The organism is Proteus sp. G2300 (assembly GCF_009915965.1).
GTDB classification, from domain to species: Bacteria; Pseudomonadota; Gammaproteobacteria; order Enterobacterales; family Enterobacteriaceae; genus Proteus; species Proteus vulgaris.
In genome coordinates, this window is the sequence record NZ_JAABNK010000007.1 from 115,343 (window position 1) to 173,013 (window position 57,671).

Annotated in this window: 53 protein-coding genes (2 of these 53 running past the window's edge); 29 read left to right on the plus strand and 24 right to left on the minus strand. The window is 39.7% G+C overall.

The features are described 5' to 3' along the window. Positions 1–784, minus strand: the 5' portion of a protein-coding gene (locus tag GWI97_RS05795; RefSeq protein WP_036933779.1) for a glycosyltransferase family 39 protein. Its footprint begins 689 nt before the window's first position; the window shows 784 of its 1,473 coding nt (coding positions 1–784); it begins with the start codon at positions 782–784; its stop codon lies off the left edge, out of view. Positions 785–972: 188 nt separating this feature from the next. Between GWI97_RS05795 and yihI the strand changes: the two genes are divergently transcribed. The 6 genes from yihI to GWI97_RS05825 all read left to right on the plus strand — a co-directional run bounded on the left by yihI (position 973) and on the right by GWI97_RS05825 (position 7,070). Next, positions 973–1,473 (plus strand): Der GTPase-activating protein YihI, encoded by a 501-nt coding sequence (gene yihI / locus GWI97_RS05800; protein ID WP_036933778.1) that lies wholly within the window; start codon positions 973–975, stop codon positions 1,471–1,473. Between the two features lie 225 nt (positions 1,474–1,698). Next, complete coding sequence (locus GWI97_RS05805) at positions 1,699–3,144, plus strand: DUF4026 domain-containing protein (RefSeq protein WP_036933777.1); 1,446 nt, start codon at positions 1,699–1,701, stop codon at positions 3,142–3,144. Positions 3,145–3,555: 411 nt separating this feature from the next. Beyond that, positions 3,556–3,792 (plus strand): ferrous iron transporter A, encoded by a 237-nt coding sequence (gene feoA / locus GWI97_RS05810; RefSeq protein ID WP_036933776.1) that lies wholly within the window; start codon positions 3,556–3,558, stop codon positions 3,790–3,792. Between the two features lie 48 nt (positions 3,793–3,840). After that, positions 3,841–6,168: a Fe(2+) transporter permease subunit FeoB gene (feoB, locus tag GWI97_RS05815; protein WP_036933775.1), complete on the plus strand. Its 2,328-nt coding sequence runs from the start codon at positions 3,841–3,843 to the stop codon at positions 6,166–6,168. Positions 6,169–6,187: 19 nt separating this feature from the next. Then, positions 6,188–6,418, plus strand: coding sequence for a FeoC-like transcriptional regulator (locus GWI97_RS05820; protein ID WP_036933774.1), 231 nt, complete (start codon positions 6,188–6,190; stop codon positions 6,416–6,418). Positions 6,419–6,599: 181 nt separating this feature from the next. Beyond that, positions 6,600–7,070 (plus strand): OsmC family protein, encoded by a 471-nt coding sequence (locus GWI97_RS05825; RefSeq protein ID WP_036933773.1) that lies wholly within the window; start codon positions 6,600–6,602, stop codon positions 7,068–7,070. Positions 7,071–7,113: 43 nt separating this feature from the next. On the opposite strand, the gene bioH is transcribed toward GWI97_RS05825, so the two are convergent. After that, positions 7,114–7,887, minus strand: a complete 774-nt coding sequence (gene bioH, locus GWI97_RS05830; protein WP_036933772.1) for a pimeloyl-ACP methyl ester esterase BioH — start codon at positions 7,885–7,887, stop codon at positions 7,114–7,116. 36 nt (positions 7,888–7,923) lie between these two features. Here bioH and gntX point away from each other — a divergent pair, with 36 nt between their 5' ends. From gntX to glpD, 6 genes are all read left to right on the plus strand, one after another. Continuing rightward, positions 7,924–8,616, plus strand: a complete 693-nt coding sequence (gene gntX / locus GWI97_RS05835) for a DNA utilization protein GntX (protein WP_087803709.1) — start codon at positions 7,924–7,926, stop codon at positions 8,614–8,616. A 60-nt stretch (positions 8,617–8,676) separates the two neighbouring features. Beyond that, positions 8,677–9,255, plus strand: a complete 579-nt coding sequence (nfuA, locus tag GWI97_RS05840) for a Fe-S biogenesis protein NfuA (RefSeq protein ID WP_036933770.1) — start codon at positions 8,677–8,679, stop codon at positions 9,253–9,255. A 179-nt stretch (positions 9,256–9,434) separates the two neighbouring features. Then, the gene (gene glpE, locus GWI97_RS05845) at positions 9,435–9,761 is read left to right on the plus strand and encodes a thiosulfate sulfurtransferase GlpE (protein WP_036933768.1); all 327 of its coding nucleotides are present in this window, start codon (positions 9,435–9,437) and stop codon (positions 9,759–9,761) included. A 19-nt stretch (positions 9,762–9,780) separates the two neighbouring features. After that, on the plus strand, positions 9,781–10,620 hold the full coding sequence (glpG, locus tag GWI97_RS05850) for a rhomboid family intramembrane serine protease GlpG (protein WP_087803711.1): 840 nt from the start codon (positions 9,781–9,783) through the stop codon (positions 10,618–10,620). Between the two features lie 38 nt (positions 10,621–10,658). Then, positions 10,659–11,417, plus strand: a complete 759-nt coding sequence (locus GWI97_RS05855; protein ID WP_006534541.1) for a DeoR/GlpR family transcriptional regulator — start codon at positions 10,659–10,661, stop codon at positions 11,415–11,417. 286 nt (positions 11,418–11,703) lie between these two features. Next, positions 11,704–13,197: a glycerol-3-phosphate dehydrogenase gene (gene glpD, locus GWI97_RS05860; RefSeq protein WP_161710412.1), complete on the plus strand. Its 1,494-nt coding sequence runs from the start codon at positions 11,704–11,706 to the stop codon at positions 13,195–13,197. A gap of 126 nt (positions 13,198–13,323) precedes the next feature. On the opposite strand, the gene GWI97_RS05865 is transcribed toward glpD, so the two are convergent. Beyond that, positions 13,324–13,677, minus strand: coding sequence for a DUF488 domain-containing protein (locus GWI97_RS05865; protein ID WP_036933761.1), 354 nt, complete (start codon positions 13,675–13,677; stop codon positions 13,324–13,326). A 277-nt stretch (positions 13,678–13,954) separates the two neighbouring features. Here GWI97_RS05865 and metF point away from each other — a divergent pair, with 277 nt between their 5' ends. Beyond that, positions 13,955–14,854, plus strand: coding sequence for a methylenetetrahydrofolate reductase (gene metF / locus GWI97_RS05870; RefSeq protein ID WP_036933759.1), 900 nt, complete (start codon positions 13,955–13,957; stop codon positions 14,852–14,854). Positions 14,855–14,901: 47 nt separating this feature from the next. On the opposite strand, the gene GWI97_RS05875 is transcribed toward metF, so the two are convergent. The 9 genes from GWI97_RS05875 to GWI97_RS05915 all read right to left on the minus strand — a co-directional run bounded on the left by GWI97_RS05875 (position 14,902) and on the right by GWI97_RS05915 (position 25,164). Further along, a complete protein-coding gene (locus GWI97_RS05875) occupies positions 14,902–15,492 on the minus strand; it encodes a DUF4291 domain-containing protein (RefSeq protein WP_036933757.1) in 591 nt (196 codons plus the stop codon). Between the two features lie 256 nt (positions 15,493–15,748). Then, on the minus strand, positions 15,749–16,753 hold the full coding sequence (locus GWI97_RS05880) for a LacI family DNA-binding transcriptional regulator (RefSeq protein ID WP_036933755.1): 1,005 nt from the start codon (positions 16,751–16,753) through the stop codon (positions 15,749–15,751). 57 nt (positions 16,754–16,810) lie between these two features. After that, positions 16,811–18,328: a tripartite tricarboxylate transporter permease gene (locus tag GWI97_RS05885; protein WP_087803714.1), complete on the minus strand. Its 1,518-nt coding sequence runs from the start codon at positions 18,326–18,328 to the stop codon at positions 16,811–16,813. Between the two features lie 19 nt (positions 18,329–18,347). After that, positions 18,348–18,809 (minus strand): tripartite tricarboxylate transporter TctB family protein, encoded by a 462-nt coding sequence (locus GWI97_RS05890; RefSeq protein WP_036933749.1) that lies wholly within the window; start codon positions 18,807–18,809, stop codon positions 18,348–18,350. Positions 18,810–18,870: 61 nt separating this feature from the next. After that, positions 18,871–19,845 (minus strand): tripartite tricarboxylate transporter substrate binding protein, encoded by a 975-nt coding sequence (locus GWI97_RS05895; RefSeq protein ID WP_224215404.1) that lies wholly within the window; start codon positions 19,843–19,845, stop codon positions 18,871–18,873. A gap of 20 nt (positions 19,846–19,865) precedes the next feature. Next, on the minus strand, positions 19,866–20,918 hold the full coding sequence (locus GWI97_RS05900; RefSeq protein WP_087803716.1) for a sialidase family protein: 1,053 nt from the start codon (positions 20,916–20,918) through the stop codon (positions 19,866–19,868). Positions 20,919–20,940: 22 nt separating this feature from the next. After that, a complete protein-coding gene (locus GWI97_RS05905) occupies positions 20,941–21,870 on the minus strand; it encodes a dihydrodipicolinate synthase family protein (RefSeq protein ID WP_036933742.1) in 930 nt (309 codons plus the stop codon). Between the two features lie 10 nt (positions 21,871–21,880). Next, a complete protein-coding gene (locus tag GWI97_RS05910; RefSeq protein WP_036933740.1) occupies positions 21,881–23,527 on the minus strand; it encodes a signal transduction protein in 1,647 nt (548 codons plus the stop codon). A gap of 50 nt (positions 23,528–23,577) precedes the next feature. Beyond that, entirely contained in the window at positions 23,578–25,164 is a 1,587-nt protein-coding gene (locus GWI97_RS05915; RefSeq protein WP_036933738.1) for an FGGY-family carbohydrate kinase, read from the minus strand. Between the two features lie 434 nt (positions 25,165–25,598). On the opposite strand from GWI97_RS05915, the gene GWI97_RS05920 reads away from it, so the two are divergent. Then, positions 25,599–26,030, plus strand: coding sequence for a hypothetical protein (locus GWI97_RS05920; RefSeq protein ID WP_224215405.1), 432 nt, complete (start codon positions 25,599–25,601; stop codon positions 26,028–26,030). 51 nt (positions 26,031–26,081) lie between these two features. Here the strand turns inward: GWI97_RS05920 and GWI97_RS05925 are convergent, their stop codons facing one another. The 6 genes from GWI97_RS05925 to GWI97_RS05950 all read right to left on the minus strand — a co-directional run bounded on the left by GWI97_RS05925 (position 26,082) and on the right by GWI97_RS05950 (position 31,895). Further along, the gene (locus tag GWI97_RS05925) at positions 26,082–26,834 is read right to left on the minus strand and encodes an ABC transporter ATP-binding protein (RefSeq protein WP_036933736.1); all 753 of its coding nucleotides are present in this window, start codon (positions 26,832–26,834) and stop codon (positions 26,082–26,084) included. A 24-nt stretch (positions 26,835–26,858) separates the two neighbouring features. Next, a complete protein-coding gene (locus GWI97_RS05930) occupies positions 26,859–27,674 on the minus strand; it encodes an ABC transporter ATP-binding protein (RefSeq protein WP_036933734.1) in 816 nt (271 codons plus the stop codon). Further along, on the minus strand, positions 27,652–28,521 hold the full coding sequence (opp1C, locus tag GWI97_RS05935) for a nickel/cobalt ABC transporter permease (protein WP_036933732.1): 870 nt from the start codon (positions 28,519–28,521) through the stop codon (positions 27,652–27,654). Before opp1C ends, GWI97_RS05930 begins: the two co-directional genes overlap by 23 nt. Positions 28,522–28,523: 2 nt before the next feature. Beyond that, entirely contained in the window at positions 28,524–29,450 is a 927-nt protein-coding gene (gene opp1B / locus GWI97_RS05940) for a nickel/cobalt ABC transporter permease (protein ID WP_036933731.1), read from the minus strand. A 71-nt stretch (positions 29,451–29,521) separates the two neighbouring features. Continuing rightward, entirely contained in the window at positions 29,522–31,096 is a 1,575-nt protein-coding gene (nikA, locus tag GWI97_RS05945; protein WP_115370596.1) for a nickel ABC transporter substrate-binding protein, read from the minus strand. A 19-nt stretch (positions 31,097–31,115) separates the two neighbouring features. Next, complete coding sequence (locus GWI97_RS05950; RefSeq protein ID WP_036933726.1) at positions 31,116–31,895, minus strand: class I SAM-dependent methyltransferase; 780 nt, start codon at positions 31,893–31,895, stop codon at positions 31,116–31,118. Between the two features lie 425 nt (positions 31,896–32,320). On the opposite strand from GWI97_RS05950, the gene GWI97_RS05955 reads away from it, so the two are divergent. From GWI97_RS05955 to GWI97_RS06015, 13 genes are all read left to right on the plus strand, one after another. Next, positions 32,321–33,844, plus strand: coding sequence for a vWA domain-containing protein (locus GWI97_RS05955; RefSeq protein WP_082239432.1), 1,524 nt, complete (start codon positions 32,321–32,323; stop codon positions 33,842–33,844). Between the two features lie 582 nt (positions 33,845–34,426). Beyond that, positions 34,427–35,902, plus strand: a complete 1,476-nt coding sequence (locus tag GWI97_RS05960) for an SrfA family protein (RefSeq protein ID WP_103005163.1) — start codon at positions 34,427–34,429, stop codon at positions 35,900–35,902. Positions 35,903–35,905: 3 nt separating this feature from the next. Continuing rightward, the gene (locus tag GWI97_RS05965; protein ID WP_161751875.1) at positions 35,906–38,890 is read left to right on the plus strand and encodes a virulence factor SrfB; all 2,985 of its coding nucleotides are present in this window, start codon (positions 35,906–35,908) and stop codon (positions 38,888–38,890) included. A gap of 2 nt (positions 38,891–38,892) precedes the next feature. Then, positions 38,893–41,601 (plus strand): putative virulence factor, encoded by a 2,709-nt coding sequence (locus tag GWI97_RS05970; RefSeq protein WP_231135800.1) that lies wholly within the window; start codon positions 38,893–38,895, stop codon positions 41,599–41,601. Between the two features lie 3 nt (positions 41,602–41,604). Continuing rightward, a complete protein-coding gene (locus GWI97_RS05975) occupies positions 41,605–42,621 on the plus strand; it encodes a hypothetical protein (protein ID WP_036933713.1) in 1,017 nt (338 codons plus the stop codon). Between the two features lie 9 nt (positions 42,622–42,630). Further along, positions 42,631–44,634, plus strand: coding sequence for a vWA domain-containing protein (locus GWI97_RS05980; protein ID WP_036933711.1), 2,004 nt, complete (start codon positions 42,631–42,633; stop codon positions 44,632–44,634). Beyond that, positions 44,634–45,326, plus strand: coding sequence for an ABC transporter ATP-binding protein (locus GWI97_RS05985; protein ID WP_036933709.1), 693 nt, complete (start codon positions 44,634–44,636; stop codon positions 45,324–45,326). The genes GWI97_RS05980 and GWI97_RS05985 overlap by 1 nt, the downstream gene beginning before the upstream one ends. Continuing rightward, positions 45,307–46,542, plus strand: coding sequence for an ABC transporter permease (locus tag GWI97_RS18505; protein WP_036933707.1), 1,236 nt, complete (start codon positions 45,307–45,309; stop codon positions 46,540–46,542). Before GWI97_RS05985 ends, GWI97_RS18505 begins: the two co-directional genes overlap by 20 nt. Further along, positions 46,532–48,088, plus strand: a complete 1,557-nt coding sequence (locus tag GWI97_RS05995) for an SUMF1/EgtB/PvdO family nonheme iron enzyme (protein ID WP_036933705.1) — start codon at positions 46,532–46,534, stop codon at positions 48,086–48,088. Before GWI97_RS18505 ends, GWI97_RS05995 begins: the two co-directional genes overlap by 11 nt. Positions 48,089–48,112: 24 nt before the next feature. Further along, positions 48,113–48,796 (plus strand): hypothetical protein, encoded by a 684-nt coding sequence (locus tag GWI97_RS06000; protein WP_052038419.1) that lies wholly within the window; start codon positions 48,113–48,115, stop codon positions 48,794–48,796. Between the two features lie 17 nt (positions 48,797–48,813). Then, complete coding sequence (locus GWI97_RS06005; RefSeq protein ID WP_036933703.1) at positions 48,814–49,302, plus strand: hypothetical protein; 489 nt, start codon at positions 48,814–48,816, stop codon at positions 49,300–49,302. 259 nt (positions 49,303–49,561) lie between these two features. Next, positions 49,562–50,113: an Ail/Lom family outer membrane beta-barrel protein gene (locus tag GWI97_RS06010; protein WP_036933701.1), complete on the plus strand. Its 552-nt coding sequence runs from the start codon at positions 49,562–49,564 to the stop codon at positions 50,111–50,113. A gap of 66 nt (positions 50,114–50,179) precedes the next feature. Beyond that, positions 50,180–50,692 (plus strand): outer membrane beta-barrel protein, encoded by a 513-nt coding sequence (locus tag GWI97_RS06015; protein ID WP_036933700.1) that lies wholly within the window; start codon positions 50,180–50,182, stop codon positions 50,690–50,692. Positions 50,693–50,797: 105 nt separating this feature from the next. On the opposite strand, the gene chbG is transcribed toward GWI97_RS06015, so the two are convergent. The 6 genes from chbG to GWI97_RS06045 all read right to left on the minus strand — a co-directional run bounded on the left by chbG (position 50,798) and on the right by GWI97_RS06045 (position 56,163). Further along, complete coding sequence (gene chbG, locus GWI97_RS06020) at positions 50,798–51,562, minus strand: chitin disaccharide deacetylase (protein ID WP_036933698.1); 765 nt, start codon at positions 51,560–51,562, stop codon at positions 50,798–50,800. 36 nt (positions 51,563–51,598) lie between these two features. Further along, positions 51,599–52,954 (minus strand): 6-phospho-beta-glucosidase, encoded by a 1,356-nt coding sequence (locus tag GWI97_RS06025; protein ID WP_161751876.1) that lies wholly within the window; start codon positions 52,952–52,954, stop codon positions 51,599–51,601. A 161-nt stretch (positions 52,955–53,115) separates the two neighbouring features. Next, positions 53,116–53,964, minus strand: coding sequence for a transcriptional regulator ChbR (gene chbR / locus GWI97_RS06030; protein ID WP_036933694.1), 849 nt, complete (start codon positions 53,962–53,964; stop codon positions 53,116–53,118). Between the two features lie 10 nt (positions 53,965–53,974). Further along, positions 53,975–54,322 (minus strand): PTS N,N'-diacetylchitobiose transporter subunit IIA, encoded by a 348-nt coding sequence (gene chbA, locus GWI97_RS06035; RefSeq protein ID WP_036933692.1) that lies wholly within the window; start codon positions 54,320–54,322, stop codon positions 53,975–53,977. Positions 54,323–54,383: 61 nt separating this feature from the next. After that, positions 54,384–55,742, minus strand: coding sequence for a PTS N,N'-diacetylchitobiose transporter subunit IIC (gene chbC / locus GWI97_RS06040; protein ID WP_036933690.1), 1,359 nt, complete (start codon positions 55,740–55,742; stop codon positions 54,384–54,386). 94 nt (positions 55,743–55,836) lie between these two features. Continuing rightward, positions 55,837–56,163: a PTS sugar transporter subunit IIB gene (locus tag GWI97_RS06045; protein ID WP_036933688.1), complete on the minus strand. Its 327-nt coding sequence runs from the start codon at positions 56,161–56,163 to the stop codon at positions 55,837–55,839. Between the two features lie 453 nt (positions 56,164–56,616). Here GWI97_RS06045 and GWI97_RS06050 point away from each other — a divergent pair, with 453 nt between their 5' ends. Then, positions 56,617–57,576: a siderophore ABC transporter substrate-binding protein gene (locus GWI97_RS06050; protein ID WP_036933685.1), complete on the plus strand. Its 960-nt coding sequence runs from the start codon at positions 56,617–56,619 to the stop codon at positions 57,574–57,576. Between the two features lie 9 nt (positions 57,577–57,585). Further along, a protein-coding gene (locus GWI97_RS06055) for an ABC transporter permease (protein WP_036933682.1) crosses the window boundary here: on the plus strand, positions 57,586–57,671 show its 5' end (the start). The gene runs 877 nt beyond the window's last position; 86 of the gene's 963 nt are visible here — the first part of the coding sequence; its start codon is at positions 57,586–57,588; the stop codon falls past the right edge of the window.

Below are 57,671 nucleotides of genomic sequence, written 5' to 3' on the forward strand. Positions count from 1 at the left end.
GACCACCATAAAGGCGCAATATTCCCCACATCAAAATAACGGGATAAAAAACTGTCAATGCTGCACGAGTCGTACGCAAATTAAAACGGCTTTCTATTTGAGAATCGACCCATTTAAATGCAGCAAAATCGGTTTGCCATAACCAAATAAAATTAGGGATAACAAAAGCAAGCCAAATCGCAATAGCCACATAAAAATAAGGTGACCGATAACTCACTCGCACTTTAGGTACAAATAGACTCAATAAAAAGACAGAGCCCATAAAAGCTAGTGATGAATATTTTCCCATAGTGGCAATGCCCATAACAATGGCAAAGCCAATCCAATATTTTTGATTGTCATTAATTGCGCAAAGGAAAAAATAAAGTGCCCAAGCCCAGCAACCGACTAGAATATAGTTATCGTTATAAGGGATAATATCAAAATTGATAATGCCAGATAAATTAAGCCCTAACATAGCAAACCATGCTAGATTAATGTTGCGTGTCAATTTATAAGCTAAATTCCAAACGCCCAATAACCCAATGGCAATCACAATAAAGTGGATAAAATACCAATAAAAGCTAAAATCGACACCGCCATAAATAGCAGGTGACATTATAAAACCTACAAACCAAGGATTTTTAGGAGAGCCCCAGCCCCCATTGGTTCCCCAATTGACCGCTTCTACGGCATCATAAGGTACCGTAGGATCAAAGAGATAGCTGACTAAGATCCAGAGTGTCGCATAGCCAATAACCCACCAATATACTGGTTTACGCAATTGCGCAGATGATAATGTCATAATAAATAGAAAGTTAAGTTGATTAATTTAGTTTTATCATTAGAGAAAGTCACAATACCGTAAAGTATAGTGAAATGAACCGCACATTGTACGTGAGCAAAAATTAAATTGTCTTAAATTTGCGCTTTTATTGAAAATTTGTTTCTGATAGATTGCGCAACCAAGAAGATCACTATCGAGTTACCATTATGAATATGATTAAAAGAAAGCCCGCCACAGCTAAAACACGTAAAAAATCACGTGAAGAGCTGAACGCGGAAGGACGTGAACGTAAACGTCAAAAGAAACACCGTGGCAATCCTGCCGGTAACCGTCAGCAGGAAGCGGAAAATAAACAGCAAGCTAAAAATACAGCGCCGAAAGATCCACGCATTGGTAGCAAAAAACCCATCCCTCTAATTGTGGGTGATGCACCAAAAGTTGCGAAGAAAAAACCTGCGCCAGCCAAAGTAGAACCTGTTCGTTTAACACCAGAACAAGAATTAGACTTGTTAGAAAACGATGCACGTTTAGATGAATTACTATCTCGTCTTGAAAACGGTGAAAAACTTAACGCTGAAGAACAGGCTTATACTGAAAAAACCCTTGATCGTATTGACGAATTAATGGTTGAACTGGGTATTGAGTTTGAAGATGATGACGATGAAGAAAAAACAGAAGACATCATGCAATTACTGAAAGGTAAATAATCAAAAGGCTAATCATTCGCCTTAATTACCTTATATCCAACAGATATCAATAATTTATTGATATCTGTTGTTTTTTATCAAGACACCTCTTCTCTACTTTTCATGCTCTCATATCATCAACGATAGGTTAAATACCCCTCTCAAGCTCAGATAACTCTATCTATTCCTCTTTTGTTATCCCTGATATCCTATTTTTCTATCTTTTATATACGAGTGATAAAAAATATGGATAACAGACAGCAGTACTTAGATATCGCAGCCGGGCAAGGAGAAAAAGTGCCCTCTCGTATAGTGGCTTTCCCTGCCCAGCCACTAAACTATGCGCTTATTGAACAACGCCTAGAAGAACAAACGGATTATACTGACGGTGAAATCAATTATTTGAGTGAAAATATTGATGATGGTTTTTTTTATCGTTGCCAACATGGTGATGCTGAATTACATTTTTTTGTCTGCCTTTACCCTCGCGATGAAAATTATGAAATACGTCCAATGTATTCAACAGATGAACTCACACCACAACGCTTAGCGCACGCGAATGCCACAACCCAAGATTTATTATTAGAAACACTCTTTACTGAGACGTTACATCCTTTAGCAAGTTACCGCCATCAACTGAATTTTCTAAACATTATCGCGCCTGAAATGGTTTTGGCATTAGATGAATCCGCAGCAGGTAAAGCCTTAACACCAGAATGGATCCGCTTCCAACTAGAAACACCCGATCTTTATCCCGAAGTAGAAAGTCTGTATGTTATTCATGCTGTTTATGATACAGAAAACGATCCACCCACCATGTTCTGGTTCCATACTCATGGATTAGCGCGTTGTGGCTTAACTGAAGTTGATTTAGTGATCCCAAGTATGCTGGAATCTTACTACGGCATTCCCGATCTTTTCCGTTGTTTTGTCAATAACAGTATCAATCATCGCCAGATTGAATTTGCAGAGCCAATGCTTTGTGGACAAACATCTTCAGGATTAGAATACCTTGTTGCCTTACCTTTTGAAGAGGGTATCCGCCATGTCAATCAATCGACGCCTCTTGATAGCCTTAGACCTTTAGAAGAGATGCGTTACGACATCGAAGGGGCACCAAATGGTATTTTCTTGGGTGATTTAGCCGATCGCGATGAATATCATCAACATCCATCTTCCATGCTATTTAGAACCAATGAAGAAAACCCAGTTTTAGAAACCTTCTTTAGAGGTTATGAAGAACAACAAGCGATGATGCTACTGCGCAGTAATGAAGAAACCTACGAGATGTCTGAAAAAGCCAAGCGACGCTGGGAATACTTCGTTTCTATGTTTGATAACTACAATCAACCGCCTGTTGAGAAAAAAAGTGGTTTCCTCTCTAAGTTATTAGGAAAAGACAAACCTGAAGAGACCGAAAACCCTTGGCAGTTTATGATCAAGTTCGGTATTCCTTATGGTGAAGGGGAAGAAAAAGAGCTAGAGCATATGTGGTTTGTACCACAATCTCGTGATGGAGATACCATTTATGCCAAACTACTCAATGTGCCATTTTATGTTGAAGAGATGCAAGAAGGTGAAATCTATCCCATTAATACAGACTTAATGACTGACTGGATGGTTTCCTATGAAGAGAATAGTTATACCCCAAACAATATTTACCAACTTTTTAGCCATCAGCAAACGCACTAATTAGCTAACGATTTCGCCATTCTAATGCGAGTACCTCATTTAAAATAACGAGAGACTCGCTTTTCTACTTCCTATGAAATCTACGTTCATCTTGTAACCCGTTAACATCATTAATTGATTGTTATTTTGTTGCTACATTGACATTTCAACTCTTCACATTTTGTTTTTGTCTAGTAACAGATGAATCAAACAGCCTAATTTCCTCCCAATATCTTTTCTCTGGTTGATTTAAATCAAGTGCAGAACAGCCTAGAGTAGGCTAAATTATACCCAATAAGGATAATTATAATTCTCATTAGCATTAAAAATATTTATTATAATTAACCTGACTCTTATTATGTGAATTTTTATATACGTTAATAATTATCAGTATCATTATTTTTTGTATCAATATTCGTGGAAGAACGATTTATGTCACTGATCCCAAATCACAGTTATAAAATCTTGAGCTACTCACCTCAGATTAGTCCTGCATACAGACAGAAGTTGTTATCTTTAGGTATGTTGCCTGGCGCTGTGTTTAACGTTATTCGTATCGCGCCACTGGGTGATCCTATTCAAATAGAAACACACCGAGTGTCCCTTATTTTGAGAAAAAAAGATCTCGCACTTATTAACCTTAGCGAAGTGGTTCATAGCGAAAAATAATCGTTATCTCTCATTCAACCAGGCAAGACAACTATTGGCATCACTATTATGACTCCTCTCACTATAGGCCTTATCGGCAACCCCAATGCTGGTAAAACAACACTTTTTAATCAGCTAACAGGCTCTCGCCAGCGCGTGGGTAACTGGGCGGGTGTGACGGTCGAACGCAAAGTTGGTCGTTTTACAACAGCAAATCATAAAATTGAACTTGTCGACTTACCCGGCACTTACTCATTAACCACTATTTCAGAACAAACATCACTTGATGAACAAATTGCCTGTCATTTCATTTTAAGTAATGAAGCAGACATGCTGATTAACGTTGTTGATGCATCTAATCTCGAACGTAATCTTTATTTGACATTGCAACTACTTGAGTTAGGCATTCCCTGCATTGTGGCATTAAACATGCTTGATATTGCACAACACCAAGATATGCAAATTGATATCAAAGCCCTATCTGCTCAACTGGGTTGTCCGGTTATTCCTATGGTTTCAACCAAAGCATCAGGCATGGATAAACTCAAAGACGCGATTGATGCTTTCCCTGCTGAAAAGAAAAAACCACAGGAATTACTGACTTCTTATCCTCTATGGTTATTAAATGAAGTTGAGGCACTCGCTGAAAAAATTAATCACGATGAATTCAATTTACAACAACGTCGTTGGATGTCATTACAGTGTTTAGAAGGGGATATCTATACCCATCAGCGCGCTCAAATTACCAAAGAAGATATCAAAGCAATTCGTCAACGCATTCAAGACGAACATAATAATGAGCCAGAATTAGTCATTGCGGATGCCCGTTATCAAAATATTGAGCGCATCTGTCATACTGTGATTAATATGGAGTCCATTAAGCCGAATATCCTGACACAAAATATCGATAAAGTGATATTAAACCGTTGGTTAGGTGTGCCTATCTTCCTGTTTGTTATGTATTTAATGTTCGTTTTGGCAATTAACATTGGTGGTGCATTGCAACCCGCTTTCGAAGGTGGTTCTGAAGCGATCTTTATCCATGGTATCCAATGGATTGGCGCAACCTTTAATTTCCCAGAATGGTTAACCATTTTCCTTGCGCAAGGTGTTGGTGGTGGTATTAATACCGTTCTTCCACTCGTGCCACAGATCGGGATGATGTATCTCTTCTTATCCATCCTTGAAGATTCAGGTTATATGGCTCGCGCCGCATTTGTTATGGATAGATTGATGCAGGCTTTGGGTCTACCCGGTAAATCATTCGTACCACTAATTGTTGGCTTTGGTTGTAACGTACCGTCTATTATGGGTGCGCGTACCCTCGATGCCCCAAGAGAACGATTGATCACGGTATTAATGGCACCGTTTATGTCTTGTGGTGCACGTTTGGCCATTTTCGCAGTATTTGCTGCCGCCTTCTTTGGTAAAAATGGTGCCAGTGTCGTCTTCTCACTTTACCTTCTGGGTATTGTTGTCGCTATTCTTACCGGATTGTTGCTAAAGCACACCATTATGCGTGGTGAAGCATCACCTTTCGTGATGGAACTGCCGGTTTATCACGTTCCACACCTAAAAACATTATTGATACAAACTTGGCAACGTTTAAAAGGCTTCGTGGTACGTGCAGGTAAAGTCATTATTATTGCCAGTATGTTTATTGGTGCATTAAATAGCTTTACCTTTTCAGGTAAACCCGCAGATAACATCAATGACTCTGCATTAGCATCGGTCAGTAAAGTGATCACGCCATTATTGCAACCTATTGGTGTTCATAATGATAACTGGCAAGCCACTGTAGGTTTAGTCACAGGGGCAATGGCAAAAGAAGTGGTTGTGGGAACATTAAATACCCTTTATACCGCAGAAAGCATTGTGAACGAGCCTTTTGATCCTGAAGAATTCGATCTCTGGGGTGAAATTGGTGACGCCTTTGGTGAAACATGGGATAGCTTAAAAGAGACCTTTACCCTAGCTGCACTTTCTAATCCAATTGAAGCAAGTAAAGGTGATGGTGAAATGGATACCGGCACTATGGGTACCATGGGTGCTAAATTTGGCTCCGGCATTGCCGCATACAGCTACTTAATCTTTGTTTTACTGTATGTACCTTGTGTTTCAGTAATGGGTGCGATTGCTCGTGAAACAAGCCGTGGCTGGATGACCTTCTCTATTCTTTGGGGATTAAATATTGCTTACTCACTGGCAGCACTGTTCTATCAAGTAGCAACCTTTAGTGAGCATCCGCAAAGTAGTGGCATAACCATTGCTGCCGTGGTGATCTTTAACTTAATTCTATTTATCTTGTTGCGTAATGCGCGTAGTCGTCTAACAATTAACTTAAGCAATAAGCCTTCATTGGCTAAACAATGTTGTTCAAAAGGTAGTTGTCACTAAGTAGCAAAGGAAAAGTAAGATGGCCAGTTTGATAGAAGTCCGTGATTGTATCGCCCTTAATGGTCGAGCCGATGCCCGTCTTATCAGCCATCAACTCAATATGCCTGAACCTTTGGTACAAGCAATGCTAGAACGGCTCACATTGATGGGTAAGCTTCAAGAAGTCGATGTAGAAGAGTGCTTTACAGGCAGTTGCAAACATTGCCCTGAAGCCACTGCCTGCCAGGCAAAACTTTATCAATTAACCTAACAAATTGATAAATTCCATCATAAAAACCCTTACTTTATGTAGGGGTTTTTATCTAATGCTTAAGATGAATCATTTTCATCTTCCTATTTAATGATTTACTTTCCTAACTATCACGGCATAATTCTTTAGATATAGACGTAAAGACGTCTATTGTTACTTCACTCTATAAGAATATGAAATTATGCCAATAACTGAATTTTCATCGACTATTACGACCGGCAAACAAGGTGGATTACAGATGCAATGTGCATCACGCCAGTTTCAATTTTTACTTGATGAACCTTTGTCATTAGGTGGAAAAGACAGTGCAATGAATCCTGTTGAAGCATTATTAGGTACATTAGGTGCTTGTAAGGGAATTGTCGCCAAAAGCTTTGCGCGTATGCATAAAATTAATCTCAACGATATTCGCATTGAAGTTAAAGGCGAATTAGATACCGATGGTTTTACGGGAAAAAATAAAGAAGCCAAAATCGGCTTTAGTAAAATTACGACGCACTTTTTTATTCAAGCTGATAATAGTGAAGAAGAGATCGCCGCATTTATCGCTTTTATTGAACGTACTTGCCCTGTTTTTGACACTATTAAAAATCCACCGATTTGTGAAACATCTTATAGTGTCGAAAACCACATTGAAAATATAGAGTTATAAACTCTCAAAACTGCCCTCAAGTATGGGCAGTTTTGGGTGATAACTATGATGCTATTTCACAAGCCTCAATTAACGCTTGAGTAAATTCATCAGGATGTGAAATAAACGGTGCATGAGCCGCATTACGGAAAATAACAGAAGGTGAATGTAGATAAAGAGTATCTAATAATCCGGCCACTTTTCGAGGAACTAAACCGTCTAAATAACCGTAAAAACGGATAAAAGGACAACTCAACGTTTTCAATTCTTCTCGTAAATCCTCAGTACGCAGAATTTCTAATCCACCATTAAGCACCTCAACAGAAGGGAGTGGTTGCTCTAATACCACTGATTTTAATGCTTTCATATCTTCACGGGCACTTTGTGTGCCCAATGTTTGCAACGCTAAAAAGCGCTCAACTGTGCGATGAAAATTCTCATTTAGTTGCTGTTCAAATCCTTTCAAAACCTCAGGTTTGATACCCGGCCAATCCTCATGAGCACCAAAGCAAGGTGAAGAAGCCACTGTGATCAATGCTTGCACATTGTTGGGGTTATCTAAAACAACACGACTAGCAACTAATCCGCCTAAAGACCATCCTAACCAAATTGCATTATCAGGGGCTTTTGCAAAAACAATTTCTGCCATCTCCTTTAATGTAAGAGCAGGAAAACCTTGGCTACGACCATAACCCGGTAAATCAACGAGATGAAGTGTAAAATGCGAGGTTAATCTCGGTATTAATGATTGCCAGATCTGTGCATTCAGCCCCCATCCGTGCAGCAGCACAAGATCTGTTTTTCCTTCACCGATTGTCTGCCAATACAATTTATTCATTGTTATGCTCTCTTCTCTTTTACAGGGATATTCATTATGTGGATAACAATAGCAGGATATTGTTGGTTATGTCGTCAACCCTTACATTATGATACTAAAGGTATTTGTTCGAGTTGCATTCGACATCTACCAACACAACGAAATCGTTGTCCTTGCTGTTTATATCCATCCTCTCATTCTATGATTTTATGTGGGCGTTGCTTACAATCCCCCCCTCCATGGAAACAGATGTTGACAGTCACAGATTATCAACCTCCACTAAATAAATTATTACACCTTTATAAATACGCTCCTCGCCCTCAAATAGCCTTATGTCTCGCACGACTTTTTTTATTGCGATGGCTTTCACATCGGCGAGAAAACCTAGTGCAAAAACCGGATAGCATTATTAGCGTTCCTTCACATCGCCATCGCCGTTGGTCTAGAGGCTTTGAGCAAGTAGAAGCTATAGCTAAGCCTTTGGCTAAGTGGCTAAATTGTGCTTATCAACCTGATACCCTGATAAGAACTCGTGCTACACTGGTGCAAACGCATCTTAATGCCAAGCAAAGGCAACAAAATTTAAAACATGCATTTGTATTAAATAACACAGTGTCGGTATCAGGGAAAAATCTGGCACTAATTGATGATGTTATCACTACAGGTGCGACATTAAATTCTATCGTACCCTTGTTATTTCGTGCGGGAGCACGCTCTGTTGAGGTATGGGCGATTTGTCGAACCTTGTAGTTAACCGCCAATTGGGCGTATGATAACCAACCAGAACAGTCAACTATTGAGCAAGACGATATGATTACTATTACTGATGCCGCACAGGCGCATTTTGCCAAACTACTGGCTAACCAAGAACCCAACACCCAAATCCGTGTATTCGTTATCAATCCAGGCACACCTAATGCTGAATGTGGTGTTTCATACTGCCCACCGGATGCTGTAGAACCAAACGATACTGAAATTCAATTTGAGAAACTGTCTGCGTATGTTGATGATATCAGTGCACCTTTCTTAGAAGATGCTGAAATCGACTTTGTTACTGACCAACTAGGCTCACAATTAACCCTAAAAGCCCCTAACGCAAAAATGCGTAAAGTTGATGCTGATGCACCGTTAATTGAACGCGTTGAATACGTATTGCAATCACAAATTAACCCTCAATTAGCGGGTCATGGGGGTCGCGTGAGTCTGATGGAAATCACTGAAGATGGCTATGCTATCTTACAATTCGGTGGTGGTTGTAACGGTTGTTCAATGATTGATGTCACCCTAAAAGATGGCATCGAGAAAGAACTGTTAAACCTGTTCCCTAATGAATTAAAAGGTGTGAAAGATTTAACTGAACACCAACGTGGTGAACACTCCTACTACTGATCCTTCAGTATCAAATCCCCTATGATACTCACCTGCATGGATATCATGGGGGATTTTTGTATTAAAATAATCATTTACAAAGAGTAACGTCATCTTTACCCATTTGGCGCTATGATAAATGTATCGTTCTCTCGCTCAGAACAAATAAATTAATTAACAATATAATAAATAAGACAATTATGGATAAGTTTCAATTTCTAAGCATTGAACAAGCCTATCAACTTTGGGTATCTCAATCGGCCGTTTTAGTCGATGTGAGAGATCCTCAAAGTTATCGTGCTGGTCATGCGACAAATGCATTTCATCTCACCAATGAAACGCTAAATCAATTTTTACAAGATGCTGACTTTGATGTTCCTGTTATGGTGATGTGTTATCACGGTCATAGCAGTCAAGGTGCGGCTCAATATCTGGTTAATATGGGCTTTGAAACCGTTTATAGCATTAATGGTGGTTTTGAAGCATGGCAAAGAGAGTTTCCACAAGCGATAACATCTCTGCAATAACGACGGATGAGTTTTGTCAATGATCCACATTATTACGCTTTCCAACCCTCAAGCTGCTGATTTATTTGTCAATTATATGGCAACAAAAGGTGTGCGAATTCATGCAAAAAATGAAAATCAGCAAATCTCACTTTGGTTAGAAGACCAACATCAGTTGGAAATGGTTGAAAAAGAACTTAACACGTTTCTACGTGAGCCTTTTCACCCGCGCTATCAAGCCGCAAGTTGGCAAACAGGCAATCCACAAAATACGGGTATAAAATATCGCCCTACTTTTTCGATAAAAAATATGGTGCAACAATCAGGCCCATTAACCGTACTGGTCATTATTTTATGTATCTTGGTTTTTATCTGGCAACAAGTGGTTGGTGACTATAATGTCATGCTATATCTAGCATGGCCTTATGAAGAGAGCTTAAACCTTGAAGTCTGGCGCTATATTACTCCGGCATTTATTCATTTTTCACTAATGCATATCGCCTTTAATCTTGCTATGTGGTGGTATCTCGCAAGTCAAACAGAACAGCAATTGGGCACGGGTAAATTATTTGTGATCATGCTCGTTTCTGCGCTCTTTAGTAATTGGGCACAATCCTTGTTTACAGATTCCAACTTTGGCGGGCTATCTGGTGTTGTTTATGCATTAATTGGCTATGTTGGCTTAACGGGAATACGTCATCCCGAAAAAGGTATCGGTGCTCCAACAGGCTTAATTGTCTTTTCGATTTTGTGGATTATTGCAGGTTATATGGGCGTTTTAGGTGACTCTATTGGAAATGCTGCACATTTTGCAGGCTTCCTTATCGGCTTATTGATGGCTTTGTGGGATAATCGACATCAATTATCTCGTAGATCATAATAAAATGAACATGATATTTTTAACATTAGGGGACACCTGTGAAGCAAACGCAACGACATGATGCCATCATTGAACTGGTACGCCTGCAGGGCTATGTCAGCACTGAAGAGTTGGTGGAGCATTTTGAAGTCAGCCCACAGACCATCCGACGTGATTTAAATGAATTAGCGGAAAAGAACAAAATCCAACGCCATCACGGTGGTGCTGCATTACCGTCAAGCTCAGTAAATACCGCTTATCATGATCGTAAAATTATGTGGTCTGATGAAAAATCACGAATTGCACAACGCGTGGCGAGTTTAATTCCTGATGGCGCAACACTGTTTATTGATATTGGCACAACGCCTGAAGCCGTTGCGCATGCACTTATTAATCATAAAAACCTCCGTATAGTGACTAACAACCTTAATGTAGCAACGTTACTTATGGGTAAAGAAGATTTTCGTTTGATCCTTGCGGGTGGTGAAGTACGCACACGAGATGGGGGGATTGTCGGTGAAGCAACACTTGATTTTATCTCTCAATTCCGTCTTGATTACGGTATTTTAGGGATAAGTGGTATTGATATGGATGGCTCATTGCTTGAGTTTGATTACCACGAAGTTCGCACTAAACGCGCAATTATCGAAAACTCACGCTGTGTTATGTTGGTCACTGACCATTCTAAATTTGGGCGTAATGCAATGGTGAACTTAGGCAATATGAATCTGATCGATTACTTATTTACCGATCAAGAGCCACCAGCAGGGATCCAAAAAATTGTTGAACAGCACAACGTTCAACTCGAATTATGTTAATTAAATAAACGCCCTCGAAAAGTACCTATCCAGGTACTTTTTTTATCGACTCACGGTCAAACTCGATTAACCCCTTCTATTCTCTCTCTTTTCTATTAATACATTAACAATGTTGCTTATTTCCAATAAGCACACAAGTTATGTGGATATGATAATAAATTGTTATCCATATCACGCGGTTATGTTTTTTATCAGTTATATAGTTGGCATTTTCATCAAACTTCATTACAATTATGAGCGAAAACGAACATTAAAGAATTGTTTCGCGCATTCGTAGGAGGATGTTATGAAAACTCAAGACTTGATTGTCATCGGCGGCGGAATAAACGGCGCTGGAATTGCGGCGGATGCAGCTGGCCGAGGCCTTTCAGTACTTATGCTGGAAGCTCAAGACTTAGCAAGTGCGACATCTTCCGCGAGCTCTAAACTGATCCATGGTGGTTTACGTTATTTAGAACACTACGAATTCCGCTTAGTGAGTGAAGCACTGGCAGAACGTGAAGTGTTATTGCGCTTAGCACCACATATCGCATTTCCTATGCGTTTTCGCCTGCCACACCAACCACACTTACGCCCAGCTTGGATGATCCGCATTGGTCTATTCCTTTATGATCACCTCGGAAAGCGCGTAAGTTTACCAAGCAGTAAAGGCATTAAATTTGGCGCAAACTCTGTTTTAAAACCAGAATTAACGCGCGGTTTTGAATATTCAGACTGCTGGGTTGATGATGCACGTTTAGTGGTATTAAATGCGCAAGAAATCGCCCGTCGTGGTGGTGAAGTGCGCACACGCACGAAAGTCACCCGCGCTTGGCGTGAAAATGATTTATGGATGGTAGAGGCTCAAGATTTACGTACAGGTGAAACATCTCGCTATCAAGCCAAAGCCTTAGTAAACGCGGCTGGCCCTTGGGTTAAAACCTTATTTGATGAAGGTTTAAAACTAAAATCACCTTATGGTATCCGTTTAATTAAAGGTAGCCATATTGTCATTCCTCGTGCACATAACGAACCACAAGCATATATCTTACAAAACGAAGATAACCGTATTGTCTTTGTTATTCCGTGGATGGATGAATTCTCTATCATTGGTACTACCGATGTGGAATATAAAGGAGACCCGAAAGATGTGGCGATTGATGACAATGAAATTCAGTATTTACTGAAAGTCTACAATGATCACTTTAAGAAACAACTGACGAAAGAAGATATTGTTTGGGATTATTCAGGTGTGCGTCCATTATGTGATGATGAGTCAGATTCACCACAAGCTATTACGCGTGACTATACATTAGATGTTCATGATGACAATGGTAAAACACCACTGTTATCTGTATTTGGTGGTAAATTAACGACTTATCGTAAATTAGGTGAACATGCTGTTGATAAATTAATCACTTATTTCCCTAACATGGGCAAAGCGTGGACTAAAAATGGTCAATTACCCGGTGGTAATTTAGAAGGCTATGATCGTGATGGTTATTCACGTTTGATTCGCCAACGTCATCCATGGTTACCAGAAGCCTTAGCGCTACGCTTTGCGCGTACTTATGGTAGCAACACTGAATTGCTACTTGAAGGCGTTACTGATTTAACAGGAATGGGCGAAAACTTTGGCCATAATCTGTATGAAGCTGAATTACGTTATTTAGTGAAACATGAATGGGTTATCGAAGTAGATGATGCTATTTGGCGTCGTACTAAACTCGGCATGTGGTTGAATGACGAACAAAAACAACGTATTAGCCAATGGTTAGTGGAAAATACTCAAAATTCATAAGAGTAGTAATAACTATTCTCTGACTCTGTTCGATGTTTTTATTAGCAATTTTTGTGGCGCCGAATACCGCGCCACTTTTTTTTACTTTTTTCATAGCAAGAAAATCAATATACAACCCGTTAATGACTATTTAAGTTGTTTTTCTAAAAAAGCTTTTAATACCGTAGCATTATTTTGTTGCTTATCTTTGCCTGAATAAAGTAATACCAATGGTTGCTCTTTAGCTATTGCAATAAGCGATTGCCAATGCTCAGGTGTAGCTATTAATTCTTGCGTATAACGTTGCGTAAATTCAGCAAAATCTCCACCACCGCCATGAAACCATTTTCGCAGTTCAGTCGAAGGCGCAACACCTTTATTCCATTCATCATAATGAAAATCTGTCTTTTTCACGCCTCTTGGCCAGAGCCTATCGACTAATACACGATAACCTTCATGCTCACCGTCTTTATCATCATAAACACGTTTACAAGTGATCATATTGCTCCTCATCAATACATTAATTAGCTTTATTGTAGAAGAAAAATCAGAAGGCTTACCTCTTAATGTGCTTGTTTTTATCATAAAGCAGATTGCAACATGAAGCTTTCTCTCATTCCGATTGAATTATCCTCATCAAAAACAAGGTGAATAATTGTTGACTAAATAACCTAATTAAGAGAATCTACATCTAGACGTCTAAATGGTTAGATGGGTAAGTGAGTAGTAATACTTAAATAAGAATAACAACACAGTAAAAGATTGATGAGGTACAGGTATGAGCTTTTATCACGCAAGCCAACATGAAGCATTAAACCAAAATCTTGCTGAATTAGATGGCCAGATCCAAGTTTCATTTGAATTTTTTCCCCCTCGTACTGAAGAGATGGAAAATACCCTTTGGCAATCTCTTGCGCGTTTAAATACCTTAAAACCCAGCTTTGTTTCTGTGACTTATGGGGCAAACTCTGGCGAACGAGACAGAACGCACTCCATTATTAAAGGGATCAAAGAACGCACAGGGTTAGAAGCTGCACCACACTTAACCTGTATTGATGCTAGTCGTGAAGAGCTACAACATATCGCACAAGATTATTGGCAAAGTGGTATTCGCCATATTGTCGCCTTACGAGGAGACTTACCCGATAACACACAAAAACCCGAGATGTATGCCACGGATTTAGTCCATTTACTTAAAGGTGTGGGTGATTTCGATATTTCTGTAGCGGCTTACCCTGAAGTGCACCCTGAAGCAAAAAGTGCACAAGCGGATTTAATTAATCTAAAAAGAAAAGTAGATGCAGGAGCTGATCGCGCCATCACTCAGTTTTTCTTTGATGTCGAAAGCTATTTGCGTTTCCGTGACCGCTGTGTTTCAACGGGTATTGATGTCGAAATTGTGCCAGGAATTTTACCGGTGACTAATTTTAAACAGCTCAAGCGCTTTGCAGGTTTAACCAATGTTAAAATTCCGGGATGGATGAATAAAATGTTTGATGGATTAGATAATGATCCTGAAACGCGTAGTCTGGTAGGTGCTTCGATTGCAATTGATATGGTGAAGATCTTAAGTCGTGAAGGGGTAAAAGATTTCCACTTTTATACGCTTAATCGTTCAGAGTTAACCTATGCTATTTGCCATACGCTAGGAGTTCGCCCTGAGCTTGTTAGGGCATAAATCGGCACAATACCCCGCCAATAAAGCGGGGGTGACATTCTGATGAGTTACTCACCAAAGTGATAGGGTTTTTCTACTGGCAATAGGCTGTATGCAGTATCGAGATCACCATTCGCAATACACGCATCTATTTTATGTACCTTATCAGTAATATCCGTAATATTTACAATCCACTCTTTACAATATTTTTCAACTGCTTGATTTCGTAAACCAATTTGGATAGTACGGTAGCTGAGTCGATTGAGGTAAATATCGCGTTCAGGATCCCACTGAATGCGGATATTACTCGTTTCCGAAGCCTCTTTCCACGCTTCAGCACTGACATAGCGATCTGGGTCAAAATGACTTACAACGCCTTGTGTCAGCATCTCTTGAAAGCCTTCATGCGTAATATCAACTGCAAGAATAGAAGCTTGATTAGCGTCTTTACGTCCCCATCCAGAGCGGTACATCATCCAAAGAAAGGAGGGTTTAACCCACGTCATACGGGTCATACTAAAAGGGGGCGAAACAAATGTTCCGTTTGCGACTGCGCTCTGAGCAATAGTATTAGAATAGGCTTGGTAAACACGAACAAAATCATCCGTATAATATGCCCTTACTTCACACTCAGGACATCGGTCAACATCATCGTTCATCTTTCTTTAATATCCTTTTATATTAATAAAATGGAACTATTCGCTTAAATTATGAGCCTCTGATTACAGATAATCAAGAGCCCTTATTTTTGTTAAGGCGCTATCAATAGAGTAGCGTGCATTTATAAAAGCAAAAAAAAGAATAACAATAAAATGAACAGACTAATGTTCCTATTGTGTTTTATTTATACAGTGATGAGTCAATTAATCTTGCTATATTACTCACAAAGTGAGGCGAATAAGCAATTTAATTGACTCACTGGGTAGAAATTAGACGCTCGATAAGCTGTGTTTTTATCAATGCAGGGGATTTAACTGCGGTGCCTGCTATCTTTGCAGACATTATTTCAAAGGCTTTTTCGACCAATAAAGCCTCATCTTGCTTCATTGACCACACATTATTAGGTAAAAAACTTAACATCACATGGTCATCGAATGTACCAATATGAAGATATGCCGGAATAACGCCTTCACGTTGACGAATAACACTTAATAGGCCTTCAAGAATAGGCAGTGATGAGGCAATAAAATGAGACGGTATTTGCTGATGTTGCTCTAAATACTGTTTCATCATCTGTTCACCATCTTTAGTTGTATTATGTTCAGCATAAGAAACCGTTACACGACTATCATCGCCATAATGCCCTTTTATTGCTTGTACATAACCTCGTAAACGCGCTGCAATGGTGGGCAGTAGCGCATCTCCCGCAAAAAAATGGATTGGCGCATCTTGCTTTATCATCGCTCTTGTCAGTTGAGCTCCACTGTCGCAGTTATCTGATGCCACACAAATAGCATCACTCACAGAAAAGTCTCTATCTAAGAAAACGAGAGGTTTTTGACGATGTTTAACATGGTGTAACTGATTTTTTCGGCTGGATGAAACAATAAAAATACCATCAACGTTGCGTTCATCCATTGATTTAACAAGTTTATTTTCATTTTTGATATCACCATAAGTACAACTAATGGTGAGTTGGCAACCAATTTGGTGACAATGCATCTCCAGCTTTTCAGCTAGAGCAGCAAAAAATGGGTTAGAGAGACGAGGGACAACTAATCCATAAGTATCTGTTTTATTAAGTTTTAAGCTTCTTGCTGCATGATTAACGGTATAACCAAATACCTCAACATAATCCGCTATTTTCTTTTGCGTTTTTGCACTGATCCGGTATTGATCACCTTTGCCATTTAATACCAATCTGACTGTGGTAATAGACAAATTCAGGTCATTTGCAATCTGTTCAACTGTTTTTGCCATTAATATTCCATCATTGATATTGTTGCCCTCATCTTAATGATGAGGGCCAGTTAACCTTTACTGAGCAGGTTTAGCTCGGCATTTCTTCCACATTGTTTTTAACGAAGGTCCAATAATTGGCAGGATCAACGTCAATATTGCAATACCTAAAAATGTCGCAGTAATTGGGCGTGTATAGAGAATGGATAAATCCCCCTGAGACATCATTAAAGCACGACGTAAGTTTGATTCTGCCATCGGCCCTAAAATAATCCCGATAACCACCGGAGACATGGAAAAGTCGAGCTTTATCATAATATAAGCTAACAATCCCGCACCCATCATTACAAATACATCAATGATGCTATGGTTTACAGAATAAGCACCAACACTACACAATACAAAGATAATAGGCACTAATACACGACGTGGCACATCCATCACTCGAACAAAGAGCTTCATACATAAGAAACCTAAGATACCGAGGAAAATATTCGCCACCATTAAACCAATAAAAACGCTGTTTACTTCAACAGGATTGTCAGTAAAAAGCTGAGGCCCTAATGCCAATCCTTGAACCATAAATGCCCCCATAATAATGGCAGTTGCGCCATCACCTGGGATACCTAAGGTCATTAAAGGCACCATGGTTCCACCTGTTACTGAGTTTGCACCCGCTTCTGGCGCTGAAACACCTTCAGGTGAACCGTGACCAAATTCTTCAGGGTGTTTAGACCAACGTTTCGCTTCGTTATAAGAGATAAATGATGATATATCTCCCCCCGTTCCTGGAATTGCGCCAATCGTTGTACCAATGGCTGATGAGCGGAAGTACGTTGGTAACACACGTTTAAAATCAGCCCATGTTGGTAATACACGGTGAATACGCGCATTAATTTTTTCACTCTTCTTCTGTTTGCGCTCACGGTACTCTTCTTCAAAGCTAATCAAACCTTGAGAGAAAGCGAACAAACCAACCAAAATAGGAATAAACGAAACCCCCCCCATTAAATAAACGGTATCAAAAGTAAAACGAGGCCCTGATGTCATCGGATCAAGTCCAATGGTTGCAATCACAAGCCCTATTGCGCCACCCATTAATCCTTTCACAATCGATTGCGATGATACACTGGTAATAATACTTATGCCAAATACTGCAAGTGCAAAATACTCAGCTGCAGAGAAACCCGTCGCCACTTTTGCCAATTGAGGGGCTATCACAATTAAGGCAATCGTACTAAAGACCCCCCCAAACATAGACCCCATTGTGGATAAGCCCAGTGCTCGTCCTGCTTCTCCTTTTTTCGCCATTGGATAACCGTCTAATACCGTTGCAGCAGAAGCGGGAGTACCCGGCGTACTAATCAAGATCGCGGTAATTGAGCCACCATACACGGCACCACAATACATTCCTAATAACAGAAGTATTCCTGTCATTCCTTGGAAGGAGTAGGTTAATGGGAGTAGCAATGCAATACCCATATTCACTGTTAAACCGGGTAATGCGCCGATAATAATACCCGCGAACACCCCTAACAGGATCATCGTTATCGTTTCCAGAGTGAAAACGACCATTAAAGCGTCTAATATTTCCATCTCAAAGCTCCTTTACCGCTTATTCAAAAAAGACGGAAGTTGGCAGAGGTGAATTAAAGATAATGTCAAAGAAGACATAAACGGCAGCAACCATCACAACGGGAATAACAACCAATGCAATAGGTTTTCTTTCATTCATCAGCCACATAATGACTGGGATAAGAAGCAGTGACGGAACAATAAAACCAAAAAAGTGCAAACCCGTGGCATAGACCAACATAAAGAGGCCTAAACCATAAGCGCGTTTAACTGCAGTAGAACTTAGATCAACAGACTTATGTACGTGTTTAATTTTATCAACCACAATACTGATCCATTGAAAAATCCCCAGTAAAATAAATAAGATGGCTAAACCATAAGGCCAGAAACGTTCCCCTGGTACACCATAATCATCAAACATGCTCATATCACGGGAGAGATAGATAATAAGTGCCCCGAAAGCCACTGAAATCGCACCGATGATTGTATTGATTTTTGTCATGTCGGGATCTCCCCGACCCTACCTGCCGTAACAGGTAGGGTGGTTTATAATAATAGAAAAGTTATTTTTTCAGGGTTGCTGAAATTAACTCAGCATACATCTCGTGGTCTTCTTTCATCATTTGGTAAGCATCATCACCAGTGATAAATACAGGCATAATACCTTGTTTTTTCAGTGCTTCTTGATACTCTGGTTTTTGAACAACTTCAGAGAATGCACCCACTAACTCATTTTTCACGTTATCTGGTACGCCTGCTGTTGTTGCTAAAACGGCCCAAGCACGCATTTTCACGTTAGTATCTAATTTCAGCGCTTCTTTAAAGGTTGGTACTGCTGGGAATAATGGGAAACGACGCTCATCCATTACACCAAGAACGCGTAAAATACCCGCATCAACCTGAGATTTAACCGCACCTGGTGTGGTCAACACGCCATCAATATGGTTACCCACTAATGCTGCGATTGAAGGGCCTGTCCCTTCGTTATAAGGAATATGATTAAATTTAGTACCTGTAGTACGTTCGATATTCACACCTGCTAGATGGAAAATTGCGCCCATACCTGAGTTACCCACTTTTAACTTACCTGGGTTTGCTTTAGCACCATCAATAAACTCTTGTAACGTTTTATAAGGTGAATCGGCATTAACAACTAATACCACAGGATCGGCAATTGTTGTTGCAATTGGCGTAAAGTCTTTATAAGTAACCGGTGATTTACCTTGATGTGGGAACATTGCTAATTCAACGGTAGTCATCACTAATTTCGTACCATCTGGACGTGCATTTGCAACTTCAATTAGCCCTGTTAAACCATTACCAGCGGGTTTATTGACTGGCACGAAAATACGGCCTGCCGGCATCACATCTTTAGCAAATTCAGTAATAGTACGCGCTGAAGTATCAGTACCACCACCCGGATTTTTCGGGATAATGACATCAATATTTTTTGTAGGATACGTTAACTGTTGGGCAACTGCATTCCCCATGCCCAGTGTCATCGTAATCGCCAACGCTGCGAGTAGACTCTTTTTCATAAAACCCTTTCTCCACATTTTTATTGAGTAGCCATTAGTTGCTGATAAACAATGTTTTTTCGATTCCAAGTAAAGGTCACGTGTAGGGTATTGTTTTCAGCAACAATAGCCGGATATGAAAATTCGCCTTCCCCATCGAGTAAATCGAATGGTTCAGACCAAGTACTGCCATTATCGGATGAAAGACTGACAGAGATGGGATAACGACGGCTCCAGTTACCTGAATTCGGGTTATACACCAATGCCAGCTGACCATCTGCGAAGGAGACGACATCAATGCCGCTATTATTATTTGGTAATATTGTTGCATAAGCCGGACACCAATTGCGTCCATAATCCGTTGAGTCGCTACGATAAATAGTACCGCGCGTACTCCGCATCATGGCATGCACATGCCCAGGCTGGGATTCCCATAGTGTTGGTTGTATCACGCCATCCCATTGAAAAACACGTTGTAGATCAGTCTCCCATAAGGCATCATCCTTTAAACCTTGCCAGATTTCATGTTCCGTTTGCCCACCTTTATGATGTTCAATCGGAATATCCACTCGCAACCAGTGTTGGCCGTTGTCACTCGATATATCGACAAACGCATCCCAGAATTGGTCATCCTCAACCGAACCTGGTGCCAACCACTCGCCATTCGACATCACTAACACTTTATTTTTCACAGGACCTCTAGGTGCTACATCACCAGAAACCAATTCACTCGGTAAACTCCAGCTATTTCCGCCATCCTTCGAGATAACGTATTGGGTCGTCCAACTATGTACATCGGGACCCGTTTTATAAAACAGCCAGATATTACCTGTTGATGGGTCAACATGTAAAACTGGATTCCAGTGCGCAACACCCGGATTTTTAACAACAGGTTGAGCGTGTTGCCAATGATCGCCCTCTTTTAGCGCCAGCCAGATAGCGGTATTACCGCTACCTTCTTTATCGCCAGCAAAAAAAGCGGTTAACAAACGCTCAGAGTTAGGCACACGCACAATCGTTGAAGCATGGCAGTGATTAAAAAGTGAATGCGCATTATCAAGCACAAACTGGGTTTCCTTCATCACGAAAGGCATATTCCTACTCCTGTGTCCTAAATTAATCTAACGAAAGCCACTTCTTCATATTTTCACCTAATGCAGTCATGCTATTGACGGCAGAAGGGAAAAATGAGTTTTCAAACTGACTGCTGTTACGGGAACGGCAGACTAGAGTGCTGAAATTACCAATCAGGCGCTGATGATATTTAGCGCATGCTGGATAATCCAGTGTTTCGGTCATCGCTGCTGTTGATAAATAATCAGCTAATACTGCAGCCTGCTCCGGTTTATCCTTCCAATTTTCATAAAGCCAAACATAAAGCTCTGGATGGAAGTTAGCCATAACACCGCTATATGCCTGACATCCTGCTTGGAATGAAGCTAATAGCGTTTGGCTATTGGCGTTTGCAAGGTGCAAGCGAGTTCCTTTTGATAATGCCAAACGACGCTCTATCATGGGTAGAGAACAGCAGGTGTCTTTAATAAAAGTAAAGCGATTACTTTGCGCACACCACTCTACAATCTCTTCAGATAACAAGCGTTTGTAAGGATGAGGGCATTCATAAATGCCCAAATCAATCTCTTTTGGTACCACATTGGTTAAGACTTGCAGTGTTTCCAGCGCTTTATCATCTGAATCACCAATAAGCGCTAAGCGATTACTGATCATAATGACGCCATCGACACCTGTACCCGCCATTGCCTGCAATTGTTCTTTTTGCTGACTTAATGCGGTTGCAGTATGACCCGAAGCCACTACAGGTACTCTTCCATCTGCTTTTTCAACGATAAAGCGGGTAAGTGCTTGAGTTTCCTCATCACTTAAATAAAACATTTCGCTTGATTGGCAGGCGGCGAAGAGTCCATGTACACCAGAATCGATATACCAGTCTACAAGGCGCTCTAACGACGCCCAATCAATCTCCCCTTTGGCATCAAAAGGGGTTAGCATAACAGGCCAAACACCGACGTATTTTTGCTGGCTCATCATCAATTCCTTACAGTAGATTAATGGCATCGCCTGCCACTTTCACTTGAATACCTTGAGTCAATGCTTGAGCAACAAAGGCTTTAAGCACAAACGCCAATTTATCTTCATCAATGTAAGCCACAGTAATGTGATTACTTTGATGTCCCGCCATAAGGTCATCACGCGTTACGCCATCTAACGTACAGTTTAATAATGGCCATTCGTAGTTGGTTGCTCTACGGCGACGTTCAAATTCTGCTTCAGGTAATTCTACCGCCACACCCGTACCGATATGCATAATCACATCAGTGCCTTCATAGTGTGCACGAGCCCATAACAAGCGCCCTGCTTTACCTTGACCGGCGATAGTTGATCCCCCTTTAGGGAAGAACATCGGAGGCTGACGATAACCTGTTGCACCTTTTAAGCCACCTTTGAGGTGTTCAAAAGGAACCGAACCTGAAATTTCCATATCCCAGTAGAATGTTCCTTCGTACTCACTCCCCCAACGGATGTCATGCAGTGTGGTTTCTGCCGGTAATCCTAATGATGTTAATAAACGCCATAACATCGTTTGAGGAATAGCCGTCCCCATGTCCACTTCGTTGATACAAGGGATTGGCGTGTTAGGGCAGATAATTTCACCGTTTTCATCTGGCAGTGGGAAACGTGCTGTCGAACCAATAGCTCCTTCTGCAAAGTCAGACGCTGGGCAACAATCTTTTAAGCCCTGCTGATATTGCACACCTACCGCAGTTAAACCAAAACGTTTTACGAAACGCGCCATTGCAATCATCATGGCGCACTGCTCCATCACTTGTTCACGAGTAAGTTCAGTTTTGTCATCTTGACCAAACATAAACGTCATCCCGTTATCCTCGTACCACTGTAAGCACGCCTCTCTTAATTCTGTCGGTACTTTCGCCATTTCGACCAGTAACGCAGATTGAGAAAGGGATTCAATTGGCATACCAATATTGATCATGGCCTGTTGTGGGAAGACCCCATTAATCATTCCCATACAGAATGTATCGAACAAACCTATTATTTCTTTATTTTTAATTATGTATTCGCCGACTTTACGACCCACTTCGCCGGCTTCTGTCGCCATTACCCTGTGTGTTGGCGCAATATCTGTAAGATAGTTAAGCTTATGATTTACATAACCATATTTTAACCAAGTCGCTAAACCATCTACAAAAAATTCATCATCAAATGCTTCTGACCATAAACGTGAATAATTTTTACCTAAACTGGTCATCGTCCCTGCTAAACACAACATCCCCACCAAACCCGGCCATGTACCATCAAAGTTAGCCAGCAGTAAAATAGGACCGCGATGGTGTGCTAACGAAGAGGCAATATGGTGTGAATATTGCCATGCGGTTAATAACACGATAACCGGTGCATCAGGATCGATAGCGGCAAACATATCGCAACCTTCACGCTGACTACTGATAAAACCATGACCACGTGCTTCATTAATTTCATGAGCACGCTTCATTTTGTAACCTTGAGCTTCTAATGCTGTGGCCAGTTTATCTTCAAATTTTTTCTGAACAGGCCAGCACGTTACGTTCGCAGGCTCACGTAAGTCTGCGTTAGTGACCATCAGGATCTCTTTCTGACCTGCTGTGATGGTTGTCGGTAATTTCGGTAGATTTAAGTTCAACATAAGATATCCCTGGTAAGGTAAACTCGGTTCATAATCGGAAAAACAGGTGGTCAGCAATCTGACATCATTTCGTTATAACGCTGCTGATCTTGATACATCTGCAAGTAAACTTGGTATTTAGCTTGATGGAAGGCGAATGTGTCGCTATCGGGTGTGATAATGCCACCTTCTCGTACCATCGCGCTGGCTGCTTTTGAGAAATCATCAAAGGCTTTGCAAGCAACCGCACCTAATAATGCAGCCCCTAAATTCACCGCATCCTCTTCTTGTGCTAAATGAATTTCACGACCTGTCGCATTGGCGTATTCGCGTAGCCACAATGGATTTTTCGTCGCGCCACCACACATCACAATGCGATTAATTTGATGTCCTGCATCTTCAAGCGTATCGATAATATGACGTGTACCGTAAGCAATAGATTGCAGTGTGGCCAGATAATAGCGCGCTAATGCAACTCGGCCACTTTCAAGCGTTAATCCACTCACCATGCCTTTTGCTGCAGGATTGGCGCGTGGAGAACGATTACCATGATGATCAGCTAAAACATGGAACTGTGCGGTTGGGTATTGTTCAATTTCTTCTAATTCAGCCACCGCTTCGTTCAATAAGACATAGTAATTAACGCCTTTTTCTTTTGCTTCTTGTTCTAAGTCAGCCCATGACTCATGACGGCGGATAGACCATTCAACTAACGCACCAGCAGCACTTTGACCGCCTTCGTTTAGCCATAAATCGGGTAACATCGCGCCAAAGTAAGGCCCCCAAACACCGGGTACCATAATGGGATATTGGCTTACAATCATATGACAGTTAGACGTACCACTGATAATCGCCAAACTCCCTTCAGGTTGTGATGCCGTTAATGCCAAACCACCCGCATGCGCGTCAATAATGCCTGAAGCGACAATCACCCCCTTGTGCAGGCCAAATGCATTGGCAACAGACTCATTTAAACAACCCGCTTGTTCACCTAATGCCAGAATGGTTTGAGGTACTTTTTCTAATAATTCATCCAACCCCACATCGGCTAACAAACTTTCACTAAATTGCCCCTGATGTGCTAAATAGTTCCATTTACAGGTTAATGTGCAGGTGCTTGCCACATCCCCTGTTGTTGCTTTCCACACTAAAAAGTCAGCTAAATCAAAGAATCGCCATACGTTTTGATAACGCTCTGGGTAATGATTTTTTAACCACAGAATTTTGGGCAATTCCATTTCAATACTCACTTCACCACCGACATATCGTAGCGAAGGATCATTAGTCAGGTTGATAGTTACCGTTTCTTGTACAGCTCGGTGATCCATCCACATGATGATATCTTGCTCTGCCTTTCCACTTGGTGAAACGGAAAGTCCTTTGCCGTCTTTACCCACTGCAACCAAAGAACAAGTGGCATCAAAACCAATAGATTTCACATGGATAGGATCAATAGCAGATAACGTCACCGACTCTTTTACGGTCGTGCAAACCTGCTGCCAAATATCGGTGGACGATTGCTCAACGAAATCCGTTTTCGGACGGAATTGAGCAATAGGGCGAACCGAAAAGCCTAAACGCTTTCCATTGCTATCAAATACCGCTGCACGGACACTGGCTGAGCCAACATCAACGCCAATAAAATATTGTTGTTCCATGCGAACCCTCATCATTTGCTAACGCTATGCTAATTTTTGCTACTTCGAGTTAGCAAGTTAATTCGAGCATGATGAAAAAACAATCACAATAAGATTAGTTTGTGATGCAGATCTACATCAATAATATAAATTATTGATTTTAATGGTAATTTATTTATTCCACTTTATTGGTAATTGAAGTGTAGAACTGAATCGATTATGTTCGTTATAAATATAACGAACATTTAATGAATGATTGAGTGAAAATACTTATTAGAATATTAATAGGATTATCATAAAATGATTTTATTAAAAGATATCTCACTAATAATTAAAAATATTATTTAAAAAAGAATTAGACACTAAAAATAATCATCTTCCTATTGTTATAACTTCCCATTGTTTTATTTTTAATAAGTTAATTTAAATTTATACATTCATTTTTGGAGCATTTGATGATGTTGAAAAATATTGCTGTCAGTCTCTCTCTACTGCTTATTTCCTCTTCTGCTTTTTCAGTGTCATTAGCAGAAAAAGAATTATATAAAAAATTTGAAGAGAATATTCAATCTCGTGTTGTCGATTTAAATAAAAGCTGCGATACCAATATAAAAGTGGCTTTTGATTGGTCTGCATTTACTGCTGATGATTTAAAAACAATAGGGATTGATAGTTATTGTAGCGAGGGGCTAAAAGGTGTAATAAATACCTGTGGAAGCTCAAAAGTCGCACAAGAGACAGTAAAAGAAAAAATACAAAACATTACCTGCTCTAAAGCCACGCCTCGCAGTATTGAACTTAAAGAAGGTACACTGGATTTTGGTATTGATTTTAATGCCTCAAATGATGCAAAAGCCGTACAAGAACACTTAATGAATAATCTCTAAATAGATTAAATTCAGCAAACAGCAATGCTTAAAGGTATTGCTGTTTATGAATTAGATAACAGACTGAATAAGTTTTTTAGAATAGTCATGTGTAACATTACCTAATTTATTTATCTCACATAATTCCATCTTTTTTCCTTGTAAAAAAAACATCACTTTATCGCAAAAATAAGCGACTGTTTGAATATCATGACTAATAAAAAGATAAGATAATTGGAATTCATCTTTTAATTGTTTTAATAAATCTAATATCTGCACTTGCGTAGGAATATCTAACGAGCTCAATGCCTCATCTAATACAATCAATTTAGGGTAAGAGGCTAATGCGCGACATAAACATACACGTTGCGCCTGCCCTCCTGACAGCTCATAAATATAACGTTGATAACAATTTTTAGGTAATCCCACTTTATCTAAAAAAGAAAAAATAAGGTTTTCTAACGCCTGACGATGAATACTTGGATAGTGTATTTTTACTGGCTCAGCAATAATTTCGCCAACCGTTAATGTAGGATTAACCGATGTTGTATAATCTTGGAAAACAATGCTAATAATACCTTGGCGATGGAGTCGTTTTGTCACCGATTTATTATTCAAATAAATAGCACCACAATCTGGTAATTCTAATCCACAAATTAAACGTGCCAAGGTGCTTTTACCACTGCCACTCTCTCCCACTAAACCAAAAGCTTCACTCGCATTAATATTAAAAGAGAGTGTGTCGATAACCTTCACTTTCTCACCTAATAGGGTGTTATTTTTTTGAATATAAAATTTACTAATATTCTCAACGTTTAATAACATAACAACTCTTTTATAATGATGATATTAAAATGTTTTTTTATTAATCAATTGCGCAAAACGTAATGAAAGCTGTTTTCTAGCATTAATTAAATAACGCGTATATGCTTGTGTTGGTGAGGTTAAAACGCTTATTTTCTCACCATATTCAACCATTCTCCCCTCTTGCATCACGACGATATCATCGGCAATTTCATTAACTAGCCCTAAATCATGAGAAATAAACATGAGTGTTGAATGACGTGTTGTCACCACATGTTGCAAGAGCTTTAAAATATCTCGACGAAGAGGCGCATCAAGCGCCGTTGTTGGTTCATCTGCAATTAATAATTTAGGTGACAAGGCGAGTGCAATCGCAATCATCACACGCTGTAACTGCCCACCACTTAGTTGATGAGGAAAAGCCTGCATAATAGATTGAAATTGAGTAGGAAAAACATGAGATAGCGCCAACTGGGTTTCTTCCAGTGCTTGTTTTTTAGTATAGGAAAAATGGTAGATTAAAGTTTGGCTCATTTGCTTTCCTATTTTCATCAAAGGATCAAACGCACTCATACCATTTTGGACAATCACACCTAAAGAGGTTCCCAATAAAGCTCGATGTTGAAAATGTATCTCATCACTTATCTTCTGTCCCTCAAAGAAAATACGCCCAGACATCGCCAATGACTCTGGTAGTAATCCCATAATGGCTTTACTGATCACACTTTTCCCACTACCACTTTCACCAACAATAGCCAATGTACGCCCTTGCTGTATTGAGAAAGAAATATCCTCAATCAGTGTCTTTCCACTTTCTTTATGATAAATAGAAACATGCTCAAGCGTCAGTAAGTTGTTCATGCTTTTCTCCTACTGACTGACGATTATCGGGATCAAACACATCACGTAAAAAATCCCCCCAAAAGTTAAAAGCGGTGACAACAAGAGTGATAGCAATCCCCGCAGGTAGCATTTGCTCTGGGTGTAATACCATGACATTTTTTGCTTCACTAAGCATATTTCCCCATTCGGGGGTCGGTGGTTGTACTCCTAATCCTAAAAAAGAGAGCGCAGAAATCATTAAAATAACACTGCCAATATCGGTGGATGCTAAGACGATAGTTTCAGCGAAAGTCACAGGTAATAAGTGGCGTCGTAAAATATGGTGAGAAGGTGCACCAATCACGCGAGCGTAAGCAATATAATTACGGTGCGAATATTGACGAACAACCCCTCTGATCATTCTGGCGTACCATGCCCATTTCACTAAAATAACGGCAATTAAAATATTACCAATGCCCGGCCCCATTATTCCCACTAGCGCTAAAATCATAATTTCTGCTGGAAATGACAAAACAACATCACATAATCGCATAATTAATGTGTCTGTTTTGCCATGAAAAAAACCAGCTAACATGCCCATTAGCCAACCAATGATTAATGTCACACTCATGGCTAATAAGGCGTAAAATACCGTAGTCCTTACACCAAATAATAACCTTGAGAAGATACAGCGCCCTAAATTATCCGTACCTAACGGATAATCAAAACTCATAGGCTTAAATTTCAAACGTATTGAAGTTAAAGTGGGATCATGCGGTGCTAACCAAGGCGCGAATATTCCTGCAATAACCACAATCGTGATCACCAATAAACACCATTGTGCACTTTTGTCTTTTGCAAGTCGTTGCCAAAACAGTTGCCACATCATTATCTCCTTAACCGTGGATCGGCCATCATTTGAATAACGTCCATCAGAAAGTTAAAAAAGAGAAATAACAGTGACATCAGCAAAATATAGGCCTGTATCATTGGATAATCACGACCAAATATAGCGCTAATACAAAGTCGTCCAATGCCTGGCCATGCAAAAATATTCTCAATCACGACTGTACCGGCAATGAGTTTTGGAATACTCATGCCCAACGCCGTTAAACTGGAATAGAGTGAATTACGTAAAATATGGCGACGTAAAATAAGGTTATCGGGTAATCCACGCGCTTTGGCATAAAAGACATAAGGCTGATGCCATTGATTTAACATCGTCCCTCTTAACAGCCGTAAATAAGTACCGATATACCCTAGAGAGAGTGCCAATGCAGGCAAAATAACAGATTGAGGCGATAACATTCCACTGACAGGAAGCCAATCTAAATGAACAGCAACACCCCAAATCAATAGTAATCCCAACCAATAATTAGGAATAGCCGTTAGAATAAAGACAACAAAACGAATGCTTTTATCTGTAAAACCTTGAGGTTTAGCCACACACCATAATGCTAAAGGCAGTGCTAATATAATCGTAAAGAATAAAGCCGTAGAAGCCAACCAAAGCGTTGGTGGCAACGCTCTTAACATTTCTTGAATAACGGGCGTTCTGGTGAGAAAAGAAGTCCCAAAATCAAGCTGAAACCCAGCTATTAACCATAAAAAATAACGCGTAAAAAAAGGTTTATCTAACCCTAATTCATGGCGCATTCCTTCAATGGCTTCGGGAGTGGGAACAATTTCATTGACACGTAATGCCACTTCCGCGGGATCAGACGGTGCTAATTCCAACAGAATAAAAGCAATAAATGAAATCATCAGCGCCAGCGGAAATATCGCCAATATTCGCCAGATTATATAACGTAGCATAAAGTTTAATCAGTGTGGCACCTTTATGTAAACTGCCACACCTATCTGAGTGAATGTTATTAACACTTTAATTACGGCTTAAAGTGCATTTTTTCAAACGGTATTTCATATTGAGACGGATTAAAGCCAACATTTTCTAATTCACTGCGATGGATAGCCTTAGTACGTGAATAGGTTAATGGGATATAAACCGCTTGATCGGCTAATGACGTAAACAAGGTTTTATATAATTCCTGACGACGCGCTTCATTAGGTGTAATTAATAACTCACCAATCATGGCATCCAATTGAGCTTTATTTGCCAATCCTTTTTGCCCTTGATAATCCGCGTGAGCAGGTATTCTAAATGATGAAACAAAAGAAGCCGGATCGTAAGGTGTTCCCCATGAGAGCGAATATTGCAAATCGAAATCACCATTTTTTTGTCTATCTAAATAGGCTTGTTTTTCTTCACCTAAAATAGTCAAACCAACACCAATCTTTTTAAAATCATCTTGAATGAGTTCAGCAATTTCTTTTTCTACTGCGTTATTCACGTTGTAAGAGAGTAATAGTTGTAATTTTTGGCCTTCCTTTTCGCGGATTGTTTTACCTTTTGGCAATACCCAACCTTCTGCTTCTAATAGCTCAATCGCTTTTATTGGCTGGTAACGATACGTTGGAGAGGTAAAGTCACAATAAGGTACACTACGAGCCATTAAGGTATTCGCGACTTTTTCACTGCCCGCTAAAATACCTTGTGCAATCCCCTCTTTATCAACCGCATATTGCAACGCTTGACGTACCTTTTGGCTCGATGTCATTTCGCGACTACTATTGAGAACAATAGCACGAGACGCAATTGGCGCACTCATTTCCGTTTTAAATTTATCTGACGCCATAAGGGCCTCAAATGAATCCATATCTAACATGTCGCCATCAGCACCAAAAATAAGCTGAATATCTCCCTTTTGTAGAGAAAGCAACATAGTTTGTCGATCTGGGATCACTCGCCACATGACCCCATTTAATAAGGGCTTTTCTCCCCAATAATTCGGGTTCGCTTTAAATTCTGCGTATTGGTCTTTTTTATGTTCAGTTAATACCCAAGGTCCCGTACCGATATAGTTCGCAACCCCGGTTTTTGTTTTACCATTAATAAATGAATTTGGCGAAATAAAACGGAATGGTCGTGTTAAACCCAATTCAGTTAATGTTGGATAGTAAGGATTTTTTAAATTTAATTTAACGGTAAATTCATCAACAATTTCAACACTATCAATTTGGCGAACTAACTCTAACCATGCATGACGTTCGTAGTTATCTAGTATGGCATCAATATTTAGTTTTACGGCACTAGCATTAAAGGGCTCACCATCGCTAAAAGTCACATCATGGCGTAAATAAAAAGTATAACTTTTGCCGTCAGGGGAAATATCCCAACGTTGTGCTAAATAAGGAGCAACACCTTTTTCGGTATTTAATACAAGAGATTCAAATACCATGTTTTGTGCTGCCATCTCGCCAGAATAGAGATGGGGATTTATATCACGAATATCTTTTGTACTGGCATAATCCAGTATGTTATTGCTTTTATCTGCGAGGACTGGAAATGCACATGCCAGAGTTAATAACAGGGTTGGGAACACTGAAAATAAAGGTTTCACGTTATTCTCCTTTCATGATTTATGCGTTGTTTTTCTGTGCGTGGATCATAAACATCGGCGTTGACCCATAATTAATTTTTTCTTCTTCGTTCCACACAAAATCGCCAATACGGGTATCTATCATATATCGACTAAAACCAACATCTAACAACGTATTGATATCCCACTGCGGGCGTTTTATTTGGCTTAATGGAAGTTGACGCGCAATTCGTTCCATCTCTTTTGTATCTGTATTCACATAATGATCTTCAACTTGTTTTTCGGCAGAACGCGCCCTATCTGCCAAAAAACCTTGCCAGTAAGCGTCATCAAAAAGGTGTAAATACCAGTTAGCATCAAAATTGATTAAACTGCCACCCGGCTTTAACACACGAAACCATTCTGAATAAGCCACTTGTGGTGCTTTTAAATTCCAAGTGACATTACGACTGACAACAAGATCAAACTGCTCACTAGCCAAAGGTAGCTGATGCACATCACCACGAATAAACTGAATATTTGCCTGGTGTGTTTGTGCATTCTGTCTAGCTTCAAGTAACATACCTTCGGTTGCGTCAATTGCCGTGACATCATGTCCTGATAACGCTAATAAAATGGCAAAGAAACCAGGCCCTGTGCCAATATCAAGAACTCTTAAGGTTTCGCCCTTTTTAACGTGTCCCAATAATAAATGGCGCCATTTCTGTTGTTTCTCACTTAATAATTCCTGTTGATTAGACTCGCTATAACTTTCTGCTCTTATATTCCAGTAACGCGTTACATCATTAAGTAATGGGTTATTATTTATTTTATTTATCATCAGAAACCTGCTGTTGGATCAACGTAAAAAGAGGAATAAATTCCCCTAAAAGCGAATGATATGGCTATTTTGTAGTGCGGGTAACATACCTTGTAACCCTGCAATGCTCTATGTGCTATATCAATATTCATCCGTACTCAATAGTGCGAATGACTGATTTGCGATCTTTGCCTTTAACACAAATACGTCATCCTAACGGGTGAAAAGATAAATAAGCAAATAGATTATTTTGCCTGTTAAAATAGAGAAATAAATTGAGCGAATTTAGCAATAAGCTGACGTCAAAGCGTCATAAAAATTTATTTTGTCTTATATTAAAAAAGTGAACGCTTTAATTTCACCTTTTTAATAAAACCGTTATAGTCAGTAATATTGATATTTTAATTTTTTAAACCCATATTGCCGTCATCAAGGCTCTCTAAAATATGAATCGAATTTCACGATTAACGACTGATATTACCCGCGCAGATTTTGCCTTAACCCATCAACAGCAATTACTTCAATTGCTGACACAACATTTTCCGGCTAAGTACCGTGTACTGTTTGCCACACCTGAAAAAAAATCGAATGATGTCATTGAATGGTATTCTGCTGTTTCAGGTAACCCTATTGCCTTGGCCTCCTTACAAGGCCAAGAACAACAAGAAATAAGACGTATTTTAGATGAACGCCTTAACGATATTAAAACTCAAACGGCGTTATTAGCCTCGCAAAACAGAATTACAGATGAAGAGCGACATCTTTTAGATACCGCATCAACACTGCCTGATAGCGAAAGTGTTTATGTCATCAATGGACAACCTGTTATTACATGGTGGCCAAGAACAACCCCATTACCCCCACCAATTGCACAAGTTACCGCAGGGGCAAGTGCCGCAGCTGCCGGCGCAGCACTTGCCGATGTACCAGCCAAAACACGTAATCGCTGGTTACGTTGGCTATTACTCTTCTTGTTTTTGCTTTTTTTAATTTTATTGGCATCTTGGCTAAAAGGGTGCTTTGATCCCAAAGCGATTCCCCCAGTTGTGGAAGAAAAACCTGCCGTCGTAATCCCCCCCAAACCAGAACCCACACCTGAGCCAACGCCTATTCCAGAGCCCGTACCTGAACCAGAACCCATTCCAGCACCACCGCCTGAACCTGTGCCAGTACCTACCCCCGAGCCAAAACCGGTACCCAAACCTGTGCCGGTGAAAAAGCTCACACCTCTAGAAGCATGTGTACAAGAGGAATTAAAAAAAGCAGGTGTGACAGAAAAAACAGCTAATGCAACCTGTGAAAATCGCTTAGCCAGTAAGATCAAGCAAATGTGTCCCGCCGATCGCCCGCCAGAATTGGCACCACAAGTGATTATTATCTTTGATGCTTCTGGCTCAATGGCGCTTAGTATGAATTTAACGGACAGTGATTTAGATTATATCGCGTCTACAGGACAACTTTTTCCTGGCTATGATGCTGAACCAAGACGTATTACTGTAGCCAGAAATGCAGCAACAAAAATTATTAGTAATATTCCATCAGATATGAAAATCACCACTGTCGTTGCCTCAGATTGTGGTGTCGTAAAATCAAGTCCTACTTATGGTGGTAATGAAAGAACAAAATTACTCAGTTATATCAAACACATTGAACCTGATAGCGGTACGCCTTTAGCAGAGTCCATTAAACGTGCAAGTAACTTAATTAAGAGTAATAATCGCGATACGATTATTGTATTACTCTCTGATGGTTTAGAATCTTGTGACGAAGATCCATGTGCAGCAGCCAGAACCTTAAAACGTGCTCACCCTCGTGCCATTATTAATGTTGTTGATATTTTAGGTACGGGTGCAGGTAACTGTGTTGCGAATGCAACAGGTGGAAAAGTCTTCACTGCGCGCAATGCTAATGAAGTCAGTTTAATGACTCGAAAAGCGATTGAAGATTATATTCCGAAAAACTGTAAATAATGATTGATTACTGTTTCTAATATTTAATTCATCCTCTTTGTTTCAACATTGAGGGTGAGTTTTATCTCTTATTACGTGTATTTCATTTTTATATTGGAACTTATCCGCATTCTATTCTATCCATTTAAGACTATTCCTTAGTTGAGTATTTTGCTTCCTTTTTTTATTCTCTTATTATTCGAAATAACTCTATTTTGTGATTATTATCACAATCATTTAATGTTATCTGATAGTTTGCTCTTTTATATTTTATCTTTTTTTCCTTCTATTTCATTATTTTTTAATGTAAAAACAAATATATCGGTGATTTTATCCATATATTTAAGAAAATATAGCGCAACCTGTAATGTCATTATTTTATTATCATGGTTGTTATCTCAATATTCTCTCTTTCACTCAAGAAAAATAAAAAAGCCTTTAATAATAATCAGTTAATTAACCCAAAATAATCCGCTAGATAGACACCTAATTTCTGATAATATAAAATGTATATAAATTTTATATCTTTATTTTTAGTCTTAAAGCCTATTTACGGATAAGCCAACTTACCCATAGATACTCTTGCCTAGCGGAATGATCGTCGTGAATAAAGCATTCTTACGAAGTGGTAAATTAGAAAATTATCTCCCGATGGGAGAAAATGGACAGGCTGTTTATATCTCTGCATTGCAGCTACGTGAAACACTACGTTTAAGAGGAAAGGCGCATATTTCTCAATGCCTTGCTATTCCTCAGCCAAATGAAACTGGCGAACGTATCGATTGGTATTCACCGATTGACGGCTCTGTTATCCCTTGGTCTGCGGCTTCTGAAGAAGAACGTACTGCCGCTTATGCTGTGCTGAAAAAAAATCAAGACGATTTAATTGCTTTTAGTGAACAAGAACAGCAACGGACTGGAAATAAAGAAAGTCAGCTTTTTGGCGCACTCCTCAGCAAAACAATCCAATTTCCTGACGAAAGCCATATTTTTATTGTTGATGGCCAGCCTATTATGACTTTTTGGGGATTTGTGAATGCGAATCAACAACTGAGAGTTGATCCTGTCGCTTGTTTAAAACCCGTTGTTACACCAATCGCACCGACATCAACAGCCGTTCCGCCCGTACAAGAAAAAGTTATTATTACTGACACGAAACGCCCTTGGTGGCGTTTTTTATGGTGGCTGTTACCTTTATTATTACTTCTACTCGCTATTTTCTTCTTAAGAGGCTGTTTCTCAACGCCCTCATTACCAACAGTCGATATTAAAACACCAGATATTGAAGCGCCTAAATTATCCGAACCTACGCTTGAAAAACCAAAAGTCCCCACGGTGGTTACTCATGGTCATACAGTTGGTGTACCAACAGGTACAGTTCATACAGGAACCTTAGGCACCATAGATACAAATGGAAATGTAATTAATGGCACTGATGGGAACGGCGCAGTCGTTGATCCTAATACTGGTTTACCGATGGTTGATCCTCAAATAGATAATAATCAAGGTGCTTTACCTGAAGGAGCTACGCCCGACGATGCGCAACAACTGAGTGTACCTCCAGTTGATCCTGCAACACAAAATGAGCAACCAAAAACAGATACTCCTCAAAATGCAGGAAATGAGAATAATACCGCTACCCCTCCAGTTGATCCTAATACACCACCGGATGTCACGCCACCCGCCACTGCTGATAACACAACACCACTGACTATTCCTGCAAATGCATTAGCCAATGGCTCAACCCAATTCCTTAATGGCCAATGGAAAGCAGGTGCAGGTATTCAAGATCAAAAAACAGGTAAACCACTTAGCCTGAACTATCAATTAGATAATGGCAAAGGACAAGTCGTCATGACACGCAGTGATGGCGTGACCTGTAAAGCGCCAGTTAACGCAGCGGTCAATCAAGGCGGATTAAATATTAATAACCAAGGTCAGGCTCTGTGTAGTGATGGCTCAAACTATTTGATGCCAAATATTATTTGCCAACCAGGAAGCCAAAATATTGCTGATTGCCAAGGAAAATATGAAAACAGTCAGCCATTCCCATTATCAATGAAGCGGGAGAATAATTAATTCATGTTAGCGCCACTGACCGATTATAAAGATAAAATTACCCTTATCCGTGACAGCAATATTCAGTTTCTGGATTTTGGTTTTACGCTACCCCAGCGCAAAGAGTACGGTGAATTTGTTAAAAAAGGCGAAAACGGCCCGTTAATGCGACTCATCTACAATGAGCGAGACGATAACTATCTTTATCCAGCGCCCAAAAACCAACCTCAGACCCCAAGAGAAGCAGAATTTAGTTTCTCTCTTGATGAGTCATTAAATTTACTCAATGACACTTGGTTGCCAGTACCGTTTTTCCGCTTTAATCCACCACGTTCATTTTCTCAAGGCCCTGATAACTGGGTGAGAATGATGTTCCATCAACTGCCAGAACCTGATGAAGATGGACATACGCATCGTATTGTAGTGGCTTTTGATACCCGCATTGAACCCAATCGCACTAATACGGCTTATCTGGCACCAAACGAAGAAGATGTGCGCTCTGGTGTTGCTTTTGCGCTGGCCTATTTAGGCTATGAAGTTGAGAATTTCCTTGAAACACCATGGATTGATGGCTGGTTAAAGGAAGTTTTTAGTGAAAGAGCACTGGCTGTTACTAAAATATACCACGATGAACTTGAGGAAGCGCTTAAAGAGTTTCAACATCAAGCACATTATCTCAATTTGCTCAATATATTAGGCGAGAAACTCCACTTACCTGAAATCAAAATCAACGAAACCAAACCACAAGAACCCGCCATTGAAGTTGACCTTATCCTTGATGTCGGCAACTCGCGCACATGTGGGATCTTAATTGAAGATCACATCAATGATAATAAAGGGTTAACTCAACTTTATGAAATGACATTGCGGGATTTAAGCCACCCTTATCAAATCTACAACGAGCCTTTTGAAAGCCGTGTTGAATTTGCGCAAGCGGAATTTGGTAAACAAGACTTTTCCGTCAGTAGTGGCCGTAATAATGCCTTTATGTGGCCCACTATTGGTCGTGTTGGCCCTGAAGCTAACCGCATGGCAGCACAACGCTTAGGAACCGAAGGCTCAACAGGTATTTCAAGCCCTAAACGTTATTTATGGGATGATTCGCCGTATTCTCCAGGTTGGCGCTTTAGTCGCTCTTTTGGTCAAACAGACAGAGAGCCATTGGCAACTGCTGTACCTATGACCTATCTGCTTAACGATCACGGCGAACCGTTATTCCGTTTAGAGCCTGACTTGCGCATGCCTGTCTTTACGCCAAACTACACGCGCAGTTCATTAATGACCATGATGTTAACCGAAGTGTTAGCTCAGGCATTAACGCAAATGAACAGCCCAGCTCAGCGTCTTAAAATGAGTCACGCAAGTGCGCCTCGCCAATTACGCAATATCATTTTAACGATCCCCCCCGCAATGCCAAAACCCGAGCGTGCTATTTTTGAAACATGCATGGAAAACGCATTAGGGCTAATTTGGAAAGCAATGAATTGGGATCCGACTGATGAAAAACTGAATTTTGATGGTAAAGATGCCCAATGTCGTATACCGATGCCAAACATTCATGTGAAATGGGATGAAGCCACTTGTGGTCAGTTAGTTTATCTTTATAACGAGACTCAAATTAAATTTGGTGAACGCACTGAAGCCTTTTTTGCTAGCCAAATGCGTGAAGATAACCGCGCATTAACGGGAGATAGCACACTAAAAATTGCCTCCATTGATATTGGTGGTGGCACCACGGATCTCGTTATCACACGCTATAAACTGGATACGGGAACAGGAAGCAACGTCAAAATTATTCCAACGCAATTATTCCGCGAAGGATTCAAAATTGCGGGTGATGATATTTTACTCGATATTATCCAGATTTGTGTTTTGCCTGCATTACGTACAGCATTAACTGACGCTGGCATTTCTGATGCCGATGCATTGATGTCTTCTCTTTTTGGTAGTGAGGGTTTAGATGCTGGGCAACAAGTATTGCGCCAACAACTTACCCTACAAATTTTTAATCCGATTGGGTTAAAGATTTTAAGCCAATACGAAAACTACGATCCATTAGTTCCACATGAAGGCATTAACAGCACCTTTGGTGAATTACTGAGTGTTCAACCGACAGAGCATGTGCGTCGTTATATTGACGATGCCGCCAATAAAGAGCTGGGTGGCGGAGATAGCTTCTCCATCTTGAATGTGCCCGTACAGATTAATTTTGCGCAACTGCACGCTGAATTTATTTCAGGTGAGCGCATTAACATCACCCGTAGTTTAAAAGCGCTGTGTGAAGTACTTTATTATTATTCTTGTGATGTTTTACTGCTCACTGGTCGCCCTTCACGCTTACCCGGTATTCAAGCACTGTTAAAAGTCTTACAACCTGTACCACCTTCTCGTATATTGCCATTACATGGCTATAAAACGGGGGGTTGGTATCCATTTAACAAAAAAGGCCGTATTGACGATCCAAAATCAACCGCAGCAGTCGGTGCCATGCTGTGTTTAATGGCTGAAAATGCACGTTTGCTCAACTTCTACTTCTCGACAGGCAACTTTAAAACTTACTCAACGGTACGTTATTTAGGGATGTTAGATAATAACAACACCATTTCTGATAATGACGTTTATTACCGCGATATTCAGGATAAGTTTGAGCCAGATCCAGATACCTATTTTGAAGTCAGAGGCGGGATACGTTTAGGTTTTCGCCAATTAGATAATGCCCGTTGGCCCGCCTCACCACTCTATACATTACGCATTAAAAATCCGAAGTTGGCACAACAATTAAGCCAAGAAGACAGCGTATTGCATATCAAACTAGGAGAAGAGCGTGGCGCTTCTAGCCATAATAATGACAATAAATCTGAAAAATTACGAATTGAAGAAATGGAGCTCATTAATGGTAAAGGTGGCGTTAATAAGAGTGGTTTAAGCTTCAAACTCAATACGTTAGCAGACAGTGGTATTGGCGAAACATCCTATTGGCTGGATAGCGGGAGTGTACTAGGTAAATGAATATGATGGATGAAAAACAGTTAACAGCTAAATGGGATGCCATTTATCAAGGCGCAGGCAAAGCTATTGATTGGGTGAATACAGTAAGAGGTAATGCGCCTCGTTTAAATACGGAAGCAGATAGCCTTATCTATCGTCTGCGTCGTAGCCGTAATATGGCAAAAAATCTCAGTTTAGCGACCCAGCGCCCAATGTCGGTTGGCTTTTTTGGTCTCTCTCAGGCGGGAAAATCATACCTGATTTCAGCCCTTGCCGCAGGGCAAGAAGGCCGTTTAAGAACCAGTATGTCGGGTAAAACCCTGGATTTTATTGACCATATCAATCCTCCTGGTGGTGGTAAAGAGGCCACGGGTTTAGTGACTCGCTTTAGTCGCAAAGCGACGAAAGGTACACAAGCGTTTCCTGTAGAGCTACACCTTTTTAGCGAAATTGAAATTGTTAAAATCCTTGCTAACGCTTACCTTTATGACTTTAATCAGGAGAAAATTGATTTTGAATTAGATGAAGAGAAAATCTCTCGTTTAATCAATTCATTAAGCTCACAACGTAGTGCTACCGCTGTCGCAGGTATTACGCACGACGATGTCGTATCATTATGGGATTACCTGCAACGTCACGCAGAAAAAAGTCAGAAAAAATTAGCAACAACCTATTGGCCTAAAGCGATTGAGTTAGCACCTTATCTCAGTATTGCGCAACGCGCTAAGCTATTTTCTGTGTTATGGGGCGATATTGCAGAACTGACATCCGCTTATCAGCGTTTTAGTACCACTCTCGCGACCTTGGGTAATGCCCCACTGGTTTTGGCTCCGCTTTCTTCTTTAGTCAAAGAACAAGACGGTGTGTTAGTACAAAACGACAGTATTATGAACGTAGATATGTTAGAGCGTCTCAATACTACCAATGATAGCCAGATCAGCATTTGCCCTGTTCATGGTGATCGTATTGATGCCCCTGTTACCCTTTCTTTAGCGGAACTGACCGCACTCACCGTTGAATTAGTCGTACCGTTATTAGATGCACCAAGCAAAACACTGTTTGAACAGGTTGAGCTACTGGATTTTCCGGGTTATCGCGGACGTTTAGGTGTTGAAACCATGGCGGATGTGCGTCGTCAGGTCAATGATGATAGCGCAAATCCACTCGCTCAGCTTATTCTCCGGGGTAAAGTCGCCTACCTGTTTGAGCGTTATACCGATAACCAAGAGATGAATGTGCTGGTGGTATGTACCGCATCAAACAAGCAATCTGATGTAAAAGAAGTCGGTGCAGTACTCACAGAGTGGATCAATAACACGCAAGGTAAAGATGCACAAACTCGTGCTAAACGTCCTTCTGGCTTGATTTGGGCGATGACGATGTTTGATATGCGTATTACCAACTCATTAACCATGAATGAAGCACTATTACGCCAATCATGGGGTAAAGGTGGCATGATAAAAATGGCCATGTTAGAGCGCTTTGGTCAATACGAATGGATGTCATCGGATTGGGTCAATGGTGAAGCATTTAATAACACCTTTTTAGTACGTAAGCCTGGCGTACCCACACCGTTTATTCAAATTAGTAATGGCAAAGAGACATTTCTAAATGAAGACAGTGTTTCTCAGCTACATCTGATGAAAAAAACCTTTGCTGAAGATGATACGGTCCAACGTTATATCCGTGAACCAGACCAAGCATGGGATGCCATGTTGTCGCTTAACGATGGTGGAATGCAACGCCTTGCTGATTATCTGGAAACGGTTGCCTTAAAATCACTAAAACTTGAACGTATCAATGAGCAATTACAAGAAATTCAACGTGATTTAATCGGTCATCATCTTGAAAAATGGTATCAATCTGGCGGTGAAGAGGAGTTACAGGTAAAACGCCGTAATGCCGCGACTATTTTGCGTTTTATGCAAAGTCGCCCTTATTTACAAGGTGCATTACTGGATTACCTGTTGCCTTCTCGTAAATCACTCTACGACCTGTATATGCAGGAAAAAGAAGTGATTGAAACACTTTCAGATAACAAAAAAACGACGCAAGCCCCTATTTCTGCCTTTGCAGCAATGGAACAACCTACATTTGATCTTTTTAGCGATGCGCCAATTTCTCTGGTATCAGAAGAAGATGAAGTACCTAAAGGCCACGGCAATGAAGTGACTTATCCTAAAAAAGTCATGGCGTTATGGATAAATCATCTGCGTAGTCTGCCTGATAACAATACGTTATTAACCTATTTAGGCATTGATCAAGAAATTATGGTGTTGTTAGTTGATGAACTTATTACTGCTATCAATCGTCTTGGTGTTGAACAACGTATGTTGAAAACCCTAGCAGGCACAGAAGCCATTGCCCGTCGTGATGATTTAGCCGAACAGCAATCATCTCGCGTTTATAATGTTCTGGGTGATTTTATTACTTGGTTTAATTTCAAAGATAACGGCGTTGAGAAGCCAGAGAGCAAAATCAATGTCGGTCATAAGATCTTTGAAAGACCAGATAACACTAGCGTGCAATGGGGTGATGATGAGCGTTTAGTCCGCTTACCCACCAACCCTGTTAACTATACCCTTTTATTTGTAATTGATTGGCTTATCGCTTTATCAGCGATTATTACTGAGAATGCAGGGCATTCTGCAGGAAGAGAAATTAGTGCTGAACAAAACGCACAGTTAGGCCAAATCATTCAAACCATGAAATCATCCGTTGTGGAGTCATAATTCGTGTTTAATCCAGAATTAAAACCCGTACAACCTGCTCGTCCCGGCTTTGCGGTATTAAGTATTCGTAATTGGGAAGGTGACGCTTCCCCTGTTTATTTAAGCATTCAGCGTAACCAAGATCGCTACTTCTTAAATGATAAAGGGGAATGGGTAGGTAATGCCTTTTTCCACCAGCTTTCACTTGAAGAGGCTGATGATGGTTATCAAATTGTTCTTGATAAAACGCTCGTTGACCCCCTCGTTAGCAACTTACAGATGGCGTATCAATTTACGTTAAAAGACGATAACGAAACACAAGATATCGGGCGATTACGTATTCGTGATGGCGTATTAGCCTCACAAGCACAAGGCCAAAGTGAAGCATTAAAATCAACGGCGACATTAGATAATCAGTCAATTCCGCCTGCTCCTATTATTGAAGAAACAGCACCGGAGCCAGAGCCAGAACCACTCAAAACTGAGCCTGAAGAAGTAGAGCCGATCATCCCTGAAATCAAGGTAGATGAACCGCCACAACGACCAACACCACCTGCGCCGAAAAAATCAAAAATTGGCTTAATTTTAGCCATTATCTTGATCTTAATTTTAGCGGGTATCTTAACATGGTTCTTTTTACTAAGAGGTAATCCTGCTGGCGAACCTGCCCCACAACCAACACCAGAACGCACAACACCAAGTGTGTGCAGTGTTGAAAATATGAAATCGGGTACAGCATTGGCCTTTGTACAAAGTTGCATACAGAGCCAACCGGATAGCAAAACTATTCTTGCAACCATTGAACAAGCGAAACAGAACAATCAATGCGATGTTGCTCAGCGTTTATATGCTTATAAAGCACAATCAGGTGATGTTGATATCGCACTGAATTACGCTCGTGAATACGATCCTGAAACCGCATCAGCACAAGGCTGCTTTAGTGCAGACAAAGAAACGGCCATTTATTGGTACGAAGCGGTTCTTAATCACGACTCACAAAACAGTGACGCAAAAGCGCGTCTTGAAGCTTTGAAAAAATAGGAAAGTCGCATGAAAAAGGCGCATTGGCTTACTCTTATTCTCAGCGGTTTAATTCTGACAGCGCCAGCAAGTGCTGAAGAGAAAAAGCCGTTACTACAAGAGGGTAAAAAGACTCTCTATCAACGTGTATTAACTTATCCGGGTTGCCAAGTGGCTGACACTGTTGGCGCAAAAGGTAAAGAGCAACCTGCATTTAGCCGTTTTTATGTTTATCAACGCCAAAAACAAGGTGCCAACGAGTGGTTACAAGTTGGCCCTGATAGCTTAGGTCATATCAGTGGTTGGATGAATGCAAGTTGTACATCAGAATGGAAAATGCAGCTAACACTCGCATTTACTAACCCTGCTGGTCGTAACCCAATGCTGTTTTTCAAAGATAAGCAAACGGTTGAAAGCTTACTTGAAAGCCCAACGCCTGAAAAACAGTACAAACCCTTTTTAGCAGATATCAAAAATCAGAAAGTGAATCCGGCTGTGTTAGCGAAAGAGCCAGATTATATGATTGATCAGAAAAATAATTTCTATTTGCTACCGGTATTAGGCTCAGATGAAGTCTTTACTGATGCAGGCTATAAAGTGCGAGTACTCAATGTGGCTTCTGTCTCTTCGCAAACCAAAGACAGCAAAGACGCACAGAATGCGAATGCAACTCCAAACAATACAAAACCGGCAACGCCTGACAGCAAAGATGCTGACAATATGATGCAAGGTTTTTCTGCTGCAGTGGTATTTGTTATCGACTCAACAATATCAATGGATCCTTACATTGATAGAACCAAAGAAGCGATTCAGAAGGTTTATGCTCAAGTCGAAAAAGACAATATGTTGGATAAGGTAAAATTTGGTTTAGTGGCATTTCGCTCGAATATCAAAGCCGTCCCCGCATTGGAATACGATAGCAAAATGTTTGTAAACCCCAATGACGTAAAAGATGGTCCTGATTTCCTGAATAAAGTCAAAGAATTGCGCCAAGCAAAAGTCTCCAGTAGTCGTTTTGATGAGGATGCTTATGCAGGTGTAATGCAAGCCCTTGATGATGTTGATTGGACTCGTTTTGGTGCACGTTACGTTATTTTAATTACGGATGCGGGAGCATTAACAGGAGATGATCCTCTGTCATCAACTAAACTCGATGCTGAACAAATTCGTCAAGAAGCCGCTTATCGTGGTGTTGCACTTTATACCCTGCATTTAAAAACTCCATCAGGGACAAAAAATCATGCTTCGGCACAAGCGCAATATGAAGCACTAACGCTTAATCCGTTCTTACACAAATCGCTTTACTACCCTATTAACTCAGGAGATGTAAATAGTTTTGGTCGTATGGTAGATAGTTTAGCCACTGCGGTAACAACACAAATTCAAACTGCTTATCGTGGTGAAGCCACCGTAGGCAGTGCATTGAATGCCGATCCTGCTTATAGCCAAAATAAAGAAACGGATACCTTACTAAGTGATGCACATGATCTAGGCTATGCCATGCGTTTAGCGTATTTAGGTGAAAAACAGGGTACAAAAGCCCCCCCTGTTTTTAAAGCATGGATAAGTGACCGTGATTTATTACAGCAAAATATCCCAACGACAGAAGTACAAGTATTACTCACCAAAAGTGAGCTTAGCGATTTAAGTGATGTCATGAAAAAAATCGTTAATGCCGCTAACGAAGGCTTGATCTCACCTGACAATATGTTTGCTGATTTGCGCTCGATTGCAGCAACAATGGGCAACGATCCCAATCAAATAAAACAAGGCTCAGCAACCAAATTAGGTGAAATGGGCTTACTGGGTGAATATGTCGAAAACCTCCCTTATTTAAGTGAAGTCTTAGGCTTAGATGAAGAGACATGGAAAAGCTGGGATGGTCTTGAACAAGAGAAATTTATCCGCCGTTTAAATACAAAATTACAATATTATCAACGTTATAACGAAGATGTTGATCGTTGGATATCTCTTGCACCACAAAGCGATCCTCGCGATCACGTTTATCCTGTTCCACTGGAAAACTTGCCTTAATGATCCAGATTGAAGGTATGGCAATTACGCGTGGTGATGCGCAACAGGGTTTTCGTGTTGCGCTTCCTTCATTGGCCCTTAAAAAAGGTGAAATTGGCGCGCTAACTGGATTAAGTGGCTGTGGAAAAAGCACCTTATTGGAAATGATCGGACTCATCTTACGCCCTGATGAATTAACCCATTTTCAACTTGATGATGAATTAACGCTCACACAAGCAGTATTAAATAATGAACAAGCACAACTCGCATCATTACGTGCTGAGAAATTGGGCTTTATGCTTCAAAGTGGGGGGTTACTTCCTTTTTTAACCGTGATGCAAAATATTCAATTACCTCGCAAAATGCTGGGATTAACACCACATTCTTCTTGGCTTGCTCACGCAATTGATCATTTGCAATTACGCCCTTTACTTAATCGCCTACCTCGCCAACTCTCTATTGGTGAACGTCAACGTGCGGCATTTATTCGCGCTATTGCTCATGAGCCCACATTATTACTCGCTGATGAACCCACAGCAGCCCTTGATCCCCATAATGCACAAGTACTGTATACACTGATTGTTGAGATGGTGAAACAGTTAGAGATCTCCGCATTGGTTGTTAGCCACGATTGGTCTTTAGTTGAGCGTTTTGAATTTAGCCACTATCACGCACAATTAGAAGGAGGCGGTAGTGTCTTTATCAAACAATAACGCCAATCCTAATCGCCTTGGCTTACTCAGCTCACTCGCTTGGCGTGACTTAATTTACGATCGCAAAGTCGCATTATGTATTGTGTTCTCTTTAGTCTCAGTTATTGCACCACTGTTACTGCTGTTTGGATTAAAAAACGGCATTGTGACACAACTTCATAACCAACTACTTAACGATCCTCGTAATCTTGAAATACGTATGCTAGGCAATGGCAATTACCCACAAAGTTGGTTTCATGAGATTGCGCAAAAAGAAGAGGTACGTTTTGTTATCCCATTAACACGTAGCTTAAATACCCAAGCGGATATTGTGATTGATGGACAACGTTTTATCGATAACGCTGAAGTTATCCCGACAGCAGAAAACGATCCTTTATTAGAGGGCGTTATTATTCCCCAAAATGCAGACACCTTAGTACTCTCTGCTAATGCCGCACAAAAATTACAGGCTAATGTCGGTGATAGCATCCGATTATTTATCAGCCGCAAACTTAATGGCATCAATGAACGTGCAAAACGTACCTTTACTGTTGGTGCCATTATCAGTGATAGCAAATTTTCAAGAGCTGCGGCCTTTGTTTCTCTTGATGTTTTAGTGGCAATGGAAGATTACCGTGATGGTTATCAAGCCCCTCTTTTTGGTATTACACAAGGTGTTGAGGCAAAACCAAGAACCCAGTTTGCTAAAGCTCGCCTTTATGCCAAAAATTTAGATACCATCGCACCATTAGATGATTGGTTTCGGCAACAACACATTGATGTAATAACACAAAAAAGCCAAATAGACTCTGTAAAAGCCATCAGCTATGTCCTTAACGTTATTTTTTCCGTGATTGCTTGGGTCTCACTATTAGGTTGTATTGCCTCATTAATTGGCGCATTCCTCGCCAATATTGACCGCAAACGTAAAGACATGGCGGTACTACGTCTATTGGGTTTTCGTCAATTTGCCGTTTCTTTATATATTGTGTTGCAAGCACTGTTATTAACCTGCGTTGCTTTTATTTTAGCCCTTGGGCTTTATGGTATTGGTAGCACCTTATTTACTACATTATTAGGCACACACTTACCTGAACAAGCCTTTGTTTGTCAGTTAACGTTTTGGGATTTATTGATTGCCATGTGCAGTGCCTTACTGGTGGCCTTAGTTGTGGCCAGTATTGGCGCATTACGTGCCGTTTCGATTGAACCTGCGGAGAGCTTACGTGAAATTTAATTTATCGCTTTTAACTTTATCATTCGCGCTGTTATCTAGCAGTTTTACGACATCAGCCCAATGGGATGATAAATTTGTTAATCCAAAAGCCTTACCTGATGATGTGATATTGCCATTTCCTTGCGAAGGTTCGATGGTCTTTCGCCAAGTGGCCGTGCCATTAAGCCAACCATTACAAGACTACAGTGTTACTTTAGGGCAAGAAGGCGATGAATGGGGTTATTTAGAGCAATCACGAGCTGAACATATTGCGGGTAGCTTCCCACTCAAAGGTAAAGAAAAAGGCCGATATTACCTTATGGCGAAATATCCCGTCACTGATCTGCAATATAACGCCATGCAAAGCACCATTAATGGTAAAGCGTGCCCTGTTCCCTCGAATAAATTACGTTTACCGAAAGTGAATATTAGCTGGTACGAAGCGATGCAATTTGCCGATCAATATAATCAATGGCTAAGAAGCCACCATCCAGAAGCATTACCCGTTGAAGATGGCGCAAAAGGCTTTGCACGATTACCGACTGAAACTGAATGGGAATTTGCGGTGCGAGGTGGCCTAAAAGTTTCAGCATCCGAATTTCGTGATACTCGTTTTCCTATGCCGGAAGGCACCAAAAACTATATTTGGTCAGCAGGTAGCCAATCCTCTAATGGCTCATTACAACTCACCGGTTTGTTATCACCCAATCCATTAGGCTTACATGACATGTTAGGTAATGTCGCTGAAATGATGTTTGAGCCTTTTCGATTAAACAAGCTTGATCGCTTACACGGACAAGCGGGTGGATTTATTGTACGTGGTGGTAGTTATTTAACCCCAGAAAGTGATATACGCAGTTCATGGCGTCAAGAAGAGCCTTACTACACCAATACCGAGGTAAATAAAAATAAATACACAGGCTTTCGGTTAGCCATTGTTGCACCGACATTGACATCGCGCGATAAAATCAAAGAGATAGAAAAAGAGTGGCAACAATTAGGCAATGAGAAAACCACTCACAATAACTCAAAAACCAATAGCGATAATTCCATTAATAGCCTCAATACGCTCTCAACCCAAGTACAAGATGAAGCACTGAAAAAACAGTTAGCTGAATTGAAAAATACATTACGAGCAAATGCACAACTGCGTGATGAGCAACGAGATCAAGCTATCCGTACCTCACTGCAATTAGGTGCTTTTTTATGTACAAAGTTAAAAGATGATGGCGAATTCTATGACCGATTAATCGCATTACATGAAAAAAATTGTCCTGCAGGCACTAAAGATACCACTTGTGAACGACGTCAAGAGCAAGTCAATGAACATAAGAAAACACTCGACTTCGTTGTAAGCTATTACGCAGATACCTTAGTGGATATGGCGACCACATATGACGCCTCTTTAGTTAAACCGCAAATTGACGTTGTACGCCAATTGATGGAAGCCAGAGGTAAATCAAATTTAAATACGTACCTTTCAACATATATGCAGGGACTCCAAGGATATTGGGCTAACGGTAAAGTTTCACGGAAAGAATGGCTTGAAGCGTGCAAAAAACAATAACAGAGACTTTGGGATAGGTGTGGTATGAATAAACGACTTATGGCGGTACTTAGCATTAGTGCCGTACTTGCTTTATCAGGATGTCAAAGTAACAGTGGGGCTGATCCCCGTTTGAAAAATAACAGCGATATGGAATTTTTCAGTAAATCAGGTATTACAGCTTGTGCAGGAGGGGCGGCTATCGGTGCATTAGGCTGTTTAGTCTCAAATTCGAGCAATAAAGGCGCATGTATGCTCATTGCGGCAGTCGCTGGTTGTGGTGTCGGTATTGGCGCCAATGCCTATTTAGACAATAAACGTCAAAATTATGCAACCAAAGAAGAGATGCTCAATTCAATGATTGCTGATATTCAAAATGAAAATCAGCGCTTACAGAGCGCCTCTAATACAGCGAAAGCGGTTATTGCTGACGATAAAAAAACGATTGCAAAAATTGAGCAAGATATGAAGCAACAACGTATCAATAAAGTTGCTGCTGAGAAACAACTGAAAGGTATTGATGCCAATATCGCCACACTACGCTCTCGCTTAGCCGATATGAAAAAACGTGAAGCTGAATGGCGTGATATTGCAACACAAAGCCGTCAAGATGGCCTAAAAACAGCACAACTAGATAAACAAATCAATGGGATGAAACAACAAGTAACCTCGTTACAAGAAGAACTTGATAGCCTTTATACCCAACGTACTGCAATAAAACTGAGTTAACGTTAAAAAGGATGATAATGAAATTTTTACCTCTTTCCCTTGCTGGCATAACCTTACTATTAAGCGGTTGTGTCACCAATCCCGCTGATTGTGATCCAACAGCGGGTGATGTCAGTATAATTACTAAATTTAACTGTAATTATTCAGGGACTTATGACAATCGTATTGAACAAAAAAAAGCAATTTTAGGTAATGAACAAGCATTAAACACCGAGTTTAAAGCCGTTCTTGCTGCCATTGAGAAAGAAAAACAACAGACCAATGCAGATTTAAAAAGTAAACAAGCTAGTCAGCGAGCATTAAGCCAATCAATGAATAATCTGTTAAATCAAATTCGCCAAAAAACCAAAGGGCAAAATGATATTCAAAAGCAGATCAATGAAATTGATAAGCAAATGAAGGCGGCACAAAACAACCCATCAAAATCAGTGATGGAAAAACAGCTTGAATTAGAGAACTTACAAAATCAAGTCATTAGTCTACAAAGTGACCTAGGACTTAAATAAAGCCTCAAAGGCTCTCTAGATAATAGAGAGCCTTTCTCTTTTATATCTACTTCTTCATTTTATTATTGATTTCTATTACTAATTAGAACTAATTTATATTAATTATTTAATAGTGTTATTAATAATTAAATAGGCACTTTAATAAAATAACCTTATTTAAATACATGTACTCTTTTTTATTCCATTAAAAACAAACTCATTATTATAATTCCCCCGCTTCATAATACGTTCTCCGTTTTTTATTTATGGGATACAACTAATGAAAACAAAATTATTATCAACTTTATTTATTAGTGGCTTATTAGCTACCTCTTCTGTTTATGCGCAAAATGATTTTAAATTAGATAAAACCACACTTTCAGCGGGTTATGCACAGGTCAAAATGGCGGGTCAGAATATAATGCACGGTGGTGTCTTTTCTATTCGTCAAGAAATCAATTCCCAATTTGGTATTTTAGCAACAGCTACTTATGCTCAAAATGAATATGATTTAAATAAGCCTATTAATACTTTCTTTAAAGATGTGAATGCTCGTTATTACTCTGTAATGGCAGGTCCTACATTACGTCTCAATGATTTTATTAGTGTTTATGGCACCGCGGGTATGAGCCAAATTCAATTTAAATCTGAAAGTTCAGAAGTAAAAAAATTAAAGAAAAATGCATTTAGTTGGGGAGCGGGTTTAATCGTGAATCCTGCAGAAATGGTTTCTATTTCTCTTGGATATGAGAATAGCCGTTTTAAATTTAAAGATACCGACAGCAAAATTATTTTAGATGGTTTCGTAGCGAATATCGGTTACCGTTTCTAAATAATTTTAAGCACATATTATTTTATAGTATGTGCTTTCTATTTACTTATAATTAAAAACTATATTATGAAAAACATTTTATTATTAGCTTGCTTACCTTTTTCTTTATTTTTCACCACATCAATTTATGCAAAAAACAGTAACACTCTAGTTTCTATTGGCTACGCTCATATCAAAATAAAAGATTTACCCACAGCTAATGGGATAAATATGAAATATCAGTTTAATCCCAATACGAATAAAAAAACCTCTCTACGACTTTCAGGAACAATAGCACACAGATCGTTATCCCATAGTGGAAGATTACGTTATATCTCACTTGCAATGGGTCCTGCCTATGCATTAACACCTTTTGTTGAACTATACGGCGTTATTGGGGTAAGTGGTATGAGTTATCAAACACCAGAAAATATAAATAAAGACCATTCATCTAAATCAGTAAGTTGGGGAACGGGTATCACGTTAACATCACCACAAAATATTACACTTACTTTAGGCTATGAGGGTAGTCATTTCAAAATGGAAGGAAAAAACCATCCAAGCAAGACACTTATCGCCAGTATTGGTTATCGGTTTTGATTTTATTCAAAACAAAAATGCCTCTACTTTATAAAAATAGAGGCAAAATAATTCAAAAAGACCCACACTAGGGAATAAACACAGACACCGATTGTCTAAAACCCACTACATTAATAAATCTTGATATGTTCCTAGCCGATAACCTCTTTCCAAAATAGCGCGTTTTAATGCACTATCTGTTAATACTTCAAGTTCCATTAAGCGCTGGAAACAATAGCCACTTGCACGCAATGGATTATCCACAAAAGCAGGATGTGTCATCACTTCAATAGAGTGCTCATGACGCGCTTTTGATTCATCAAGTACCTTTAAAAATAAAGCTTGAGTGATTTCATCGCCATAAAATTGACTATCAAAACCATCACTACTGATCACACCTTGAGTATCAATGCCTTCTTGACATGCTAGTGGCCTATCAACTCGCATTGGCAATGACTTTTCTTTAGCAAACTCCGCCACAATAGGAAAGATTTGCTTAAACATATGCACATGGTGGTGACTATCAATATGGTCGGGTGCACAACCAAAAATCTCAATAAAACGCTGATATTGAGCTTGAAGCTCAATACGAATTTCATTAAGCGGTAAATCACCCTCTTCTGCCATTTGCCATACCCATTTTCCGAGTACACCTTCACGCGTTAAAGAAGGTAAAGGAGACAGTGGTTTCCCCATCGTCAAAGTAAAGTGAAGCCCAACACCTAAGCCAGGCAACTCATGACGCAATTGTGCAGCGTGTTCAATTCCCTCAGCATTGACAAGTGCCGTTGTTGAGCTAACAACACCATGACGAAAACACTCTACAATACCGTAGTTTTGACCTTTACTAAGCCCAAAATCATCCGCATTCACAATTAATAAACCAGCCATTCTGTCTCCTTATCACTTATATTTATCTGCCGACAATTAATGAGAGGTTTTTTCTAACTCAGCAATTACTTTAGCAAAATGCGGTAGATGTGCTTTATGCGCTAATAACAGCTCACGTGTAAGCACTTCTGCATCTCTGTCGGAAAGTACTAATGGCGTTAAATTCATGGCTAATAAAGCGTCATTTAATTCACCGCTAATAGCCGCTTTACTGGCCGCAATTTCAAAGGCTTTAATGGTATGAATTAATCCCATCACTTTTTCATCAAAATGTGTTAATCGAGGATGAGGTTTAGCGCCATCTCGACCTAAAATTGCAGTCACTTCAATCGACCAATCTGCGGGAATATTATCAATATGACCATAATGTGGAATATTCACATAATGCTCAGCTTGTTTATCATTATAAATAGCGTTAATCACTTCACAGGCTGCATCAGAATAATAAGCCCCACCGCGCAATTCCAACTCTTTGGGCTTAATGTTTAAATCGGGATCCTTATACAATTCAAACAATTGTTTTTCGACTTTTTGTACCACTTTAGCACGAGCACCACCTTTGTAATATTCGCCCATTTCAATGGCTAACATCTCTTTTTGCTTGAAGTAATACAGTAAATAAGAGCACGGTAACATATTAAGAGAACGAATTAGCCCTTCACTAAACGGTAAATCAAAAATATTCTTCACTGAACCTGCAGTTAATGTTCCTGAAGCGACGCCATCTAATAATTCAGGAAAACGAGACTGACCATTTACAATGACATCTTTAATAAACACCATGTGATTTAAACCAAATAAATCAATGGAGAGTTCATCTTTATCTGTTAACTTCAGAACATCTGTAATAAACATCTTCATGCCAATTGGGATATTACAAACGCCAATAAATTTCTTAAAGTTGGTATGACGATAAACTGCTTCAGTTACCATACCTGCTGGATTCGTAAAATTGATGATCCACGCATTAGGGCAAATTTCTTCAACATCTTTAATAATATCGAAAATAACGGGGATAGTACGTAAGCCTTTAAATAATCCACCCGCACCATTAGTTTCTTGACCTAAATAGCCATGGCTTAAAGGAATAGACTCATCAAGCTCTCTTGCTTTTAATTGACCAACACGCAATTGTGTTGTCACAAAATCTGCATCTTTTAATGCTTCACGGCGATTAAGTGTTTTATAAATAGTTAAAGGAATACCCGCTTTTTTGACCATACGTTGGCAAAGTTCAAAAATAATATCAAGCTTCTCTTTACCTTCTTCAACATCCACTAACCATAATTCTGTAATCGGTAGTTCATGGTAACGCTTAATAAAACCTTCTAATAATTCAGGCGTATAACTGCTTCCACCACCAATGGTAACGATTTTTAATTTATGACTCATAAAATACTCCCATACAGCACAATAATGCTGTTATTTGTGTATTAATGACGAAATTAAGCCGTAAAGAGTCCTTGAAGAAAATAGACTTATTTTCTTCTTTCTCTCTATTTCAAATAAAATCAATCTTTGTTATTGATTAATTTCTTACGCTTAATAATGAATTAATTTGTCTCTTTAATACTGCATAAGTTTTTCCGATAACTATTGGGTGTCAGCGATGTTATTTTCTTAAATGTCTTAATAAATAAACTCGGGCTACTGTAACCTGCATCAAAGGCTATATCAGTTATCGAATAGTTTGTTATTTCTAACTGTTTTTTGGCAAAATTTATTCGAATATCATGAATGATTTGCATGGGTGTTTTATCGTAATAACGCCGAGTTGCTCGGGTTAAATACTCTTGTGATTTCCCAGATAACATAACCATATTAACAAGTGCATTCTCACCAAATTTTTGTTTGTCATGCATCTCGCCTACGGTATCTCTTAGCCATAAAGGAATATCATCTTGTGTTCTATTTTCTCGATGGTGTCGTAATCTATTCACCACATTAAAGGTGACAATTTCAATAAATTCATTAAATTCCGTATGGCGGAAATTTAATGAGCCAATAACGGATTCTATATAGGAAAGAAACTCATTTTTTAATTCATAAACTTGTGAGGCAATAAAATAAGAAGGTAATAACGAGAGATAATGTTTATCAAAAAAAGCTTTACTGATCCCAACATTTAAAATACGTGTCGCACCAAACTCATAAAAACTCTGATGATGAGAGCCTATGGGAATAAAAACAAAATCACCACGCTCTAATAAAATCTTTTTACCATTAATCTCTTGATAATAACGCCCTGTTAAAACAATGGTGAATTCGTAATAATCATGTTGATGCAGTCCGCTGACACTTTCTGTTTTATTATAAATAAAAACATGAAAATTTTTGCCATTAAATAGCTGATCTTCATAGACCATACGTATTTCGCTTTGTGCTCTCAATGACTCCACCACAGTATTCACCTTATTTTATCTTTTCATGTAACTCAATTAACTCTGTCACTAACTCTCTAGCTAACATTGACGTCATTAAATGATCTTGAGCATGAACTAAGACTAAACTGACTTTCGTTTTTCCCACACCTTGGTCATCACCAATTAAACGTGTCTGTATTTTATGAGCTTCATTTAAAGCTTCACGAGATTGCTCCATTAACTTTCTCGCGCCATCAAAATCACCTTCTTTGGCTTTTTTTAATGCACCATAAGCCACACTGCGAGCTTGACCTGAATTAATAATAAGCCCCATGATGATCTCTTCAAATTCATCATCGGTTGCACTGCTATCAACGGTATTTTCAATATCTAACATCATATTTCCTCTTTGATACTGACAAGTGCAGAGAAAACTCTGCACTTGTGTTTTCTATCACTTAAAATTTCAACGCATTGGCAATATCTTCTTCACTTTCTTCTTTCTCAATTTCAGTTTGAGCTTTATTTGAAATGATGACAAAAGGAAGATAAATCAGTGTTGCTACACCTAAGTTAAATAGAGCTAATAATAGTGCTGCAATACTGCCGTTAGTGTTAAAAAATGCGCCTAATCCCGTTGGCATCGTCCACGGTGCAATGTTTGTGACCGGAGGGATGATCCCTAAGTAATAAGCCGTTACGGTAATTGCAGCAAGAATTGGCTGAATAAGAATAAACGGAATAAACATCACGGGATTCATAATGACAGGCAAACCAAAAATAATCGGTTCATTAATTTGGAATAAACCTGCTGGCAATGCCAGTTTTGCTACTTGGCGATGATCTGCGCGACGAGATGCGATAAAGATAGCAATAATAAGCCCCAGAGTTGCCCCGGTTCCCCCTAAGAAGATGAAGGAATCTAACATTGGTTTCGCCCAGAGATGGAACGTCTTACCAGCAGCCAATGCGGCTTCTACTGAGCCATATTCAGTATAAATAGAGACGTTTTCTAGTGCCCATGGCGTCATAATACCACTATCGAGTGCAGCAAGTGCTAGTGATCCATGAATACCAAAGAACCACAATAGAGAAGTAAATATGACATAAGCCCAACCAACAACAGAACCCATCGATGCTAATGGTGTTGAGATTGAATCTAAAATAATTTGGTGGAAGTTTGTCTCATACGTCGCTAATCCCCACGAAATAATCCCCATAATCGATAAAATAATAAAACCTGGAATTAATGCCGAGAAAGAACGTGAAACAGAAGCCGGTACACTATCTGGTAAACGAATAACCCAATTACGGCGCACAATAAAGGTGAACATTTCCGCCACAACAAGACCAATAATGATACCTGAAATAATATTTGCGCCACCTAACCAGTTAGCACCAACGGCATAAGCACCAGCTGCGTTGTAAGGTGTTACCGTCATAAAGGCAGCAATAGAGAGTAAACCAGCCGCAATCGGGTCAACTTTTCGCTCTTCTGCTAATGCCATTCCGATAAAAAATGGCGCCATCAACGACATGATACCTAATGTACCGTTATAGACGTTCCCCCCGATAGCTTTAAAACCATTGAGTGTTTCTATTGTTGATGCATCAAGGCGGATACCTAGAGAATAAAAGAAGGAGCCATCACCAAAACTAAGAAAAACGTTATTGATAAGTACAAACATTGCTCCTGCGAGGGTTAATGGCATTAAACGGATAAAACCATTTTTGATAGCATTAACGTGAGGTTGCTTTCCAATTTTAACCGCAAAAGGAAGGAGTACCTTTTCAAGTGAACCAATGACCTTACTCATAGAAAAATACCCTTAAAATGCCGCTAATTGCTCGGCTTGCTGAAAAATTCGCTCTTTGACTGGAATAGAAATAATAAAAAAATAAAAAATAAAACTAATTTGTTGTTGCAGATGCTTTTTTAATAGAGGCGACAGCGGCTTTTAACACCCCTAAACCATCTACTTTTCCGTATAGCAAAGAATCGATCACTTCGACCGGTTTATGAGGCAATAATTTTTGGATATCAGGTAACATCCAACCAATTTGTGGACCTAGCAAAATCAAATCAGCATCCTGTCCTTTTTGTGCCGCTAATGTTTCAGGAAATGCTTCAATAACCACAGGCACATCATATTTTTCTGCTTGTGCTCGCATTTTGGTCACGAGAAGGGATGTTGACATGCCAGCAGAACAAAATAAGTAAATATATTTCTTTTGCATAAAACCCTCTTGAGTTGGCAACGATTTACCCTAGAGAATAACCAGGCTTTCTCTTGTGCATTCATTACTGTGTCAGTACAGAAACCGAAGTAAGATTAAAACATGGATTGTTTCTGCTTGAATGAAGTATACGCAATGATACTAGTTAACGATATTTCTTATAGGTTAATAATTGTCTCTCCTTGACCTACTCTTTTGACACTCTTCACAAATTGAGCAAATAATCTTAAGCGTTCTTTCACGTCACAAAATTTGTTCTTCATTTTCCTTTAATGATCTCTCGCAAAATTTCGCCATTTTAGTCAAGTTAATCCTTTATTATTATGAGAATGTGAATTAGTATCATTACTCTTTATGCTTTTGGTGGTATTATCATCTTCTTTGTGGATCGACATTTAAGCCACTGCTGTAAAGATCCGTCTTATTTCGTGTTGCAACAATATGGGAAAGAAAATGTTTAAAAAGTCATTAAGCCCACTGTTTTTACTGCTTTCTTCACTTGTTATCGCCGGTTGCGATAATGCTCAAGACACATCAACAGCACAATCAGCAGAGAAGCAAACTCTCACGATTGAACATTTTCAAGGGACAACTGAAATCCCAGCACACCCACAAAAAGTGGTTGTGATGAATATGGAAACCCTCGATATTATTGATGCATTAGGTGCTCCTATTGTTGGTCTTCCACAAACCAATGTTCATTTACCTAAATTTTTAGAAAAATACACCAATCCGAACGACTATATCAATGAAGGTGCGTTATTCGAGCCAAACTATGAAAAACTCAGCACAACCGCACCTGATTTAATTTTAAGTGGTAGCCGTGCTCGTGATGCGTATGCGAAATTAAGTGAAATTGCGCCTGCGATTTCAATGGATATCGATCCGAAACGTTTTGTCGAAAGCCTTGCTGAACGCACAACAACATTAGGTCAGATTTTTGGCAAAGAAGAACAAGCTAAAAAATTACTGGCTGATTTCAATACTAAAATTGATACTGTAAAAGCCAAAACACCCGATGCAGGTAAAGCAATGGTTGTATTAGTCAGTGGTGGTAAAATCTCAGCGTATGGTCCTGGTTCTCGCTTTGGCTTTATCTACGATGTATTAGGTTTTGAGCCCGCTTATGTATTTGATAGCCCAGGCTCACACGGCAACATCGTCAACTCTGAATTACTGTTAAAACTTAACCCTGATTGGATGTTTGTTATTGACCGTGATGCAGCGATTGGTCGTGAAGATTCACAACCCGCTCAACAAGTCCTTGATAATGCATTGGTAAGAAAAGTGAATGCTTGGAATAAAGACCAAATCATCTATCTTGATGCAAGCTCTATTTATATCTCTGGCGGGATCCAAACCTACTCTCGCTTAATGGATACGATTAATCAGGCTTTGGATCAAAAAAAATAAAGTAACTGAATGAAAACGTTCCATTTATCATTGGGGATAGGACTTGTTGCTATCCTCTCAATGATCAGTTTATTTATCGGCGCAGGAGATATCAC

Excerpts from the sequence above, each read along its gene's own strand:
- yihI (WP_036933778.1), top strand. The coding sequence starts at position 973 with ATGAATATGATTAAAAGAAAGCCCGCCACAGCTAAAACACGTAAAAAA.
- GWI97_RS05805 (WP_036933777.1), top strand. The coding sequence starts at position 1,699 with ATGGATAACAGACAGCAGTACTTAGATATCGCAGCCGGGCAAGGAGAA.
- feoA (WP_036933776.1), top strand. The coding sequence starts at position 3,556 with ATGTCACTGATCCCAAATCACAGTTATAAAATCTTGAGCTACTCACCT.
- feoB (WP_036933775.1), top strand. The coding sequence starts at position 3,841 with ATGACTCCTCTCACTATAGGCCTTATCGGCAACCCCAATGCTGGTAAA.
- GWI97_RS05820 (WP_036933774.1), top strand. The coding sequence starts at position 6,188 with ATGGCCAGTTTGATAGAAGTCCGTGATTGTATCGCCCTTAATGGTCGA.
- GWI97_RS05825 (WP_036933773.1), top strand. The coding sequence starts at position 6,600 with ATGCCAATAACTGAATTTTCATCGACTATTACGACCGGCAAACAAGGT.
- bioH (WP_036933772.1), bottom strand. The coding sequence starts at position 7,887 with ATGAATAAATTGTATTGGCAGACAATCGGTGAAGGAAAAACAGATCTT.
- gntX (WP_087803709.1), top strand. The coding sequence starts at position 7,924 with ATGTGGATAACAATAGCAGGATATTGTTGGTTATGTCGTCAACCCTTA.
- nfuA (WP_036933770.1), top strand. The coding sequence starts at position 8,677 with ATGATTACTATTACTGATGCCGCACAGGCGCATTTTGCCAAACTACTG.
- glpE (WP_036933768.1), top strand. The coding sequence starts at position 9,435 with ATGGATAAGTTTCAATTTCTAAGCATTGAACAAGCCTATCAACTTTGG.
- glpG (WP_087803711.1), top strand. The coding sequence starts at position 9,781 with ATGATCCACATTATTACGCTTTCCAACCCTCAAGCTGCTGATTTATTT.
- glpD (WP_161710412.1), top strand. The coding sequence starts at position 11,704 with ATGAAAACTCAAGACTTGATTGTCATCGGCGGCGGAATAAACGGCGCT.
- GWI97_RS05865 (WP_036933761.1), bottom strand. The coding sequence starts at position 13,677 with ATGATCACTTGTAAACGTGTTTATGATGATAAAGACGGTGAGCATGAA.
- metF (WP_036933759.1), top strand. The coding sequence starts at position 13,955 with ATGAGCTTTTATCACGCAAGCCAACATGAAGCATTAAACCAAAATCTT.
- GWI97_RS05875 (WP_036933757.1), bottom strand. The coding sequence starts at position 15,492 with ATGAACGATGATGTTGACCGATGTCCTGAGTGTGAAGTAAGGGCATAT.
- GWI97_RS05880 (WP_036933755.1), bottom strand. The coding sequence starts at position 16,753 with ATGGCAAAAACAGTTGAACAGATTGCAAATGACCTGAATTTGTCTATT.
- GWI97_RS05885 (WP_087803714.1), bottom strand. The coding sequence starts at position 18,328 with ATGGAAATATTAGACGCTTTAATGGTCGTTTTCACTCTGGAAACGATA.
- GWI97_RS05890 (WP_036933749.1), bottom strand. The coding sequence starts at position 18,809 with ATGACAAAAATCAATACAATCATCGGTGCGATTTCAGTGGCTTTCGGG.
- GWI97_RS05895 (WP_224215404.1), bottom strand. The coding sequence starts at position 19,845 with ATGAAAAAGAGTCTACTCGCAGCGTTGGCGATTACGATGACACTGGGC.
- GWI97_RS05900 (WP_087803716.1), bottom strand. The coding sequence starts at position 20,918 with ATGCCTTTCGTGATGAAGGAAACCCAGTTTGTGCTTGATAATGCGCAT.
- GWI97_RS05905 (WP_036933742.1), bottom strand. The coding sequence starts at position 21,870 with ATGAGCCAGCAAAAATACGTCGGTGTTTGGCCTGTTATGCTAACCCCT.
- GWI97_RS05910 (WP_036933740.1), bottom strand. The coding sequence starts at position 23,527 with ATGTTGAACTTAAATCTACCGAAATTACCGACAACCATCACAGCAGGT.
- GWI97_RS05915 (WP_036933738.1), bottom strand. The coding sequence starts at position 25,164 with ATGGAACAACAATATTTTATTGGCGTTGATGTTGGCTCAGCCAGTGTC.
- GWI97_RS05920 (WP_224215405.1), top strand. The coding sequence starts at position 25,599 with ATGATGTTGAAAAATATTGCTGTCAGTCTCTCTCTACTGCTTATTTCC.
- GWI97_RS05925 (WP_036933736.1), bottom strand. The coding sequence starts at position 26,834 with ATGTTATTAAACGTTGAGAATATTAGTAAATTTTATATTCAAAAAAAT.
- GWI97_RS05930 (WP_036933734.1), bottom strand. The coding sequence starts at position 27,674 with ATGAACAACTTACTGACGCTTGAGCATGTTTCTATTTATCATAAAGAA.
- opp1C (WP_036933732.1), bottom strand. The coding sequence starts at position 28,521 with ATGTGGCAACTGTTTTGGCAACGACTTGCAAAAGACAAAAGTGCACAA.
- opp1B (WP_036933731.1), bottom strand. The coding sequence starts at position 29,450 with ATGCTACGTTATATAATCTGGCGAATATTGGCGATATTTCCGCTGGCG.
- GWI97_RS05950 (WP_036933726.1), bottom strand. The coding sequence starts at position 31,895 with ATGATAAATAAAATAAATAATAACCCATTACTTAATGATGTAACGCGT.
- GWI97_RS05955 (WP_082239432.1), top strand. The coding sequence starts at position 32,321 with ATGAATCGAATTTCACGATTAACGACTGATATTACCCGCGCAGATTTT.
- GWI97_RS05965 (WP_161751875.1), top strand. The coding sequence starts at position 35,906 with ATGTTAGCGCCACTGACCGATTATAAAGATAAAATTACCCTTATCCGT.
- GWI97_RS05970 (WP_231135800.1), top strand. The coding sequence starts at position 38,893 with ATGATGGATGAAAAACAGTTAACAGCTAAATGGGATGCCATTTATCAA.
- GWI97_RS05980 (WP_036933711.1), top strand. The coding sequence starts at position 42,631 with ATGAAAAAGGCGCATTGGCTTACTCTTATTCTCAGCGGTTTAATTCTG.
- GWI97_RS05985 (WP_036933709.1), top strand. The coding sequence starts at position 44,634 with ATGATCCAGATTGAAGGTATGGCAATTACGCGTGGTGATGCGCAACAG.
- GWI97_RS06000 (WP_052038419.1), top strand. The coding sequence starts at position 48,113 with ATGAATAAACGACTTATGGCGGTACTTAGCATTAGTGCCGTACTTGCT.
- GWI97_RS06005 (WP_036933703.1), top strand. The coding sequence starts at position 48,814 with ATGAAATTTTTACCTCTTTCCCTTGCTGGCATAACCTTACTATTAAGC.
- GWI97_RS06010 (WP_036933701.1), top strand. The coding sequence starts at position 49,562 with ATGAAAACAAAATTATTATCAACTTTATTTATTAGTGGCTTATTAGCT.
- GWI97_RS06015 (WP_036933700.1), top strand. The coding sequence starts at position 50,180 with ATGAAAAACATTTTATTATTAGCTTGCTTACCTTTTTCTTTATTTTTC.
- chbG (WP_036933698.1), bottom strand. The coding sequence starts at position 51,562 with ATGGCTGGTTTATTAATTGTGAATGCGGATGATTTTGGGCTTAGTAAA.
- GWI97_RS06025 (WP_161751876.1), bottom strand. The coding sequence starts at position 52,954 with ATGAGTCATAAATTAAAAATCGTTACCATTGGTGGTGGAAGCAGTTAT.
- chbA (WP_036933692.1), bottom strand. The coding sequence starts at position 54,322 with ATGTTAGATATTGAAAATACCGTTGATAGCAGTGCAACCGATGATGAA.
- chbC (WP_036933690.1), bottom strand. The coding sequence starts at position 55,742 with ATGAGTAAGGTCATTGGTTCACTTGAAAAGGTACTCCTTCCTTTTGCG.
- GWI97_RS06045 (WP_036933688.1), bottom strand. The coding sequence starts at position 56,163 with ATGCAAAAGAAATATATTTACTTATTTTGTTCTGCTGGCATGTCAACA.
- GWI97_RS06050 (WP_036933685.1), top strand. The coding sequence starts at position 56,617 with ATGTTTAAAAAGTCATTAAGCCCACTGTTTTTACTGCTTTCTTCACTT.